The sequence below is a fragment of the Mangrovimonas futianensis genome (genome assembly GCF_021245805.1).
Classification (GTDB): Bacteria; Bacteroidota; Bacteroidia; order Flavobacteriales; family Flavobacteriaceae; genus Mangrovimonas; species Mangrovimonas futianensis.
The window spans coordinates 403,700-461,370 of record NZ_JAJJNF010000002.1 but is presented as its reverse complement, the minus strand read 5'-3'; the positions used below and the strand labels follow the sequence as shown (position 1 = coordinate 461,370).

Here is a 57,671-nt window from a genome sequence, read left to right as displayed (position 1 = left end):
ATTGGCTGAACGCATGAAAATCCCAAATGAACCTTATCAGTTTAAATGGGTTGAACCAGCTGCATTAAAAAGCTAAACATCTCTTTCTTTTTGGAACAAGAGCTTATAAAAAAAACTGAAGCGTTTGTAAAGAAGGAATTACAACATGCCGAAGGTGGCCACGATTGGTTTCACATCGAGCGTGTATATAAAAACAGCCTCTTGATAGCCAAAACCGAAAATGTCAATCATTTAATTGTTGCCTTGTCTGCATTACTTCATGACATTGCCGACAGTAAATTTCACGATGGCAATGAATCTATAGGTCCTGAAAAAGCTGAAAACTTTCTCAGGACCTTACATTTAGATCAAACCTATATTGATCATATTGTTCAAATTATCAAGAACATTTCGTTTAAAGGCGGAAATTTTCAACCCAATTTTCATTCAGCTGAATTGGAAGTTGTTCAGGATGCTGACCGCCTGGATGCTATCGGAGCCATAGGAATTGCCAGAACCTTTAATTATGGTGGGTTTAAAAACAGGAAAATTTATGATCCTGAGGTAAAACCTCAACTCAATATGACCAAGGAAGCTTATAAAAAATCTGAAGCTCCAACTATTAACCATTTCTATGAAAAGCTTTTACTTCTCAAAGACCGCATGAATACGGAAACAGGAAAAAAACTGGCTCAAAAACGACATGATTTTATGGTTGATTACCTCAATCAATTTTATTCCGAATGGAATGGTACGGTTTAGTACTGAATAATGTGTTTAATTTCTGCGCGATATTTGGAGGCGCTCTTTCCTGTAATTTCCTTAAACAGTTTATTGAAGTGTGAGAAGTTATTAAAACCACTTTCAAAACAAACATCTGTAATACTCAGCTGACTTTCGTTTAGTAACTTGGTTGCGTGCACTACGCGATATTCATTGACCAGTCTCGTAAAGGTTTTCCCTGTTGCCTTTTTCAAATACCTACAAAATGCTGGTTCAGTCATACTCACCTTATCTGCAATTTCCTCTAAGGAGATGGCTCTTTTGAAGTTGTTGTTGATGAATTTGAAAATGATATTTAGCTTTTCATTGTCCTTAGGTTCTGTCTCAAAAGCAAACCCATCGACGTTCAAAAGTGTGTAATCTTTGGAAAGCCCCAGTTCATTGAGTATTTCCAATAGCTTGATGATTCTTTCAAAACCTTCATAGGTAACTAGACTTTGTATCTTAGGCCCCACTTCCTTTTTTGTTTCAGGTTTAAATAAAATACCCTGCTTTGCTCGTTCCAATAACTGTTTGATATTGGTCATTTCGGGTTTATCAAAAAACAAGTCCCCCAAAAAATCAGGTTTGAATTGAATAATGGTTTCGGAACCATTACTAGTCAAACGATCTGTAAACCCATAGTGCGGTAAATTGGAACCTAAAAGCATTAACTGACTATTGTTAAAATAAGACAGGTGATTTCCAATATGACGCTTCCCTTTCCCTTTATTGACATAAACCAATTCTATCTCTGGGTGAAAATGCCATTTTCCATTACTCTTTTTAATCACATCATTAATGGCTTCGGTATGATGCCTTACCAAAATAGAGTTACCAAAACCTGTTGTAACCTTTTCGTATGTAGCCTTTATTTTCATTTCAGAACTCTTTTCGCTGCAAAATTAAAATTTACTCGAACTGCAAAAATATGGTTTTTTAACAACTATCTATACTATTTTAACCCTACAACGTTTTCGTTTATTTATTGATGTTAATTTAGCATATAAATTTGAAAAAACTGTTGTTTTTATCTGCTCATTTAGCCTCTAAATTTGCCCCATGTGAAACCCATAAATCTCACTGTTATGAAAAAAGTACTTAAAAACAGCTTAATATTGGTAGCCGTATTTACTACCTTCTTAAGCTTCGGAAATGATTTTCCGCCATTGGCTAAAAAAAGAGCCGTAAAAGAAACCTATGTGACCTTTAAAGATGTTAAAAAAGGTGCAACATTAACCTTAAAAGATAACGACAATGAAGTTATCTATCTTGAGAAAATTCTTTTGTCGGGTACTTACGAGAAAAAATTTGATCTTTCTTTACTTCCTTCAGGAGAGTACTATTTTGAATTGGAAAAAGACATTGAAATAAAGACCAAACCATTTACTGTTACTTTTCAAGAGGTAACATTCCACGACAAAGAAGAAAGCCAATTCCATAAACCAATAGTTAGAATTGAAGAAGAAAAAGTGTTTATTTCTCAGTTATCCCTTAAAAAGCACCCACTTAAAATTGAGCTTTTCTATGACGGGAATGGCAAGAGCAATGAATTGGTATATTCTGAAAAACTATCAAACGACATTATCTTGGAGAGAATTTTGAAACTTTCTAAAAATGAAAAAGGAAACTACAAATTAGTTATGTATTCAGAAGGACACGAATACATCGAAAAATTTAGTTTATAAGTCTGTTTTTGAATTTAAATTAGTGTGTGAAACGCTTATTGATTTTGAGTAAAAACCCCGAAGGATCGGGGTTTTTTTATTTTAAAACAGCCTTAACTGACCATTTTTATAAACCTCATGCAAAGACGTGTTTAAAGGCGTCAAAGCTCTATCCTGGAAATATTTTCTTTTGGCCAAACCCATGGCTATTCCAATTTGCTCTGCAATTTTTCCTTCTCCCTTCATTCTGACACCATATCTACTTTCATTCAAAGTCCCTCCATGACAGCTTTCAATTTGATGCAAAACCTTTTCGGCGCGATCTGGCATAGTCTTTTTGATCCAATCTGTGAAAATTTCACCAATAGCACCATTCAACCTAACCACTGTATGTCCAATTGATTGTGCTCCATACTCTGAAATCTTTTTTGCCAAGGGTAAAATTTCATGACTATTTATAGATGGGATGACAGGAGCTATCATCACATTCACGGGAATACCTGCATCGCTAAGTATTCGAACCGTATCCAATCGCTTTTGAATAGTTGTCGTTCTAGGTTCTAAAATGCGTCTGGTTTCCTCAGACAACGAGGTAATGGACATATTGACTTGAATCAGCTGGTCCTTGTTTAGCTCTTTCAATAAATCCAAGTCCCTTAAAATCAAACTGTTTTTAGTTATAATTCCTACAGGATGCCTCAATTTTAAAAAAACTTCCAAACACTGTCGGGTCAATTCAAATTGTTTTTCGGCCGGTTGATAACAATCTGTGTTCCCAGACATGACAATGGGATAAGCCTTCCATGATTTTTTTGATAAAAAAGATTCCAAAAGTTTAGGCGCGTTCTTTTTAACCATAATCCGCCTTTCAAAATCAAGGGCCGCATCATAACCCCAGTATTCATGAGAATTTCTTGCATAGCAATAAACACAGCCGTGTTCACAACCTTGATAGATATTCATAGAATATGACATCCCTACATCGGGACTATCCACTTTATTGACTATGGTTTTTGGAAAAACTTCTAAAAAAAGCGTCTTGTTTTTATCAGCCTCTTCGCCTTCCTTAGCACAATACTCCAAAAAATCTGCCCGAACTTCATGATTCAGTTCAAAAAACCGATTGGCGACATTCATTTGGGCACCACGCCCTTTGATGGCAGTTTTGGAATCCATAAAACTGGTTTAAAAAGAAATTTGCTCAGGAAATCTTTTTAAAGCTATCAATTATTAGGCTCCAATAATGTTAAAGTATTTTGAAGTTATCCACAATGGACTCTGCCTTCCTATTTTCCAGGAAAATCAGCAGGACGCTTTTCTAAAAATGCTGTGGTTCCTTCAGCGAAATCTTCTGTCCCAAAACAGTTTCCAAATTCATTGATTTCGAGTTCAAAACCATTAACACCATCTTCATAATTGCCATTGATAGCCTTAATTGCTGAAGCAATAGCTACGGAAGAATTTTTCATGATTTTTCCCGCTATTTTTTGAGCTAAAGGCAATAAATCCTCTTGGCTAGACACGTGGTTTACCAAACCATATCCCAGTGCCGTATTGGCGTCTATCATACCAGCGGTCATAATAAGCTCCATCGCCCTACCTTTTCCAATCAATTGTGGTAGTCTTTGGGTTCCACCGTAACCAGGAATCACACCCAAAGAAGTTTCAGGCAATCCCATTCGGGCGTTGTCACTAGCAACTCTAATATGGCATGACATAGCTAATTCCAATCCACCACCTAAGGCAAAACCATTAACAGCAGCTATCACAGGTGTTGACAAATGAGCTACGAAGTCAAACAATAACTCTTGCCCTTTAGCCGCTAAAAGCTTTCCCTCGTTGACATCAAAATGGGCAAACTCACTAATATCGGCTCCCGCCACAAAAGCCTTTTCACCACTACCTGTAATGATAATGACTTTAACATCACTATCTTGATCTGCCTCCTTGAAAGCTTCGTGAAGTTCGGCAATGGTTTCTTTATTTAATGCGTTTAGTTTTTTCGGACGATTAATGGTAATGGTAGTAATTCCGTTATCAAAATCGGCAATAATATTGTTGTAAGACATAATTTATTCTTTTGGAAAGGATACCCTAAAAGTAGTCCCTTTATCTTTAATAGATGTAAAGGTAATACTTCCATGGTAAGTTTCCACGATGTTTTTAACCATAGCCAGGCCAAGTCCCATCCCACTCGTTTTGGTAGTAAATTTAGGTTCAAAGATTTTTTCTTTGTTTTCTTCTGAAATTCCTTGCCCATTATCGGCCACAGAAATAACCACGTTTGATGCTTCTTCAAAAACATGAACCACAATATTTTTGGGCTCTTGATCTTCAGGAATCGCTTGGATACCGTTTTTAACCAAATTGGTAATGACCCTTATAAGCTGTGTTCTATCAAACTTGGCAGTGATTTGTTCTTTATCTGAGTTGAAATGGATAAAGTCCTCACTAAAAATATCCAAAGCCAATTTGGTAATTTCTACAACATTCAGAGTTTCACTTTTTTGTGCAGGCATCTTGGCAAAATTTGAAAATGCCTCAGCAATAGAACTCATAGTATCAATTTGCTGAATCAAGGTTTTTGAATACTCATTGACCTTATTGAAGATTTCTGGATCTTGAGGATCAAATTTCCTTTGAAAACTCTGCACGCTCAGCCGCATAGGTGTCAATGGGTTTTTAATCTCATGAGCAACTTGTTTGGCCATTTCCCTCCAGGCTTGTTCCCGCTCACTTGTGGCCAACTTAACCGCACTATCCTCCAGTTCGTCAATCATGCTGTTATAAGAAGACACCAATAATTCTATTTCCTCACTTGGTGACTCAATGTTGATCTTTTTGTTTCGCTTTTCAAGCCTTGTTTCCTTGATTTTATCACTAATGGTTTTCAAGGATTTTGTGATGTATTTGGACAACAAGTAAGCCAAACCTACAGCAATGAATAGCATAAACAAATAGGCAATTCCCAACTTAATCAAGAAATCTTCCAACTCTTTGTTTAGAAAGTTATCATCTCCCAGATAGGGGATATGCAAAATGGCTAGAGGTTTAAACTTACGATCTGTGATATAGGAAAAAGAAGCCTGCTTTATCTGACCGTCTTCCATACTTTTAATGACATATCGATGTTCAGCTGTATTGGCTAATTGGTTTAAAATCTCAGCATCGAGACATTTTGGAATGGAATCGTTGGGCATGCTGGCTTTTGAAGAAATCAAAAAACCTCCTTCCAGATCATATAAATTAATCGTTAGCCTATGAATGGCCGCAATTTCATAAATCTTATCATTATACCTGAAAATATTAGGTATTTTCTCAGTTTTGACTTCGTAAGTTGTCTCATTGATCACATAATCAATGTGTTCTTTAATATTTGCTTCCTTACTTTCTAGTCTGTCCTTATGATAGTCCTGAGCTTCTTCGTTATATTGATAAACTGTTACCACCGCAATGACAATGGAGGCTAAAAGCACCAAAAAAATCATGGCTATAAAGATGCGGTAACGAAACGAAAATCTTCTAAGCTGCATTTAAAGAAATCTATTGAATTGACCTAAAGGTAACAATTATCACACCAAATTTAAGCGTTTGGATTTTTACTTCTTATATTCTTGTAAACCCTAAATCCAAGCATGATTAATATTCCAAGAACTATTAAACCAACGAGACCAAACACCCAATTGATGGCACTTTTCAAAATAACCAAAAAGACTACAGCAAATAGAATGAAGGTGGCCCCTTCGTTCCAAAGTCGCATAAAATTGGAAGTTTTTTTTACCTCTCCTCTCTGTAGCTGCTTGAAAAACTGATGGGTTTTTAGATGATAAATTATCAATAGCACCACAAAAAGCAACTTCACATGCATCCAAGGTTGCTGTAACCAAAATGGTTGTAAAATTAATAGCCAAACCGCAAAAATAGTTGCTAAAATAGCAGATGGCCAAGTAATAATATTCCATAGCCTTTTGGCCATCAATCTTAATTGATCCCCCAAAATTTCCTTTTCGGGAGATGGTTTATGAAAAGCCTCAATTTGATAGACAAACAGTCTAGGAATATAAAAAAGACCAGCAAACCAAGTAATCACAAAAATGAGGTGTAATGATTTTATGTAGTTATAATATTCCACAGTTAATTTGATTGAATAGGTTGACCAATTAAATGTTTTCTCACCTCCTTATTCAAAAAATAGGCCGTAACAATGGTTGATAAAACATCAGAAATAGGAAAGGACATCCATACACCTCTTTCCCCTAAGAAAATAGGTAAAATAAGAATAAGTGGAATAAAGAAGAATCCTTGCCTAGTCAAGGTTAATAAAAGTGCCGGAATGGCTTTACCTATGGCCTGAAAGTAGGCAGCACCTATTAGCTGGATGGCAATAATAGGAGTTGCCGCAAACACCCAACGCATAGCAGAAGGTGTTTCTTTTAGAACTTCCTCATCATCAGTAAACAGCCTGGTGATGTAATCTGGAAAAACCATCAGCAACACAAAAATGATACTGGCCAAGATAATGGCATATTTAATTGCTGTATTAATCGATTCGCGAACTCGAGCATATTCAGAAGCGCCATAATTATATCCCGCTATTGGCAAGAATCCCTGCGTAATACCAAAAACAGGAAACAAGGCAAACATGAGCATTCTTCCGACAATGGCATAAGCCGTTACAGATAACTCCCCGCCTAAATTGAAAAGAATATTATTCATAAACAGATAGGTAATACTCACAACCGCTTGTCGAGCAAGGGTAACAAAACCCAGCGACCCTATTTCTTTAACAATATCTTTTTTAAGAAACAAATGATGGAAACTCAATTTCAATTCAGAATGTTTGGACTTGAAATACCAAACAATAAAGAGGAAACACAACAAATATGATCCTGTAGTTGCCCAAGCAGCACCCGCCATTCCCCAATCCATCAAATTGATGAAAACGTAATCCAAGATTAAATTTCCAATAGATGGTATCAACATGGCGTACATGGCAAATTTAGGCTTGCCCTCGGCTCTAATAACCGTATTCCCCATCATACAAAGTGCTAAAAAGGGTACCCCATACAACACTATGATATAATAAATCTTTGCTGGACCAAAAATATCGCCTTTTCCTCCAAAAGCTGGAATCATTGTGTCTACAAAATAAAGCCCCAAAACAGCCAAAATGACTGTAAAAGTTATGGTTAACGACAATTGATTACCGAAGGTCTGGAGGGCCTTCTCTTTATTTTTTGCACCCAAAGCCCGAGATATTATGGAAGATCCCCCTACACCAATACTCATCCCTAGTGCGGCAATAAAAAAGGAAACTGGTAACACAACGTTGATAGCCGCAATGGCAATAGAACCAATCCAATTTCCAACAAAAATGGTATCCACCAAGATATTCAGGGACATCACCAAGATACCTATGGAAGCTGGAACCGCTTGCTTCACCAATAATTTACTTATTGGCTGCGTGCCTAAATCATCTGATGTTACTTTGGACATAAATTTAAGATGTTACAGATTGGCCCCAATGGTTTATCCATTTGCTCAACAAATTTACCCATTCTTGGTCATCATTCAAACAAGGCACTGTTGTGTAATTCTTACCTCCTACTTCATGGAAAATTTCCTGACCTTCCATGGCTATTTCTTCTAAGGTTTCTAAACAATCACTAACAAACGCAGGCGTTACAATAGCTAAGTTTTTTACACCATTTTTTCCTAACCTTTCAATCGTTCTATCGGTATAGGGTTGTAACCATGGATCAAATCCTAATCGAGATTGGAATGATGTGGAAAAGGCGTCTTCCTTCAAATTGAGTTTTTCAGCCACAAGTCTTGTTACTTCAAAACATTGATGTCTGTAGCAGAATTGGTGCGCTTTTGAAGCAGTCGCACAACAGCTACCATCAATTTTACAATGTGATTTGGTAATATCACTCTTTTTAATGTGTCGCTCAGGGACGCCATGGTAAGAAAACAAAACGTGATCATAAGATTGACCTTGCAGATGTCTAGCAATACTGTTTGAAAGCACATCAATATAATCAGAATCATTATAAAAGGCTGGTAAATCCGTTATTCTTAAATTCGGAAAAAATGCCTTTCTAACCTCTTCAGCTTTAACAAGAATGGTTTCTGTAGTTGCCATGGCAAACTGAGGATATAGAGGAATCATCAATACTTCGTCTACACCTTGATCAACCAACTCCTGAAGACCTTTTTTGATTGTCATGCTTCCATATCTCATAGCCAATGCCACGGGAAAATCGATTTGCTTTTGAATCTTTTCCTGTAATCTTTCGGAAATTACAATAAGCGGAGAACCTTCTTCCCACCATATTTTTTGGTAAGCCGCTGCTGAAGCTTTGGGTCGTGTGTTTAAAACAATCCCACGAACAATAAAGCTACGCAATAGGTATGGCACATCAATAACACGTTCATCCATTAAAAATTCATCCAAATAGGTCTTTACATCCCTTGGATTCGGGCTATCTGGAGAGCCTAAATTGACCAACAATACGCCTTTTTTCATCTATATTCTATTCTATTTTTTTAAACAATATTGAATACCACCAAGTAAATGGCCTAAAAACTCTTTTTCTAGATAAGATTCCTTGGTATGGCCACATCCTGTGTAAAATGACCTGCCACCATCAAATTCTTGATACCAAGCAATGGGATGGTGGGTTCCATTTTCTCCACCAATATAGGATGATTCATCCAATTCCATGATAACCTGTATATCGTTTTTTATTCGCTTATAATTATACCATTCATCAAATCTAACCCACTCTTTTGAAAGATGTTGGCAAGCCTGATGACTAGGCTCAACAACTCTAATTTTGGCTTCTGATTGTTCTGGGTGATTTAAAAAATAAGCCCCAACCAAATCACCGTACCAAGGCCAATCATATTCAGTATCTGCCGCAGAATGTATTCCCATAAAAGCGCCACCCTTGTTTATGAAATTCTTTAAACTAATTTCTTGTTCGGAATTGAGTACATCTCCAGTTGTATTTAAAAAAATGACCAAATTGAAATCTTTTAATGTGTCTGGGGAGAATATTTTTGAATCTTCGGTATGTACCACCTCAAATTTATTTTCTTTCCCTAACTGCTTAATGGCCTGTGCACCGGTTTCTATTGACTCATGCCTGAAACCAACCGTCTTAGAAAAGACTAAAACACGATCATTTTTACTACACGATAAAAGCAGTCCAAACATCAGAAACAGGAAACCCATTCTGAAAATTACACTAAACAATGGATTGAATATATTTTTTAGGTGTTGTACCATATTTCTTCTTAAATGCCGAAATAAAGTGGCTGGCTGTACTATATCCAACTTTTAAACCTACTTCATTGACATTATGCTCTCCGGATTCTAATAGTTTTCTAGCATATTCCATCTTGTAATCAAACAAAAAGCTAAAAACAGAATCACCATATATTTCTTTAAAGCCTTCTTTCAATTTTTTCAAACTCAACCCAATTTCTTCAGATAACTCTTGTAAAGTTGGTGGCTCAGCCATCCTTGTAATCATAATATCTTTGGCCATTCTCAGCTTTTGCACATTGGTTTCATCTACTAGAAATGGGCATTGTTCAATATTGGCATCTTCGCTGCGGTGAAAATACAAACTTAAAAGTTCATAGGCCTTACCTTTAAAATAGAGATGCTTTATATTACTATTTAGATTGTAATTGATAAGTTGATTTAAAACAATGGCCATGGACGGAGTAATAATACCATCTTTGTAGTACTTTTTATCACGATTATCCGCACTTAAAAAGGTAATATAATCTGCTTCTTGCGAGAACAAACCGTGAAACTTCTTAATAGAAATAATTAAGGATATAAGCCACGAACTTGGATTCAATTCTAAATGTATTGGTAAATCCCTTTCTGGGTTGTAAAGCAACAAGGACTTTTCATCTGGAATATTTAGGGCATATCTTCCTTGATTAAACATAAATTGACATTCACCTTTAACACAAAAATGAAACTGGATAAAACTACTATCAATCTCACGTTCAACGATTTGTTTTTCTGCAGTGTCATTTTGATAAGTGAGCACTAAAAAATCAGAATCTACTTCCACCTCAGTGAACGACCCTTTAGCGGTATTTTTTTCTGTATTTAAATTAGCTTCCATTTTCTTTTATTTAGAATTATTCTAAACAGATATTCTGTAATACCCTATACGGTCCACAAAAGTATAACTTTTCACTGCTTTATGTCCAAATCGACACTAAAAAACCAATAGCGACAATAAAAGTTCCTTAAGCGTTATTTTTTTTTTGACCAGCCTTCTATTTTTGTCCATTGAATTTCCAAGTCAGGTATGGAATACAACAACATTTCGAAAACCACATCATTTTATGCCATTGGTTTAAGTTACAAAAAAGCCGATGCCGAAACTAGAGGTCTTTTCAGTTTGGACGAAACTGGGAAACAATTAGTTTTAGAACAAGCCAAAGAGAATGGCCTTGACAGCCTCATAGCCGTTTCCACTTGTAACCGAACCGAATTGTTTGGGTTTGCTGAACATCCCTACCAGCTCATAAAATTACTTTGTGATAATACTAAAGGCTCTATTGAAACCTTTCAAGAAGTTGCCTACATATATAAAAACAACGATGCCGTTTCCCATATGTTCAGAATGGGTTCGGGACTAGACAGTCAAATCCTTGGTGATTTTGAGATCATCAGTCAGTTAAAAATAAGCGCTAAACGATCTAAAAAATTGGGCATGCTGAATGCCTTTTTAGAACGTTTGGTCAACGCCATTATTCAGGCTAGTAAGCGCATTAAAACCGAAACAGACTTATCTTCAGGAGCCACGTCGGTATCTTTTGCATCCGTTCAATACATCATGAACAATGTTCCTGAAGTGAGCGCCAAAAACATTTTACTCTACGGAACAGGGAAAATAGGCAGAAACACCTGTGAAAATTTGGTAAAGCATACCAAAAATGAACACATTACTTTAATCAATAGAACAAAAACAAAGGCCGAAGAAATTGCCGGCAAGTTTAATCTATTGGTAAAAGACATCAACCAACTGCAAGAAGAAATTCAAAGTGCAGATATTTTGGTAGTTGCTACTGGTGCTCAAAATCCGACAGTTGATAAAAGCATCCTTCAAATCAAAAAGCCTCTATTAATTTTAGATTTATCCATTCCAAAAAACGTCAACGTGGATGTCACCGAATTGGATCACGTGACGTTGGTGCATTTAGATGATTTAGCCAAAATTACAGATGAGACGCTTGAGAAACGTAAAAGTCATATCCCCGTAGCCGAGACCATCATTGAGGAGATTAAAGCTGATTTCAATCTATGGCTCAACACTAGAAAATTTGCTCCTACTATTAAAGCTTTAAAATTGAAACTCAATGATTTTAAAGCTGCTGAATTGGAAAACCAAAGGAAAAAATTTGTAAATTTCAACGAAGAGCAGGCAGAAATTATCGGCAATAATATTATACAAAAAATAACCAATCACTTTGCTCATTATCTAAAGGAAGACGCTATGTCTACCGACGAAAGCCTCGACTGGATTAAAAAAGTATTTCAATTAGAAGATACAGGGCATGTCTAAAATAATTAGAATCGGCACTCGCGATAGCAAATTAGCGCTTTGGCAAGCTGAAACCGTTCAAAATAACCTTCAACAATTAGGATACCGCACCGAATTGGTCCCTGTGAAATCCCAGGGTGACCTCATATTGGATAAACCTCTTTATGAATTGGGGATTACCGGAGTTTTTACAAAAACATTGGATATTGCCATGATTCAAGGTGATGTCGATATTTCAGTGCACTCCATGAAAGATGTTCCAACCAGACTTCCAAATGGCATTATTGAAGGGGCCGTATTAAAACGTGCTAACATAGAAGACATCTTAGTTTATAAGCAGTTGGATTTTCTGGAATCTAAAGGCACAATAGCTACGGGAAGCTTAAGGAGAAAAGCTCAATGGCTTCATAAATACCCTAACCACGAAGTAACTGGCTTGAGAGGTAACGTGATCACGCGACTTCAAAAACTTGAAGAATCTGATTGGGATGGAGCAATTTTTGCAAAAGCGGGCCTTGAGCGTATTGAAATCTTACCTGAAAACCATATTTCCCTGGATTGGATGATTCCAGCACCAGCACAAGGAGCCATGTTGGTTGTTTGTATGGATTCAGATGAGTTTTCCATTGAAGCCGTTTCCAAACTCAATCATCAAGAAACCCAAATTTGTGTAGGTATTGAAAGAGAGTTCCTTAAAGTCTTGGAAGGCGGGTGTACGGCACCCATTGGCGCTATTGCCAAGATAAACCATGACCAAATTGATTTTAAAGGCGTGCTTTTATCTCTTGATGGGAAGGACAAAATAAGCATAGAAAGAACCATAGCTCTGGATAATTACACGGGCTTTGGAAAAGCCTGTGCTCTGGAAGTTTTAGAAAATGGAGGTTATAATTTGATGCAAAGCATCAAGAAGGAGCTGTCATGAAAGTACTTTCAACCAAAATATTGACTCAGGATCAAAAACAGATTCTGAAAGATGCCTCTATCAAATTAATTGAATACTCTTCCATTCAAATAGATTTTTCACCTTTTGATGAAGATATTATTGCAGATAATGCCATCATAACCAGTCAAAATGCCGCCAAAGCGGTTATTGATAAAAAAATTCTAATCAGAAACTGTTATTGTGTTGGGGAAAAAACCAAATCCTTTTTAGAAGAAAATGGCCAAAATGTGAACAAAATGAAGCAAAATGCTTCAGATTTGGCTCATTTTATCTCAAAAAACCTAAATAATGAGCAGTTTTGGTACTTTTGCAACAACTTAAGACGGGATGAGTTACCAAGTATCTTAAAGGCTCAAAACATTAAGATTAATGAAGTTGAAGTCTATAAAACGTCTTTAAATTTTCAAAAAGTAAATGAGGCATTTGATGCTATCTTGTTCTTTAGTCCAAGTGGTATCGAAAGCTTTACAAATCAAAATAAATTAAAGGATCAGGCTGTTTTTTGTATTGGAAACACTACCGCTCAAGCTGCCAAAACTTTTACAAACAACATTCATACTGCCAGTAAACCAACCATAGAACATGTATTGCAACAGGTAGTTAAATACTCAAAACAAAAATGATTAAAAACGATTTATTCTTAAGAGCACTTAAAGGAGAAACTGTAGAAAGGCCACCGGTTTGGATGATGAGACAAGCCGGCAGATATTTACCAGAATTCATGGCGATTAGGGAAAAATATGATTTTTTCACTAGATGTCAAACTCCTGAATTGGCCAGCGAAATAACCGTTCAACCTATCAGAAGATATGGAATGGATGCTGCTATTCTTTTCAGTGACATTCTTGTTATACCGCAAGCCATGAATATTGAGGTCCAAATGAAACCTAATTTTGGCCCTTACTTGCCCAATCCAATCAGAAGTCAAAAGGATGTAGATCAGGTCATAGTTCCAGACGTAAATGAAACGCTAGACTATGTTTTTAAAGCTATTAAGGCCACTAAAGAATTATTGAATGAGGAGATTCCTTTAATAGGTTTTGCAGGTTCCCCTTGGACCATTCTATGTTATTGTGTGCAAGGTCAAGGCAGCAAAACTTTTGATAAGGCTAAAGAATTTTGTTTTACAAATCCAATAGCAGCACATCAGTTACTTCAAAAAATTACAGATACTACTATTACCTATTTAAAGGAGAAAGTAAAAGCAGGAGTCAACGCTGTACAAGTATTTGATTCTTGGGGGGGCATGTTATCTCCTGTAGACTATCAGGAATTTTCATGGCCTTATATCAACCAAATCATTGAGGCTTTAAAAGATGATGCGCCAGTTATTGCTTTTGGAAAAGGCTGTTGGTTTGCATTGCATGAAATGTCAAAAAGTAATGCCTCTGCATTGGGAATTGACTGGACTTGTTCTGCGCAAAACGCACGTTATCTAACAGGGGGTAAAATCACACTTCAAGGAAACTTTGATCCAGCTAGGTTACTTTCACCACCTGCAGAAATAAAAAGGATGGTCCACCAAATGATTAATGAGTTTGGGAAAGACAGATATATCGTAAATTTAGGACACGGTATTTTACCTAACATTCCATTGGATCATGCTAAAGCCTTTGTTGATGCGGTAAAAGAATATACCGTATAGCTTATGATATCAGTTTTTGAGACATTTTATATTGACACGCTTAAGCCTGAAGACGCATTGAGCTTAAGTAGCTTAATGATTCGTAATGGAAAAAGGTTTCAGGAATACCTTCCCAAGACCTTAGCAGCCAACTTATCAGAAAGTGCCTCAAAAGACTACATACAAAAAAAGCTTACTGAATTTGAGAATAAAGTAGAATTCACTTTTGCAATCAAAGACAAAGACACCCATAAAGTAGCTGGATTGGTCATTTTGAAAAATATTGATTGGGTCAAAAAGCAGGGAGAATTTGCCTATTGCTTAGGCAGAAAATACTCAGGTAAAGGTTGGATGAGTCAAAGCATGGAATCTCTCAAGGAATATGCCTTTTTAAATTTAGGTTTAAATAGGCTTCAAATTTTAATTCACAAAACAAATATAAGCAGTATCAATGTTGCTAAACGGGCTGGTTTTTCTTGGTCTGAAACCTTGGAAAACGAGTATGTTTCTGGAAAATCAACATTAGATATGGAATTATATGAATTAGCTCATGAAAGATAGATTTTACCAATACATTCAGGACTTACAAGACATTATTACTTCAAAATTAGAGGAGCTTGATGGTAAAGCTCGTTTTCAAGAGGATTTATGGGAACGACCAGAAGGTGGTGGCGGACGCACTCGTGTCATCCAAAACGGGAACGTATTTGAAAAAGGAGGCGTCAACATTTCTGCAGTTCATGGAGCATTACCCGAATCCATGCAAGCCTATTTTGGTGTTAAGGATGCTGATTTTTTCGCCTGTGGATTAAGTTTGGTACTACATCCAAAAAATCCAATGGTGCCAACCGTACACGCCAATTGGCGCTATTTTGAGATGTACAATAAGAAAGGTGAGGTTGTTGATCAATGGTTCGGAGGCGGACAAGATCTAACTCCTTATTATCTATTTGAAGAAGACGCTATTCATTTTCATAAAACCTGCAAATGGGCCTGCGATAGACATCATCCAGAATTCTATCAAAAATATAAAGAAAAATGTGATGATTACTTCTGGAATACCCACAGAAATGAGGCTAGAGGTATTGGTGGATTATTCTTTGATTATTGCAAAGCCCAGGAGGATTTTGGAATGGATGCATGGTTTGATTTTATAACCGAGGTAGGGGATAGTTTTTTAGAAGCCTATGTGCCTATTTTATTAAAAAGAAAAGACTTAACTTACACAGAGCAACAACGTAAGTGGCAAGAAATAAGAAGAGGACGTTATGTTGAGTTTAATTTGGTACATGATAAAGGCACTTTATTTGGTTTAAAAACCAATGGAAGGATTGAGAGTATTTTGATGAGTTTGCCTCCACACGTGCAATGGGTCTATGACCACCAACCAAAACCAGGAACAGAAGAAGAAAAACTAATCAACATATTAAAACAACCGAAATCATGGGTTTAAAAAAACTAGCACTATCTCTTTCATTAGCCATTTTACCTATTATCACCTTTTCTCAAGAAACCGAAGAAGAGATCGTTTATAAGGAAGAATCTGAATACAAGGTTTCCTACCCCAACAGAATTACGGCAAGAGCCTTTTATGTTAACACCTCAAATTCTTTGATTTTAAAAGACCGGTTTTCTGATCTGTTTTTCAATCTCGAACCCAATAAGCAAAACCGAATAGGTGCTTCGGTTTCTTTTAGAGGCCTCTCAGCTTCTTATTCCTTCGCTCCCGACTTTCTTGCCGAAAATGAAGACAATGAACATTCCAGACTTTTTAATTTTAGCCTAAGGAATTTTTTTGGAAAGCACTTTATGCAAACCTTCGATATTTTTAATGAAAAGGGCTTTTATTTAAAATTAAACAATGATGACGCCATATCTGTATATCTTCCAAATACCAACAACTTTAAAATTGGAGGTGCAACATCCTATATTTGGAATGAGAACTTTTCATTTAGGGCCATTACCTCACAAGATGAAAAGCAATTAAAAAGTACAGGGAGTTTTATCCCCAGAATAGTTTATTATTACACCAAGTTTAATTTAGAAGGAGAATCGGGAACAGATGGTTCCTACATTGACTCCAGTTACTATTCTTTTGATATCGCCTTTGCGCCATCTTACTATTACAACTTTGTACCTACCAAAAATTTATTACTGTCGGCCGGAGCTTCAGCAGGTATTGGCTTAAACAGGTCCAAATCGGAAGGAGAAGACCCTTTGGTAACGCTATTGACCGAATTAAACTTTAGAGGGTCTGCAACTTACGACATAGACAACCTCTATTTAGGAGCCCATTACAGCTACTTAATTTTGAATCATGCCGCAGATAGAACAAGCCGAATAAAGGACAACATTCCTTATTTCCAAATATTTGTAGGATATCGATTTAAAGCTCCCAAATCCCTTGTTCAATTTGCTGATAAAATGCAAGGGAAATTGAATGAAGAAATTGAAAAAATAAAACCATAACATGTATCCTATAAAACGCAACAGAAGGTTAAGAACGAACGAAAGCATCCGATCCTTGGTAAGGGAAACGCAAATTTCTCCTAACGATTTTTTAGTACCCCTATTTGTGGTAGAAGGGAAAAATGTCAAGGAGGAAATTGCTTCCATGCCCAACTATTTCAGATTAAGTCTAGACCTTTTAGAACTAGAGGTTAAGGAATTATGGCGCATGGGATTGAAATCTGTTTTATTGTTTGTAAAAGTACCTGACCAACTAAAAGACAACAAAGGAACCGAAGCCATCAACCCCAATGGGCTCATGCAAAAGGCCATTAAAACTGTCAAGGATGCTTGTCCAGAAATGATTGTTATGACCGATGTTGCCCTGGATCCATATTCCATCTATGGCCATGATGGCATCGTGGAAAATGGTCTGATCCTAAATGATGAAACTGTTGATCTTTTAACTGAAATGAGTCTTTCTCATGCGGAAGCGGGCGCTGATTTTGTAGCTCCCAGTGATATGATGGATGGTCGTATTTTATCCATTCGTGAAGCCTTTGAAGACGAAGGTTTTTTCAATACGGGTATCATGGCTTATTCCGCTAAATATGCATCTGCATTTTACGGCCCATTTAGAGACGCTTTGGATTCAGCACCAGTGGATTTAAAAAACATTCCTAAGGACAAAAAAACATATCAAATGGATTATGCCAATCGCTTTGAGGCGATTAGGGAAACCGAACTGGACATTGAAGAGGGAGCTGATATTGTTATGGTTAAACCAGGATTATGCTATCTGGACATAGTACGCGATATTAAAAATGAAGTAGATGTCCCACTGGCTGTTTATCAAGTTTCTGGGGAATATGCCATGATTAAAGCAGCAGCAGAAAAAGGTTGGCTAGACCATGATGCCGTTATCCTTGAACAAACTTATGCGATCAAAAGAGCAGGGGCAGATATTATTGCTAGCTATTTTGCTAAGGATGTTGTGAAATTGATTTCGTAACTTCGTACAAACCCATAACCAAAACATGAGCGCACTATTTTTCTGGGCCTTTATCTCCATCTTCTTTTCCTTTATGTGTTCCATTCTGGAAGCCGTACTTTTAAGTGTTACCCCCACCTTCATTACAGTCAAAAAACAAGAAGGTAAACATTATGCTACAATATTGGAAAACTTAAAAAAAGACGTTGATAAACCTCTTATTTCTATTCTTACGTTAAATACCATTGCCCATACGCTGGGTGCTATGATGGTAGGAATTCAAGCAGAGAAACTACCTTATAAAATAGAATTGTTTGGAATTAATACGGTAGGAGTTGTATCGGCGGCCATGACCCTATTAATTTTAATTGCCTCAGAAATCATACCTAAAACCATTGGCGCCACCTATTGGAAATCTTTGGCAAATTTCACTTCAAAAGCTCTAACCATCTTAATTTTCCCTTTAAAATGGACTGGAATTTTATGGGTATTACAATTAACCACTAAACTTATTGGTGGAAAGGGACATCATGGAAGTGTTTTCAGCCGAGAAGATTTTCATGCCATGACCAATTTGGCAGAAGAAAAAGGTGTGTTCCTAGAATCTGAAAGCAAGGTGATTAAAAACATGTTGACTTTTAAGGATGTTTTGGCAAAGGATATCATGACCCCAAGAACGGTCATGAAAATTGAAAATGAAACAACAACCATTAAAGATTTTTTCGATAGAAATTCCAATATTCGCTTTTCAAGAATTCCTGTTTATACCGATGATACAGACAACATTACCGGTTTGGTATTAAAGGATGAAATCTTTAGGGAAATGGCCTTTGGAAATGGGGACAAACTACTATCAGATATTAAAAGGACCATTATCATTATAAATCGTAGCATGCCCATCCCAAAATTATTCGAGCAACTTGTAGAGAGTAAAAACCATATGGCTTTAGTAGTTGATGAATATGGCTCTGTAAGTGGTTTGGTAACTATGGAAGATGTAATTGAAACGCTTTTGGGCATGGAAATTATGGACGAGAGTGATAGCATCGCAGACCTTCAGCTATTAGCTAGAAGAAGTTGGGAAACCCGAGCTAAACGTTTGGGTCTGATAGAAGAACAAAAACCAAAAGAATAATGGATTTCTGTATCATCCATACCCCTTTAGGTTGCACTAAAATTGAAGGGGACCATTTGGGTGTTTCCAAGATTTCTATTTTGAATAATGAAGCGAGCATATCAAAAGCCATCCCACAATCTCTTGAAGAATGCTCTCGTCAATTACAAGAATATTTTGAGGGTAGCAGGACGGAATTCCAATTAAACTTGAATCCAGCAGGAACAACTTTTCAAAAGAAAGTTTGGACCGAATTACAAAAAGTACCCTACGGAAAAACCAAAAGCTACCTTGAACTATCTCGCAACTTAGGAGATGAAAAAGCCATCCGAGCTGTTGCCAATGCCAATGGTAAAAACCCCCTATGGATTGTTGTTCCTTGCCACAGAATTATAGGTAGTGATGGCAGTCTTACAGGTTATGCAGGTGGATTACACAGAAAACAATGGCTTTTGGAACATGAAAGTCCGTATAAACAAGAAACACTATTTTAATTTTTTGGTTATATTTAGTTACATCTAAATTAACTATATGAAATTTTTAAAGCCCCTTGCCAAATGGTTAGTTATTGTCCTAGGACTACTAATCATTCTTCTTTATATCACTAACACAGACTACCTCATCAAGGCCGTAAGAACCATTTATTTAAAAGGCCATACCACTGCTTATTTAGAGGATTACAAAGAATTTGACAACAAATTCATTGAAGCAGGAAATCCCATACCCTGGCCCTATCACAAGGACTTCAACTTGGCTACCATAACCGATAAATTGACTCAGACTAACCAAGAGTTAGGTACAATAGCTTATGTGATTATTAAAAATGACAGCATTTGGTTTGAAACATATAATGATGGGTTTGGCGAAGGCTCCAAATCCAATTCCTTTTCCATGGCAAAAAGTTATGTTACCGCTTTACTTGGAAAAGCCATTATGCAAGGATATATTAAAGGACTGGATCAACCTGTTTGTGATTTCCTCCCTGAATTTTGTGAGGGAATGGCAGCAAAAATGACGGTTGGCGACTTATCCAGTATGTCCTCTGGAACCAATTGGGATGAAGCCTATTATTCGCCATTTTCAATCACCACCAGAGCCTATTTTGACGACAATTTAAAAGAGGTCATTAAAGGGTTGAAAGTGGTTCAAGAACCTGGCCAACAGTTTAAATATGCCAGTGGAGATACTCAATTGCTAGCTCTTGTTTTAGAGCGAGCCACCGGTAAAAAACTATATAATTATCTTTCTGAAGAGTTATGGAAGCCCTTAGGATGTGAACTGGATGCTCCATGGCAAGTTGATAGTGAAGAACATGATTTTGTTAAAGCCTATTGTTGTATTGCTAGTGATGCCAAAGATTTTGCAAAATTAGGAAAGCTATATAAAGATTATGGCAATTGGAATGGAAAGCAGATTTTAGATTCAGCTTTTATAGCCAAATGTGTGACCCCCAGATTTTCATCCAGTCCACAATATGGTTATGGATGGTGGTTAAAAACTATAGGAGACAAATCCTTTTTCATGATGCGGGGTCATTTGGGACAGTATGTTATTGTAGAGCCTGAGGACAACATTATTATTGTTCGTTTGGGTCATTCTAAAGGCGCGGGAAATGCCGTTGCGGTATTTACTGATGATATCAGCACCTATATTGAAGAAGCTTACAAAATGTTAGGATATGATCTCTAAAATTAATCTTGAAAACATCCTTTTTTTAGATATTGAAACGGTTCCCGAAACAGAACATTTCAATGATTTGGATGAAACAAAACAGGAATTGTGGGACGCCAAATCCAGATACCAAAGAGGTGATGACTATTCTCCCGATGAATTTTACGACCGAGCTGGTATTTGGGCAGAATTTGGCAAAATCATTTGTATCTCCGTTGGCTATTTCAATCTTAAAAATGACGTAAAAACCTTTAGAGTTACCAGCTTTTATGGTGAGGAACCGAAACTATTAAAAGATTTTAAAAACCTCATCATTTCCCACTTTAGTCAAACCAAACATTTACTATGTGCCCATAATGGGAAGGAATTTGATTTTCCATATATTGCCCGACGCATGATAATCCACAATATAGAACTTCCTTATAAATTGAATCTGTTTGGCAAAAAACCTTGGGAAGTGCCTCATTTGGATACCTTAGAACTTTGGAAATTTGGTGATTATAAAAACTACACCTCCTTGAAGTTATTGACTAATGTTTTGGGCATTCCGTCACCTAAGGAAGATATTGATGGCAGTGAAGTTTATAAAGTCTATTATGAAGATGGTGATATTGACAGAATAATCAAATACTGCGAAAGAGATACCATTGCCGTGGCTCAAATTTTCCTGAGATTACGTGGAGATGACCTGCTTCTGGATGACGAAATTATCCATATTTAAGGATGAAAAACAAATTATTAGACATTACAGACCTACATGTTTCTTTTGTTTCCAATCAAAAGGAAAAAGAAATCATTCATGGTATTTCCTATCAACTTTTTGAAAATGAAATTTTAGGGGTTGTAGGTGAATCTGGTTCTGGGAAATCAGTTTCTTCATTAGCTCTTTTGGGTTTACTGCCCAAAGGAATTTCTAAAATCACCAAAGGCTCCATATACTTTAAGGGGCAAGACCTTACTCATTTATCGGATAAGGAATTTCAAGCTTTGAGAGGCAATGAAATTGCCATGATTTTTCAAGAACCCATGAGCTCCTTAAATCCATCCATGCGATGCGGTGAACAGGTTATTGAAATTCTTTTACAACATACCCCATTAAGCCAAAAGGATGGGAAGCAGAAAACCTTAGAACTCTTTGAGAAAGTAAAATTACCAAACCCAGAAAGGGTATATAAAGCCTATCCACATGAGATTTCAGGCGGACAAAAACAACGGGTTATGATTGCGATGGCCATTGCCTGCAACCCTAAAATTTTAGTCGCTGATGAGCCAACCACCGCTTTGGATGTAACCGTTCAAAAAGAAATTATCCTTTTGTTGAAACATCTTCAAGCCACCGAAGGGATGAGCATTATTTTTATTTCGCATGATTTATCCTTGGTTTCCGAAATTTCAGATCGAATTCTAGTCATGTATCAAGGTCAAATAGTAGAACAAGGCCCTGTTAAAGACATTTTTCTAGCCCCAAAGGAAACTTATACCAAAGCACTTATAAACTCAAAACCCGCTTTGGATGTCAGACTCAAAAAACTACCTACCATCCAGGATTTCATAAATAACACCACTAACAAGGATGTCATTACCCTGGAAGACCGCCATAAAAAACATCAAAAGCTCTATTCGCAAGCTCCTATTCTTGAAGTGAACAATGTAGAGAAGGAGTATGTATCCCAAGCCGGATGGTTTGAAAAACCCACTTTTTTTAAGGCTGTAAACGATGTTAGCTTTAGGTTGTATGAAGGCGAAACCTTAGGACTGGTTGGGGAGTCCGGTTGTGGTAAATCTACTTTATCAAATGCCATTTTAATGTTGGATACACCCACCGCTGGTCAAATATTCTATAAAGGTACTGACATCACAAAATTAAACAGAAAGTCGTTAAGGCGATTAAGAAAAGACATTCAAGTAATCTTTCAGGACCCGTTTGCTTCCTTAAACCCAAGAATTCCCATTGGTAAAGCTATTATGGAGCCCATGAAAGTCCATCATATTGGCTCTTCTGATAAAAACAGAAAGGAAAAAGTCATGACATTGTTGGATAGAGTAGGCTTAAATTCTGAATCGTTTTATAAATATCCACATGAATTTTCTGGCGGGCAAAGACAACGCGTGGGAATTGCCAGGGCCATCGCATTAGAACCTAAATTGGTTATTTGTGACGAATCTGTTTCTGCGCTTGATATATCGGTGCAGGCACAAGTTCTTAATCTATTAAATGACTTGAAAGATAATTTTGGATTTACCTACATTTTTATTTCCCATGACTTATCGGTGGTGAAATACATGTCTGACCAATTAATTGTCATGAATCAAGGAAAAATTGAAGAGATGGGTGATGCTGATAAGGTTTATGGGCATCCAAAAAAAGAATACACCAAAAAATTAATTCATGCTATACCCAAAGGATTATAGCATGAATATTTTCTTGGCCAGATACCAAAGACTTTTAACAAATCTTATCGTTCTGTTGTAGTTCATGAATAGTCTCATCTCATAACTAGAAGTAGGTCGTTCAGGTAGATTTGAGGCAACATTCATAATAGGTTAGTTTAGTAAATTTGGGGCTCTTTAACTACGGTTTTAGATTTGGGGCATCTTAAAATCTTAGTTGTTAATTTTTTATTTTTAGTTGGTTAATTCTTGGTTTTGATTGGGACTGCTAATATGGAATAATTTTCTTTTAAAATCAGCTTAAAAGCTATAATATTCGATAAAATACATCTTTTTTTAACATATTTAGTTAAAAAATATGTTTTTTCTTACATTAAATTTTGTTTTAAGCTGAGTTTTCTATCTCGTTTATTTCCTTAACTTTAAGTCAAAAATTGCTTACATGAAAAAATTACTTCTACTTTTCATAATGGGTTTTCTATGTAGTTGTGAGATCCAATATGATATTTCCACCCGATATGTGTTTGAAGGACATATCACAGACAGAAACAACCAACCCATCAAGAATCAAACCATTGAATTATGGATCTATAATTCCCATGATACCGATCTTATTAGCTACACAACTTCTTCAGAAGATGGTAGTTTTGAAATGGTCATTCCGAAACCTACCAACGAAAGAGAGTTTGAAGTTAGAGTTCTAGGAAACTCTCAATACCGTCAAAAAGCTTACGTCAACATTTGGGAGTCTGATATAAAAAATTACTACTTCCCATTGGATAATGTCACCCTTATTGAGAATGACGATATCACTCAGTTGCAAATCGCTTTAAATCAGATAAACCCAGAAAATACCATAACAAAAATGGAACTTGATGGCCTATTAGCAGATTTAACCGTTTGGGTAAACCCGTTGGAAACCGAATACTCAGAATATTATTATGACATGTACTCTAAAACTGTTGCTAAAAACCAAATTCTAGACCTACACTATGAAGTGACAAATAGTTCAGGCCAAACCACTGGTTTTGATGAACAAATAATCGTTGGAAATGAAGAAGAAACCCCATATACTATTACCTACTAAGATGAAAAAGATTCTATTTATCCTAATTTTAATAGGTTATTCAACCTTCATTAAAGCTCAAGAAACCGCGGACCAAAACGAAAGTCAATCAACCGAATCCAAAGGTTTATCTGTGAAACCCCAAATGTATTTTTACACATTACACCATTTTAATTATGGGAATAACTTCCTTTCAGATGGTCATGAGCCCAAATTGGCGGGAGTAGGATTTCAACTAAATACTATCGAATATTACAATTTCAAATTGGGGTTTGGATTTGACTATATGAGATATGACGTCACCAACGTTGCTACCATAGGAAATATTAATAGAACTCATTACCATTCAGCATATGGTAAAATTCTATACCAATGGGATATCACAAAACCCATCTCTCTTGAACCCTATGTAGGTTTGGGAGCAGTTCAAGTGCGTCAAAATTTTAATTTAAATCTAAATGCATTGAATGAGGACTCTAACAGCTTCTACGGAATGATTTTTTATGCGGGTCTAAATGTGACTTTTAATTTAATTGACCATTTTTCGGTGTATGTTGGAGGTAATTACAATAATGTTAGTTTTAACATCGACACCCACAAAACCTGGGAAGATTACTTTAATAAAATCAATCAGGCCCAAATACATTTAGGCCTGATCGTAACTTTTGGTGATAATTAGAACTTAAATATTCATTTCAGGAACTTCGCCATCAACGATTAAAGTCCCTTCAGTGGCATTTTGAATATCTTCCACTGATACTCCAGGAGCGCGTTCCAAGAGATGGAATGCGCCATCCTTTATTTCAATAACAGCTAAATTGGTTACAATTTTGGTAACACAACCAACTCCTGTCAAAGGCAATGTACAACTCTTTAATAACTTAGATTCTCCAGCCTTATTCGTATGCATCATGGCCACAATGATATTTTCGGCACTAGCTACCAAGTCCATGGCTCCGCCCATACCTTTTACCATTTTACCAGGTATTTTCCAATTGGCTATATCTCCATTTTCGGCAACCTCCATGGCTCCCAAAATAGTTAGGTCTACATGCTTTCCTCTAATCATCGAAAAGCTCATGGCTGAATCAAAGAAACTAGCACCAGGAAGCGTTGTTATGGTTTGCTTTCCAGCGTTAATGATATCGGCATCTTCATCGCCTTCAAAAGGGAAAGGTCCCATACCTAACACCCCATTTTCACTTTGAAATTCGACTTCAATATCATCACGAACAAAATTGGCTACCAAGGTTGGAATTCCAATTCCCAAATTCACATAGTATCCATCTTTAACTTCTTGAGCAATTCGTTTTGCTATTCCGTTTTTATCTAACATACCTAATTTCTTTGTCTTACTGTTCTTTGTTCAATTCGTTTTTCATAGGTCTCACCTTGGAATATGCGTTGTACAAATATTCCCGGAATATGAATTTGATTGGGATCTAAACTACCAACCGGCAATAACTCTTCCACCTCAGCTACCGTAATTTTGGCGGCTCCACACATGGCTGGATTAAAGTTTCTCGCCGTCCCCTTGAATATAAGGTTTCCTGCTTCGTCACCCTTCCAAGCTTTTACAAAGGCAAAATCTGCCTTAAAGGCTTCCTCTAAAACATACATTTTACCATTAAATTCTCTCGTTTCTTTACCTATGGCTACTTCGGTTCCATATCCCGCAGGCGTATAAAATGCAGGAAATCCAGATTGAGCTGCTCTGCATCGTTCTGCCAAAGTACCTTGTGGGATCAACTCTACTTCAAGCTCGCCACTTAGCATTTGTCTTTCAAATTCATCATTTTCTCCTACATAAGAAGAAACCATTTTCTTTATTTGACGCTTTTGCAACAGCAATCCCAAACCAAAATCATCTACCCCTGCATTATTGGAAATACAAGTCAGACCATTAACATTTAATTTTACTAGTTCAGCAATGGCATTTTCAGGTATACCACACAGACCAAATCCACCTAACATCAAGGTCATATTATCGGTTATACCTTCTAATGCTTCCTGTACATTAGATACCTTTTTTAAAATCATTTTTGTTGATTGTTTGTATTTGTAATTTATGGTTTGAAAAATACGAAAATAACCGCGAGGAAAACAGAGAAATATTAAAATTCACCCCTTGACTATTGGCGAATTCGCAAAACAATGGTCTATGAATTTAAATCCTTTTTGAACAAAAAAAATCTGAAAGCCTATTCTTTTCAGAAGGCACCATGAATAGAAACTATTTTTATAGGGTAAAAAATAACACATCTAGTCGATAATCTATCCAAGGATAAACAATCGACTAAAAAATTTATCTAAACTACTTTTAGAAATAGTTAAAAGATATCTAGAGCATCGGGCTTTTCTTCCTCTGGAATCGTTTCTTCCGAAGAAGTACTATCATCACAATCAACTGCAATAGTTAATTCTTCTGGGCGTTCAAAATCCGCCTTAGAGACCTCCAGTTCTTCGTCATTATAACAGCTTTTCATAAACTGTCCCCAAATAGGAAGTGCCATTGAGGCTCCCTGACCGTAAGTAATCGTTCTAAAGTGTGCAGCACGGTCTTCAGCACCAACCCAGACCCCTGTGACCAAGTTTGGAACCATTCCCATAAACCAACCATCACTTTGATTTTGGGTTGTTCCCGTTTTACCAGCTATAGGGTTGTCAAATTCATAAGGATAACCTGTTATGATTTCTTTATAAACCGCCACATTGGTTGCCCAATTGCTGCGTAACCTTTGCCCTGAACCATATTGAGTAACACCTTCCATTAAATTAACGGTTACATATGCTGCCTCCTCACTTAGTACATCTCTTGTTTCTGGTTTGAATTGATATAAGATGGTCCCATTTTTATCTTCGATATGGGTTACCATGACTGGTTTGTTATAAACCCCTTTATTAGCGAAAGTAGCATAGGCAGCCACCATTTCATATACACTTAAGTCAGCTGTTCCTAAAGCGATAGAAGGTACTGGTGGGATCTCTGCTTCCACACCTAATTTTTTGGCCAAATCCACCACGGGTTGTGGCCCAACCTTATCTATCAATCTAGCAGTAATGGTATTAACCGAATTTGCTAAAGCACTCTTTAAAGTTAAGTCTCCTCCATAGCTTCCATCTGAGTTTTTTGGCGTCCATGGCTCTATCAAACCGTACTTTCCAGCTTCAATAGTTATTTGGGTATTAGGCAGCTCATCGCATGGAGACAAATGCAATTGATCGATAGCCGTAGCATATACAAATGGCTTGAACGTAGAACCAACCTGCCTTCTACCTTGTTTAACGTGATCGTACTGAAAGTGTTTATAGTTCATACCTCCAACCCAAACTTTTATGTGACCTGTTTGGGGATCCATAGACATCATACCTGGCTGAAGGAATGATTTGTAATATCTCATGGAATCCAAAGGTTTCATGATTGTATCTATTTCACCTTTCCATGAAAAAACGGTCATTTGGGTAGGTGTGTTAAAGGATTCCAATATTTCCTTATCCTCCTTTTTAAGGTCATACTTCATGTGCCTCCACCTTTCGGATTGCCTTATTCCACGCTTCATCAAACCATCAATCTCATCTTTAGTTAACTCTAAAAACGGAGCGGTAGGATTCCTGTCTGGAGTGTTTTGATGATCAAATTCGGCCTGAAGTCTAGCCATGTGCTTTTGAACCGCTTCCTCGGCATAGGCTTGCATTCTAGAATCGATGGTAGTGTAAACTTTTAAGCCATCGTTATAAAGGTTGTACTTAGATCCATCAGGTTTAGGGTTATCTTTTATCCAATCCTTTAAGAAATCCCTCAAGTACATTCTAAAATACGTAGCAATTCCCTCACGGTGTGACTCAGGAGAATAATTCAAATCAAGATCCAAATCTTTTAAAGAGTCCTTAACTGTTTCTTGGATGAAATCATATTTGTACATCTGATTCAGAACCACATTTCTTCGATTTGTCGTTCCAACAGGGTTTCTCCTTGGATTATACAGAGAAGAATTCTTAAACATCCCAACCAACATAGCAGATTCCTTGACTTCTAAGTCTCTAGGCTCCTTATTGAAATAAATTCTTGATGCCGAACGAATACCATCAGCATTATTCCCAAAATCATAAATATTAAAATACATGGCTATGATTTCTTCTTTGGTATACTGGCGCTCCAAACGAATGGCGATAATCCATTCTTTAAATTTTTGAAGAATTCGTTCTACGATATTTTGGGATCCTTCGCCATGAAACAATTGTTTGGCCAATTGCTGAGATATCGTACTTGCTCCACCTCCTTTTCCTAAGGTTAAAAAGGCTCTTAAAGTTCCACGTGCATCTATTCCAGAGTGGCTATAAAATCGAGCATCTTCAGTAGCGACTAAAGCATCAACTAAATGCTTTGGAAGATCATCAAAACCTACTGGAGTTCGGTTATCGTTAAAATAATATTTACCCAGTGTTTTCCCATCAGAAGAAATAACTTCGGTCGCCAAATTGGTTTTAGGATTTTCTAATACTGTATGGTCTGGCATTTCTCCAAAAACTCCCCAAGATGCCAATAAAAAAAGAAGGACGACAAACAGAATTCCTCCGAGAAATAATCCCCAGAACCAGCGGATAAATTTACCGAAATCACTATTGGTACTGGATTTCTTGGTTTGTTTTTTCTTTGCCATAGCCAATTAGTTTTGTTCTATTTTTTCGATTCGGAAACCTACATCTGTAACTCCTTTCAAGTTTTCAACACCATCTACTTCTCCATTCTCCCTCATAGCCTGTTGTACCTTCAGGGTATACTCCCCAGACTCCTTAAAAACAACACCTTCTTTATACCACAACTTATTCTCTTTAATGTCTGAAAATCCAGTTCCTAGCAAGGATCCATCTGCTTTAGCCATTTCATATTCCAAAGTATCCGTTACCTTTTTCCCATGAGGAAAATCCATCTCCACAATTAAAAACAAGTTTTTGAAGGGGTAATCATTCGTATTTCTAAGATTTACGAATAAATTATAGGGTTGGATCGTATCTGGAGGATTAATTTTAAAACTAATGATCGAGTCCTTATGCCATTTATTTGGTAAGGAATGATAAGTATCATAAACCCTTTTGGAATCGCAAGAAACCAAACTAATAGTTAAAATAAGTAGGAGGAACAGCCTATTTTGCATTCGATTTTTTGTTTTGGGGTTTTCTTCCTCTTTTGTTATTGTTATTCCCTTTGTTACTATTATTCTTAGTGTTGCTGCCTTTGCTATTGTTATTGCTCTTTCTCTTGTTATTGCGCTTTCTACTTCGCTTAGGCGTATCAAAACGAGTTAAACTATCTTGTCCTACAACGTTCTCAAACTCATTTTTAGTATCTTCAACCAAGTCTGCAGCATATTCTTCAAGACTCGCTACTTTCTTCTTTTGTTTGTTCAATTCCAATATTTCATTGGCTTGATCTTGGGTAAGTTTGTGCCAATTGGCATACTCCCCTTCATAGGCATACCATAGAAAGCCTTTAAAAATATCCGTCTTTTGACAAACTGCGGTTCCCTTTTCAGTAACTAATTTGGCATCTGTTTTAGGAAAATCTTTAAGAGCATCCAGATAGGTATCCAATTCATAATTAAGACAACATTTCAGCTTTCCACATTGGCCTGCCAACTTTTGAGGATTTAAAGAAAGTTGTTGGTATCTCGCCGCCGAAGTACTTACCGATCTGAAGTCGGTTAACCATGTAGAACAACATAATTCCCTGCCACAAGAACCAATACCACCAAGTCTGGCGGCCTCCTGACGAAACCCAACTTGTTTCATTTCAATTCTAGTCCTGAATTCTTTGGCGAACAGTTTGATTAATTCACGAAAATCGACGCGATCTTCTGCGGTATAATAAAAGGTAGCCTTACTAGCATCCCCTTGATATTCTATATCTGAAATTTTCATTTCCAAGCCCAAGTCTATTGCAAACTGACGGGCTTTCACTTTCATTTTCTCCTCCTTTTCTCGACATTCTGTCCATATATCTATATCCTTTTGAGAGGCTTTTCTATAGATCTTTAGAACATCGGTCTTAGTGTCAAATTTCTTCCTTTTGATCTGTACTCTTACTAATTCACCAGTAAGCGTAACCATCCCTACATCATGACCAGATTGGGCTTGAGTAGCAACGACATCACCAATTGAAAGCGATAAATTTTCGTTATTTATATAATAGTGTTTTCTTCCATTTTTAAAACGCACCTCAACCCAATCATAAGGTTTTTCCCCATTGGGCAGAGACATATTAGAAAGCCAATCGAAAACAGTTAATTTATTACAACTGTCCGTTCCACACGTACCATTATTCTTACACCCCTTTGGCTGACCGTTTTTTCCAGTCGCGCAACTTCCACATCCCATAAATACTGTATATATATTGATTCTGAACGAGATAAACCCTATTTCAGAAGACGATTAATAAAAATTGTTCAAGATGTAAAGATAAGATTATTCTAATGAGATAAAAAACCTATTTTTCTAATTGAAATCCACCTCGTAATTTAGTCTGTTAGAAAGCGATTTTAAGGTCTTTTTAGACTTGAAGATATTGGAAAACAATTGCTTTTCCCAGCCTATTTTTTTTGAATACTCGTTAAAACTTTCCTCTCGCCATTGAAACCCATTTTTCCAAAACTTTTGAGGGGATACATAGCAAAAAGTATAATCAAAAATAAGACTGGAATCATTGATTGATTCCTTGTTTGGAATTTGGTCTGGCGCCAACAAAACAATATTATTTGCTTTGCAATTGGTTCTTATTTGGCCTATGATATTGGGATAGTCCTTCCGTAAAACATCTAGGTCAAATTCTTGATATTCTGTATTTCCAATTTTTTGAATGGGTCTAATTTGAAGTACATCAAAACTCTGCCCATCAAAATGCTTAAATAGGTGCGTTAACTCATGAAAATTATCCTTATTGAAGGTATAATTGATTCTCACCTTAAAATCATAGCTCTTCTTTAACTTGGCAAATGCTTTAAACGCCTCATGAAATTTCTCATAGTTTGCCTTTTTCATAAACCCTTCATAGCTTTCTTTAGTAACCCCATGAAGAGAAATGGTAAATTCATTTAAACCGGCATCCAATAGTTCCTTGATACTATCTTCGGTCAATAAATTGGCATTGGTAGTTATGGAAATATAAGGTACCTGATATTGCTTTCCCAATGCGACAATCTTTGGCAGATTTTTATACAAAGTTGGTTCTGTACCACAACCTATCTGAAGCTTTAATGCTCTCTTAAAAATGGCTTTAGCCACTTGCTCCAACTCTTCTTCTTTAAACTGACCTTTGAGAGTTTTTACATAATCAGCATCTGTAAAATAGCACATTTTACATCTGAGATTACATGCTAAAACAGGGTCAAGATTAACCGCTAAATACCGCTTGTTCAACTTATGCAATAAATAGAGTCCCATGAATTTAACCCGGTGGCTCTTTATTTTTCTATTAAGTTGTAAAAGCTTGTAAATATTCATTCGACGTAGTAGGGTTTACCTATTAAACGTTTTTGACCGAAATTATTTTAACGGGACACGCCTTTGCGGCTTGATCACACGGTTCAAAAATAGTATGGTCTGGTGACTTCAAAGTAAAGAATCCTTTCTTTTCTTGACTTCTTAGAAGTACTGACTTCCCATCTTTTTTAGACATTTGAAATTGTTCTGGCGCTAATTCCACACAGTAATTACATCCTATGCATTTATTTCTTTGTAGGGTAACTACAACCATTAAGCTTCCACTTTATTTTCTACAATTTTGTAGAGTTTGTCAGAAGGGCGCACTCTAAAAGGAATTGGAATAGTCACTGAATCGCCTTTTCCTCCTTTTTCAAGTTGTTCATCATTAACCAACATGGTGTCTACCGTTATTTCTTTAGAACCCGTGGTCGGACCCGTTATTAAAATGGTATCTCCAAGTGACAAATCATAGGCCTCGATTTTAAATTCGGCAATGCTTGTTTTGGGATAATAATGAACTCCTTTCCCTATATATACTTTCTTTTGGGTAGCATGAGACCCAGAACCTTTACTCCATTCCCCAAGTTTTTGACCTAGGTAATAACCACTCCAGAAACCTCGATTGTATACTTTTTCCAATTCTTGCATCCAACCGATCACTTTTTCTTTACTATAGGTTCCTTCTTCTATACTATCAATAGCTTCACGATAACATTTTATAACCTGAGCCACATATTCTGGAGCTCTTCCCCTACCTTCAATTTTTAAAACCTTGATTCCAGCATCCACGACTTCTTCTAGAAAATCAATGGTACACAGATCTTTTGGAGACATGATGTACTCATTATCTATCTCCATTTCAAATCCAGACTCTTGGTCAATAACTGTATATTTTTTTCTACAATTCTGTTTACAAGCCCCTCTATTTGCTGAAGAATTATGAGAATGTAAACTCAAGTAACATTTACCAGACACCGCCATACACAAAGCACCATGACCAAAAATTTCAATTTCCACCAAACGCCCAGAAGGTCCTTTGATCTGTTCCTTTTCAATCTGTTCGGTAATCTTTTTGACCTGCCTTAAACTTAGCTCTCTACTCAGTACCATAGTATCAGCAAACATGGCATAAAACTTTACCGTTTCAATATTGGTAATATTGATTTGCGTAGAAATATGCACCTCCATTTGATGTTCGCGAGCCATAGCTATCACCGCCTGGTCCATAGCAATAACCGCCGTAATATTTGCCTCTTTGGCCTTTTTGACAAGAGTCTTTACAATTGACAAATCATGGTCATAGATAATGGTATTCAAGGTAAGGTAGGTTCTAACTCCTTTTTCTTGACATCTTCTGGATATTTCAGGGAGGTCGTCTAAAGTAAAGTTAATAGAAGCCCTTGCCCTCATATTGAGTTGCTCGACTCCAAAGTATACTGAATTGGCCCCATTGTCCAAGGCTGCCTGTAAAGATTCAAAATTACCCGCCGGCGCCATTAATTCTATCTGCTGCATAACTTAGTCTTTTAATACATTGGGTTGTAATACTTCGAATATGTTTCGCAAGTCTTGCTTAAAAGGTAGGTGATCTGCTCTTCCTTTTTTGAATATATCATTGCTATTTCCCTGCCCTTTTCTCAAAGCCTTTTGCTCCTCATAAGGTAAATGGATGATTTCCTGACAATTGGTTGAACAGCAATTCTCCATCTTTTCTTTACATTCATCACACTGAATAAAAAGCAGGTGGCAGGCTTCATTGGCACAATTGGTATGGGTATCAGCTGGTTTCCCGCACTGATGACACTGAGCGATAATATCTTCTGAAATGCGCTCGGAGCGTCTTTCATCAAAAACAAAATTCTTTCCTATGAATTTGTTCTCCAGTCCTTGAGCGTTCACTTGTCTCACATAGTTAATGATCCCTCCTTCCAACTGAAACACGTTTTGAAATCCACGATGTTTGTAATAGGCACTGGCCTTTTCACAACGGATTCCTCCAGTGCAATACATGACCAAGTTTTTATCTTCTTTGTGATCTTTTAAATCGTTTTCTATGATAGGTAAAGACTCCCTAAAGGTATCCACATCTGGAGTTACTGCATTTTTGAAATGCCCTATTTCGCTTTCATAGTGGTTACGCATATCTACCAACACCGTGTTTGGGTCTTCAATAAGCTCATTGAATCTTTCGGCATTGACATGCACCCCAATATCAGTCACATCAAAGGTTGCGTCATTTAAACCATCGGCTACAATTTTATCACGCACTTTGACTTTCAATTTTAAAAAGGCAAAGTTGTCATGTTCTATGGCGATATTAAGGCGCACATCCTTTAAAAAGGTGATGGTATCCAAATGGGATTTAAAGGCATCAAAATTTATGGCTGGCACTGATAATTGGGCATTTATACCTTCGTGGGCCACATAGATTCTTCCTAGGACATCTAGTTGGTCCCAAGCTAGAAACATATGGTTCCTAAATAATTCTGGATTGCCAATTTTGGCGTATGTGTAGAAAGAGATGGTAAGCCGGTCTTGACCCGCTTCCTCAATTAGTTTCGCTCTTTCTTTAGCACTTAAGTTATTGTACAGTTGCATGCTATACCAATGGTTTAAGGTTAAAGATTAAATTTTTGAGCTGCAAAGGTAATGTTTTTTAACTATTTGCATTAAAACATACCATCAAGCCTCAAAAGCGTAAGTTTTACCCAAGTTATTGTTGGTGATTTGGCAATCAAGTATGTACTTTTCACTAAGCCCTAATGAGATTTAAATAAAATTAATTCCAGTACGCCCTATTGATCCGAACCAAACTTGAACGAGGTTTGAGTGATTTCTGGTTCTTTTCATTCAAGGTATTAGCTTTTGTAGGATTTTTAATTATTTTTAGCCTGCAAAAACCAAAAATGGAACATGTCAAATTGTTTAAGCGGAGAAAACAACTATCAATTGCAATTGGAGTAGTTGGTTTTCTTTTCATTTTGTTAGTCATTCTTGATCGTACGACTGAATTAGGAATAGGTGAACATTTTCCTTTAATGGGTTTTATTTTTGTGATCCAAATGTTCTTAAATTTTGGAAATTTCAAGAAATACTTTTTTCAATTTGACAAACAACGCATCAAATGGAGATTTCCTGGTATGGCTGAACCTAAGGTTATCTGTATTTCGGAAGATTCCATGGATATTACAACCAACTGGAAAGGTGTACAAATAAACCACGAAGACCAATATTATGAGATTTTGACCGACGGTTTATGGAAAGGAGAGAAAAAGCTCATCTACAAAACATTGAAACAATATTATAGTTGAGCCGAATACGGTCTTTTCTCACATAAATCGTTTCAAAATGGCTTAAAATGAGGTTCTTTAGCTATCTTTAATCCCATGCGGGCTTGTAAAGATCTCCTTAAAAACGCCATTGTTAAAAGACCTTATGAGACTTCTTTTATTTTTAATCGCTACTTTTTTGACAATTCCTTGGACCAGTGCCCAAGAGAACATGGAAAACAGGGAGCTTGTATTTGACTCCATGGATTTGAAAATAATTCAGCGAGCCGATTCCATACTTTCGGATGCGGCCATTTGGAACAAGCATGATGACCGCCAATGTGATGATGACATAACCAATGGCAAGTACAGTTTGTTTTGTGCTCTTTTCAAAGCATCCATTGATGTTTCTGGAGAATACATCCACAGAAGGCCCAGTCTTCAAATTGTGAGGTTCACCTTGGAGAAATATGAAAACGGTCGCGTAATTAACCATAGACTTATGGATTGGAACAACCACGCTGACACTACCTTCGAAGAGGTAAAGCAAGTTTTACGGGAATCTGAAGAAGTGGTGAAACAACAACTAAACAAATCAACCAAAAACTAATTGGACATTTAAAATAGCATTATGAAGTACATTTTTCCTTTTTTGATCTTTAATCTTTTATTTCTAGGTTGCTCTAATAATCATGTTGAAAAAAAAGGCTTTCAAGTAAGTGATATCACCGAAGATGAAAGTGGTCAAAAAGTGGTTGGACTTCCCATGGACTCTCTAAAACTGGAAACTAGACCAAGAAATGTGCTTTTGACCTATAACAATGAGCACCGATTGACTCCAATCTATAAAGTGAACTATAATAAAAAAACAAACAAACCTTTTGTGGGCTCCAATTTGTATCATTCTACTTGGAATGATGATGATAGAAAAGGGAACAATTGGAACAATAACTTCATGCCAGGTTTTGAAGCGATTTACGGTTATAACTTTGTGAACGTTTCCCATTACAACAACTTGACAAATACTGAAAACAAACTTTTTGACAAACCTGTTTTGATCAAAACCCTTTACTATCCCGCCTTTTCCAAAGACACTCTGAATTATGAGCCTGTAAAAAGAGGTTATTACATGGTATCAGTTTATGATGAGGACTCTAACAAAGATGGTTTTATAAATATGAAGGACTTGAGAAGACTCTATCATTTTGACATGGACGGAAAGAATAAAACGACACTAATCCCGAAAACACATTCGGTCATGAGTTCGGAATATGATGCTGCCAATGACTATATGTACGTTTTTGCAAAAAAAGACAGCAACCAAAATGGGCAAATGGAAACTGAGGAGCCCACAGACATTTTTTGGATTGATCTTAAAAACCCGGAAAAGGTGGGAAAACAATATCAAGCTGAATAAAATAACTTCCCAAAGTCCCCATTTATAGAGTTACCGATAATTTGGGATATTGCCTATTTTTGCTCATGTTTGAACATCTATGACCCACAAGCAATTTACTTTTAGGACCACCAAGCCAGAACAGAAGCAACACTGCTCTATTGTTTCCATCCATAATTACTATTTACAGTTTAGCAATGACCTGAATTATACCTTTTCAGAATATAAAGGCACTTCAATCCATCTGTTAGGAAATATTTTTGACTATATACGTACAGAGGCATCCAATCAAGAATTATTGGACACTTTAGCAAAACAGAAGTCAAAGGAAGACTTTTTTAAAATGCTTAATACCTTTTATGGCGAATATATTCTGATTTATACCACAAAGGAATCCCTGATTGTATTGAATGACTGTTGCGCCCAAAAAGAGGTTTATTATTCTGAAGACTATAGTGATTTGGCTTCAGAATTACACTTCATTTCATCAACATGGGAACATCCAAAGAATCATGTTTATTATAATTCCAAGCTTTATGATCCAAAGAAATTATTTATAGGGACCACAACTCCAGACCCATCTATAAATCACTTGTCCCCTAATCATTATCTGGATTTACTGAACAAAAAAACGGTTCGTTTTTTCCCCTTTTCAAAAATAACTCCTCAATCTATCGATGATGTTGCCAAAAAAGCCGCACTCATGTTGAAAGGTTATATTAAAGCTATTGCAAACAGACATCCCATCATTCTGCCTGTTACTGGAGGATTTGATAGTCGATTACTATTCCTTGCCAGTTTACCAACGGAATGTGATTATTTTGTTTTCCAACATGATAATATGAATGAATCCCATTATGACATTCAAATAGCCAAAAAGTTAACTCATTTGTTCAACAAAAAACTACATGTTATTGAAGATGGAGCAACTGATATCGCTTCAAACAAAAACAATTCTTTCAAAACTGACTATCAAGAATTCATTCCAGGCAAAGTAATAATCAATGGAAACATAAGCGAGGTAGCTAGAAATTTTTTCAATTACATTAAGCCAGTTTCTGGAATAAAACTTGCTGTTCTTAATGGTTTTTCCACCAACAATTTTGTAACAGTTCAATATGACCAATGGTTGACCAAAAACCAACGCCTATTTGAAACTTTTGGCTATAACATGCTAGATATGTTTTATTGGGAAGAGAAAATGAGCAATTGGGCCGCTTGATCAAAAACAGAAAATTCCAAAGAAGGTTTAGAGGTCATGTCTCCCTTTAATTCTCGAGCACTTTTAGAACTGCTTCTTTCTACTAAAAGAAAAGACCGAGATAAGTACACAAGCAAGCTTTACCAAAAGATTATAGAAAACTTGGCGACCAACCATAAAACCATAAATGGAATTCCTACAAATCCTGATTTTGAGAGAAAAAAGGCGCTGTTTCTCAAAAAAATAGGGTTATTTCAATTTTATGATGAGATACTTTTAAAAGCAAGGATTATGAAACGAAAGATTTAATACGCCTATTCCGAGTATTCCGTATTAACTAGAATAAAATCGTTAATATATGTCACCTCTTAAAAATATCCTATTCCTGTCTTATCCTAACTCTAACATTTTAATATAAATGATGTTAACGAAAATTATATTGATTTGTTTAATTCACTTTATGATTATAGTGAAAACGGACTAAACCAAAAGTTCAAAAAGTATTTCAAAAAATTTAAAATTAATAAAGAAAAAGCGTGGTTAAAATTTATCGAAAATGAAATAGGAATATCTGGAATCCGTCTATTTAAAATACAAACTAATGGGAATATCAAAGAAAAATATTTGAACTCTAATGGAAGTGTAGAATCATCAACATGCCCTTAAAAATTAACACCTCATTTCTTTTAAAACCATAATTAAAATGAAAATAATACTTTTAATAATAACTTTTCTTGTTACTTGGACAAGTCAATCGCAAATTATCAATATTGATCCAATTATTCCCATTGAAGATTATGAAAATTACCCTAATGACATTCCAAATGGCACATACATTCAAGACATCAACGGAGTTTTAAATCCATACCTAGGAACTTGGGAAGGATCTATTGGCAATAAAAATATTGAATTTCAAATATATAAAGTCACTTCTACTTTTTTAGAAATATCAATAGATCAACTACAAATACGGTATAAATTAACGAACCTCAGTGGAAATGTTTTAATCAATACCATGAACATTCCTGAAGAAGATCCTTTAATCATTAAAGGAGATTATTTAGGAGATGATGCCAACTATTATGTACTTGATTATTATGGTGAGGAAGCTACATGTGGTCAAAAGGGAGCTTTGTTTATAAGAGTTTTTAATAACGGCACTAACATGAGAATCAACTTCATACCAAATCCAGAAATAATGGATATGAATATCTGTCCCAATAATCAACCCGTAGAACAAATATTTCCAGAAGAATTTGTTTTAACAAAGCAATAACAGGTTCTTTGCAACCGCATTTTAATTTTCAAATTAAAACTTTGACTCTCAATAACAAAAAACACAACTGGTTGCTAATTTCTGGAATAGGCATGTTCTGTTTAGGTATGGTAACCTCTTTTTTTGTAGACTTCAATTTAGCCCAAAATCAGAAAACTTTTGAAAGTTACACTAGGGTCGGATTCCCTCTTTTTCTCGTTTTCGCAATTTTTATAGCTCCTATTTTTGAAGAATTGAGTTTTAGAGGAGGCTTTGTTCAATCCAAAATTTTAAGAGCTATCTCTCTTATTGGTTTGATTATCTTTTTCTTTCTGACCCAAAGTTATTTAACCAAAGCAATAACCGTGTTATATTTAGCATTGTTGGTATTTTCCTTTATAAATAAACGTATGCCTTTGCTAATCCCCTTGGCCATACTCAACGCTTTTCTATTTGCACTATTCCATCTAGACACCGACCATTTGATAAGCTGGAATGCATTAGCTGGATTTAGCTTTAGGAGTGCTTTTGCATTTTTTGCTATTTGGATTTGTATCAATTTTAATCTATTAAAATCCATACTTTTCCATTCGGTTTGGAATTTAAGCCTCGTGTTAGTTTTTTCCTATTCCCTATTTTTCCCAGATGAAACCATTCAACATTATGAAAACGAAAACATACATGTCACTTGGAATAGAACTTCAAAAAAGTTTCATGGAAAAGTGAACTTTCCAACTATGACCCACATAAAGGCAACAAGTTGTGAAGCTTCATTTTTATTAAAATCTGTGCTATGGAGCGATACGACTGCAAGCCACACTGATCAGTTCATACCTACCGAACTTTTTATGGATTATCATTTCGAAATAAAGTTAAAAGATTCTATAGCTAAACAACCTAACTTATACCAACCCATCAAACAATTTTTACTGGATGAAGAATTATTGATGATTACAAAACCTGAAGAGAATTAAAGTTGCTTTTTAAAACGCTCTGCCAATTCTATGGCACACCCCCAAGCTACCGTAAAACCGGCACCACCATGACCGTAATTATGAAAAATGTTGGAGTATTCGGCATCATATTCAAACCGCACTTCGCTCCTTAAAGGTCTCAAACCCACTAAAATTTCTAAAACTTCCGGTTGTTTCTCACTTAAGCCCGAGGTTTTCAATCGGTCCAAAATTTTTTGAGTATCGACATCATCTACTTGTTCATTATAATCATTGATATAGTCCGTCCCACCCACAATGCTATCTGTACTTCTATTGAAGATATAAGTCAGCTTGCCAGGTTCTGTTGAGTTGACACAAGATGCTCCTGTTAGCTTTTCACACCTCAGGATCTGTCCGCGCATGGGTTTTAAGTGAATATCCCGACACAAATCCTTAGCCCCCATTCCCGTGCAATTAACAACCCTGCACCCTAATGAGGCCATTTCTTGAAGCGATTTTACTTCCTTCAGGATAAATTGTCCATCAGCATCCAAAAATTTCTGAAATAAATAAGGCAAATATAAAGGCGGTTCTGCTAAAGGTACTTGGGCCAAAAAAGCATTTTCAACACCCTTTGGTAGTTCATGGTCATGGGCTTTTCTAACTTGGTCATCTGGTAAATGAGACGTCCAAGACGTATCACTTTCAGAATTATAAACTACCATGAACGGTATGATAGACACGCCATTTTTCAGACTTACTTCTTCTAAGTATTTCTGATAGGAATACGCAGCCCATTTATTTGCCTTTTCAATGGGATGCACTTCAAAAGGAAACCAAATAGCACCCACTTTATGGGATAAGGTCTTTTGAAACGGTTCTTTTGAAACGATTTCGACTTGAAATCCCTTTTCCTGTAGTTGCAGAGCTGTTGTAAGCCCAACAATGCCGCTACCAACCACCACAACTTTCTTTTGCATAAGCTCTTTATCACTAAGTTTTCAAAGATATTTAAAAGCGTCTTTAAAACATTCTTTTTATTCTTGTAAAACCCCTAAAAACAAAAAGCACTTTATAGAAACTATAAAGTGCTTTAAGTAGACTAACTCGTTATTATTAATTCAATTTTTTTCTCAAAAAACAAAATCAAAAAACGAGTTAACCACCATCGGCTTTACAGTTACTGTTTATAAAAACAGGAACTGAAACACCCCATGCGTTAATAAATTTCTTAAAAAATTTCATCTGGTAATCATTTTAAATTAAACATTCCGGATGAAAATTTGCTGCACTCTGCAGCTCTTTTCATAGCAAAAGTTCCCCACTTTATTCTATAGATGCAAAAAGAATAAAAAGGTTGCGTCATAAAATTGTAAACTGATAAAAGTTGTAGTATTTTAGCATTTATCACAATGAAAAAAAACAGAGTATGAGCAGCGAGAAAGAAGCCAAATTAAAAGCATTAAAATTAACCTTAGATAAATTAGATAAAGCTTACGGAAAAGGAACTGTCATGAAAATGAGTGACCAAGCGGTTGCTGATATTGAGGCTATCTCATCTGGTTCTTTAGGCTTGGATTTAGCACTAGGAGTTGGAGGATATCCACGTGGCAGGGTGATTGAAATTTACGGACCAGAATCCTCTGGTAAAACAACCTTGACATTACATGCCATTGCCGAGGCTCAAAAAAAAGGAGGCATCGCCGCCTTTATTGATGCAGAACATGCTTTTGATAGATTTTATGCCGAAAAGTTAGGAGTTGATTTAGAGAATTTAATCATCTCCCAACCAGACCATGGAGAACAAGCATTAGAAATAGCAGACAACTTAGTGCGCTCAGGAGCCATTGACATTATTATTGTGGATTCGGTTGCTGCATTGACGCCCAAAAGTGAAATTGAGGGAGAAATGGGAGACTCCAAAATGGGGTTACACGCCCGATTAATGTCTCAAGCTTTGAGAAAGTTAACGGCTTCCATCAGTAAAACCAATTGTACCATGATTTTCATCAACCAGTTACGTGAAAAAATAGGGGTCATGTTTGGAAACCCTGAGACTACCACAGGTGGAAATGCTTTGAAATTCTATGCTTCCGTAAGGTTGGACATTAGACGTTCTACCCAAATAAAAGATAATAACGGGGATGTTTCTGGTAACAAAACTCGCGTCAAAGTGGTTAAGAACAAAGTGGCACCGCCATTTAAAACGGCTGAATTTGACATCATGTATGGAGAAGGAATTTCTAAAGTGGGAGAAGTTCTAGATCTAGCTGTTGATTTTGGTATTGTTAAAAAGAGTGGTTCCTGGTTTAGTTATGAAGATAGCAAACTAGGGCAAGGAAGAGATGCTGTTAAAGCCTTATTGAAAGATAACCCAGATTTGATGGATGAACTTGAACAGAAAATCAAGGAAGCTATCAAAGAAAATCAACAATAAAAAAGCAAATCCCGAAAAATTCGGGATTTTTTTATATCCAGACGCAACCTTTTTATTCTTTCTGCATCTACTAAATGAATTGTTAAACCAAAGATATACTTGATTCAATGATGAGGAGTTTAAAAATATTTGTAACCTTGGTTTTGACTGTAGTCATGTTTCAATCATGTAGCCTCAGTGATGATGACACAATCAATGTTCAATATGAATTGTTACCCGTTGAGGAAGCCTTTTTGCCCACAGAAATGACCGTTAATGAAATTTATGAAATAACGGTCTCTTTTATTCTGCCTACCGATTGTCATGCTTACAATGACATTTATTATTCCAAGGACGATTTTGAAAGAACGGTAGCCATTGTTTCAGCCTATTTTGCAAATAATGAGCCATGTGAAACGCAAACTGCCATTTTTGAAACCAATTTTAATTTTAAACCCCTAAATTCAGGGACCTATACTTTTAAGTTTTGGAAAGGAACAGATGATTCCGGAACAGATCTCTATGAAGAAGTTCTGGTAGAAGTTTCAGAGTGAGTTATTAGATTTAATTAATTCAAAACAATGTGAGTTTAAAGCAACTCATACAAAAATGTAGTAATCATGATACCCAAGCACAAAGCGAATTATACCAGATATTTTCGGGTAAATTGTTTTCGGTTTGCTTGAAGTATTCAAGAAATTACGCGGAGGCGGAAGATAATCTGCAGGACGCGTTTGTGACTATTTTTAAAAAAATAGCACAATTCAATCATAAAGGTTCTTTGGAAGGATGGATGAAACGAATCACCGTCAATACAGCGCTTCAAAAATATAGAAAACAAGGTGTTTTTGAAATTATTGATGAAGCTCAGATTGAAGATGTGGAGGTGGAAATTGAAGATGATGATATTACTATTGATTATCTGTTGAAAATTATTCAGGATTTACCGGATAGGTACCGACTGGTTTTCAATTTATATGTTATGGATGGTTATTCCCATCAGGATATTGCTGAATTGCTATCTATTTCACCCGGAACATCCAAATCCAATTTAGCCAGAGCCCGAAAGATTTTAAAAGAAAATATTGAAGATTACAAAAGGCGAATGAATTCGCAGACGCTATAATGAGTGATAAAAAGCACATAGACCGAATTTTTCAAGAAAAATTCAAGGATTTTGAAGTTGCGCCCAAAGATCATGTTTGGAAAAACATCCAAAAGGAACTTCAAGCCGACGAAAAGGATACTAAAGTAATCCCTGCCTGGTATAAATGGGCTGGTGTTGCAGCCTTGTTATTAATTTTATTGACTGTGGGTGGTCTTGTTTTTACCAATCTTGATGTGGTACCAAATGACAAGATCTTAAACCCTGAAAATTCTGTTGTGGATACAGAGCTTCCTGATACATCCAGTTCAAATGAAGGAGATAATTTAAACATCATTAATGATCCAGAATTCAATGATGCTCCAAGTGTGAGTGATAATGGACAAGAAAATCAAGAACAAAAAAACCTCCAAAACACAAATACCAATAGAGCAAATCCATTAACCCAAACTTCAAAAGAAAAAAACTTCAAGACCCAAGACAATTCGAGAACGGGAAATAACTTAGTTGATTCGGTTCATACGGATGCTACCTCCTCAACTGGTCTAGCCAACAATGTAAAATCGAACGTTGGAGATTTTAAAGAAAACGCAAAAGAGAACCTTGAAGACAACAATCAAGCGTATTCAAAGGCTTTGGCAGACAACGAGAACAACTCCAAATCCCAAAATAACAAGCTTAACAATCCTTCTGGAATATCCAATCAATCTAAAGACGTAAGATCAACCACAGAGGAAAATCCACTTGTTCAAAAGAATGCATTGGAACAAAATAAATCTGAAAACGCCCTAGCTACCCACCAGATAAATAAAGACTCAACAGCCATTAAGGCTGAAGAAAGCATTGAAAATTTCCCTGAAAAAGAAAAAGAGATGTCAATTGAAGAGGCCATCGCCGAGGCCGAAGAATCAAAGGAAAAAGATGAAAAAGAAAAATTAAAAAACAGGTGGCAAGTGTATGCAAACATTGCCCCTGTTTATTACAATTCCTTAGGCGATGGCTCTCATATTGATGAACAGTTTGTGGGAAATTCAAAAACTGGTGAAGTAAATACCAGTTATGGTGTCAATGTAGGTTATGTGATTAATGAGAAATTAACTATCAGAACAGGAGTTAATTCATTAAAACTTAGTTATGACACTAATGATGTCATTCTTTATGAAACCCCGGGTGGTGGAACTGGAGGAAATCCACAATATTTAAAGAATTTAACCATGGCCCCAGGAAATGAATCCATTAATGCCATTAGCGCTGATAATTTGGGTGTTCAAACTGTAAGCTCCATGTTTGACGCCAATGCTGCCATAAGTCAAAGAATAGGTTATTATGAAGTGCCCTTAGAACTGGAATACACCCTAGTTAACAGGAAATTTGGCATAGGTGTCGTAGGAGGTTTTAGCACTTTCTTTTTAAATCAAAATGAAGTTTATTCAGAGTTTGAAAGCTACAACACTTATATAGGTGAAGCCAACAATATCAATAATGTGAGTTTTTCAGGAAATTTGGGAATTGGATTGAATTACAAATTCTCTCCCAAGTTCAAGTTCAATTTTGAGCCTGTTTTCAAATACCAGTTTGGAGCTTATGAAAATACATCTGGAAATTTCAACCCTTATATCTTAGGGGTTTATACCGGATTCAGTTTTAAGTTTTAGTTTTTAGTTGGTTAGATTGTTCATTGGTATAAAAATTCCAATAGAACGACCAGGGAAAAGCTGCTTGGTGTCATAGGCAGCTTTTTTCATTTTTGATAACTATGAAGGCTCTTTAAAATAACATTTCTAGATTTTTCATTTAACTCCTTGGTAGTCGCTATGGTATAATCCTTTGTTTCTATAAATGGTAAAATCTTGGCTCTCATTCTACCTGGACTTCCACTAAAAAAGGTGTAAGAGAACCGTTTTATATTATCAGGAAACACCATGGGCACGATGGGAATTTGGTGATTGATTGCTAATCGAAATGCCCCATCCTTAAAACTATCGAGCAAAATAGACTCATCAGGAACTCCTCCCTCTGGAAAAATACAAATACTTAAACCTTGCTTCAATCTCTTTTGGGCTCTCAAAAAAACTGCCTTTCTGCTTTTTTCTGAACTGCGATCAACCAATATACAGGTACGTTTATAAAAGAATCCAAACAATGGTATTTTGGCTAGCTCCTTCTTACCCACAAAAACAAAGGGATTTTTAACAGCTACTAACATCAACATGATATCAGCCATAGAGGTATGATTGGCAATAAACATATAGCTTTCCTTTCTATGAGGTGTTTGGTCTCTGTCAATTTTTACTCGGAAGCCCATTCCAACTAAAATGAATTTGGCCCATAATCTAGCAATCCTGAAGAAAAACGGATACCAAGATTCCTTGGCGATAGATATTAATAAAATAGGAAATAATATAATGATGGGTAAGGCCACCAAAATGTAAAACCAAATTCTATATAAAAGCCAAAAAGGATATTTAATAAATTTCATTGCCAACAAAAATAGTATTTATCTCAATATTCCTACAGAATGATAAAAGTTTAAATTCTAACACCTTCTACTTTTCATAATTCTTTAGGATTGGTTACTTTTGCTGTCCAATATTTGAAATCCATGGCGAGAATTTTAACAGGAATCCAGAGTACAGGGACACCACATTTAGGTAATATTTTAGGTGCCATTTTACCAGCGATAGACATGTCTAAAAAAGAGGAAAATGACTCTTTTTTGTTTATTGCCAATTTACACACCTTAACCCAAATCAAAGACGCTGCAGAACTAAGAGAAAACACCTATTCTGTTGCGGCAACCTGGCTAGCCTTCGGTTTAGATATTGACAAAACCGTTTTCTATAGACAAAGTGATATTCCACAAGTTACTGAATTGTCTTGGTATTTAAGTTGTTTCTTTCCTTACCAAAGATTGACTTTAGCGCACAGTTTTAAAGACAAAGCCGATAGGTTGGCAGACGTCAATTCTGGGTTGTTCACCTACCCTATGTTGATGGCAGCTGATATTTTGTTATACGACGCGAACATCGTTCCGGTTGGGAAAGATCAATTACAGCATATAGAAATGACACGAGATGTCGCTTCTAGATTCCATGCTAAAATGGGAGACACCTTTGTATTGCCAGATGCCAAAATTGAAGAACATGTGATGATTGTTCCTGGAACTGATGGCGAGAAAATGAGCAAAAGTAGAAACAACTTTATCAATATCTTTTTGGATGACAAGAAACTGAGAAAGCAAATCATGTCCATCCAAACTGATAGCACCCCACTAGAGGAACCTAAAGACTGGAAGACCTGTAACTGTTTTGCTATCTATTCTTTATTAGCTTCTGATGAAGAAGTAGAAACTATGAAATCCAATTACGAAAAAGGAGGCTATGGCTATGGACATGCCAAACAAGCTCTTTTTGAATTGATTGTTGAAAAATTTGCAGAACCTAGAGAAAAGTATCATTATTATATGAACAACCTTGAAGAAGTTGATAAAGCCCTATCAGTAGGTGCTGAAAAAGCTAAAAAGGTTGCAAATGATGTACTTTCTAGAGTTAGGGAAAAAGTAGGGTATTAAATAAGCTCAAACAATTTCCCCGGCAGAGGTCTAACGACGCCTTTCAATTCCATATTCAAAAGAATAGCCGCTAATTTATAAGTTGGCAACTGGGTGTCTAGAGCAATCACATCCAGCAACTGCTTTTTTTGATCCTTTAAATAGTTGTAAATAAGCTGTTCATCCTCATTTAAATCCACAAACAGTTGTCGCTGTATGGTTGGCTTTTCTTGTTCCAATTTCCAGTCCAACATAAAGGGCACATCCATGGAATTGGACAACATCTGTGCCTTTTGATGCTTAATCAGATTATTGCACCCTACACTTTGGCTATCGGTCACCCGACCAGGAACAGCAAATACCTCCCGGTCATAAGAGTGGGCAATATCAGCCGTTACCAAGCTCCCTCCCTTTTCGGCAGATTCAATAACAATGGTCGCTTCACTCAGGCCAGCAATAATACGATTTCGTTTTAAAAAGTTCTTCCGGTCAAAATTTGAGGTACTCCAAAAGTCAGTGAAAAATCCACCATGAGCTTCTACTGATTTCACATATTTGGAATGTACCTTAGGATACATATCGTTAAATCCATGAGCCAAACAACCAATCGTTTGAAGGTTATGATCTACAGCAGCCTTATGTGCTGTAATATCTGTTCCATAGGCAAAACCTGAAACAATAATGGGATTAAATGGAGCCAAGTCCTCAACTAATTGCTTGCAAAATTCCATGCCGTGGTTTGTGATTTTACGTGCCCCAACAATACTAATAATCCTTTGATTATTCAGGTTGACATTTCCCCTTTGAAAAAGTAAAATAGGGGCATCGATACAGTGTTTTAATCTTTCGGGATAATCCGATTCCATAAAATATAGGCAGGATATTTTATGAGTCTGAATAAAACGCAATTCATGTTCTGCCTCACGCAAGTGGCTCGCATCAAACAGACCTTCCAAACTTGCTGCTCCAACCCCGTCGATTTTTAATAGATTGCCTCTTTTTTCTTTTAAAACAGCTTCTGCAGACCCGCATACACCAATTAGCTTTTTAGCTGTTATATCCCCTATTTTAGGAACATGTTGCAATGCCAGGGTATAAATTAATTGCTGTTCGGTCATGGGTATCTGTTTGAAATACAACCTACAAGAAACTAAATTTTATGATGTTAATAAATAGTTAAGGGTAAAATTTATTGATATACAAAAATTTCTAACTTTGTTTTTATGCACCTAGAGACGTACATAAGCGATTTATTATACCGATACGAATGCGTGACCGTACCTGAATTTGGTTCCTTTTTAACCCAAAGGGTATCTGCGAGCATTCATTCATCTACAAATGCCTTTTATCCGCCTAAAAAGATTTTGTCTTTTAATGAGCAAATCCAAAAAAATGACGGGATTTTAATAAGATACATAGCTGATGTAGAAAAGATCCCTTATGAAGTAGCATCCAAAAAGGTAGCTAAACACGTGAAGTCCATAAAATCGTATATGACCGAGGGTGAAACCATCTCCTTTCATAACATTGGTGATTTGACCCTTAATTCGGAAGGTCGTATGCTTTTTGAGCCTTCTTATCATCTTAACTATTTAACAGATGCCTTTGGTTTGGCTCAATTTAATTCGGACACCATAACCAGAGAGGTCTTAAAAGAAGAGGTTGAAGCTATTGAAAAAGTAGTGCCATTGACGGTAACTCCTGAAAAACGCCAATCCAGAAACTACTTGAAATATGCGGCCGTTGCGGTTATTGCATTAAGCTTAGGTGGCTTTTTAGCATCTAAGTTTTATGTGAATCAAATAGAAACGCACAATCAAATGGCTCAGGAAGAAGCCAGTCAGCAATTGGAAACCAAAATCCAAGAAGCAACCTTTGTGATTTCAAACCCATTACCTGCAGCGACATTACCAGTTAAAAAGCTTTCTGGGAATTACCACATTGTTGCCGGTGCCTTCAGAATAGAAGAAAACAGTGATAAAAAAGTAGAGGAACTTCAAGCTGAAGGGTACAATGCTCGTAAAATTGGTGTCAATAGATTCGGACTGCATCAAGTGGTTTATGCCAGTTATGAAAGTCGCTCAGAAGCTCTAAAAGCGCTTCAAGACATCAAGGAAAATGATAACAAAGCGGCTTGGTTGTTGGTTAAAGAACTAGATTAAAACACTCCATTTTCATACAGCTATTTTCAGTTTTTAGGCATTTATCCTATCTTCTTTGAAATAACCCGTACCTTTGCACCTCATTTTTGATGTTAGGTATGCAAATGAAAACTCCAGAACAATCCAAAACAACTATGACGGACTTGGTACTTCCAAGTGAAACCAACCCATTAAACAATTTATTTGGTGGCGAACTTTTAGCCCGTATGGATCGTGCAGCCAGTATTGCTGCCAGAAGACACAGCAGACGTATTGTTGTAACCGCTTCTGTAAACCATGTAGCTTTTAATAGAGCTGTTCCCCTAGGTAGTGTTGTAACGGTTGAAGCAAAGGTATCCAGAGCCTTTAAAACTTCTATGGAAGTGTTTATTGATGTTTGGATTGAAGACCGCGAATCTGGAAATCGTACCAAGGCCAATGAAGCTATCTACACTTTTGTGGCTGTAGATGAAATAGGCAAACCTGTACCTATTCCAGAAATCACTCCTGAAACTGACTTGGAAAAGGAACGTTATGCTGCTGCTTTAAGACGTAAACAACTTAGTTTGGTATTGGCTGGAAAAATGAAACCTCAAGAAGCTACAGAACTTAAGGCCTTATTTGAGAATTAGTCTAAATTTTTAAGGCAACATGGTATATGACCAAATCGTTTCAACGGTCTTAATACAAGGTCATTCTAGTATTAATAATCACTCATTTTAATGTTTGTATATAAGTAAATCATTATATTTAAGATGATTTAAAAAACATTATGTATAAAAACCGCTCTCTTCTATTGGGTTTATTTTATTTTAGTTTGTTTTCTTATCATTTGATGTATTCACAACAAAAGAAAACTTTACCGTGGAATCTTCAGGGCACTTTAATTGAACAGCTAAAATCCTATAATTACATTAATGAATTAGATAGTTTTGAATTAGATCTTATTGAGATAAGAATATTAAAAAAAATACCTTTAAACAAAAGCATAAATTTACTACAGGGTGGGACATGGGACATATACATTCCTAAGGAAGGAGTTCCATCTTTTGGTATTCTATCAACTACTGGAGTAGAATTGAAACCAACTGAGAGTAGTTATATTAATCTTCTATATAATTTTAGGATTAACAACTTGCCTAAAACTATAAATCATTATAACACCAACAGCAAACAAAGTTTTAATTTCGGTGCAGGTCTCACATTTTAACTTTTTAAACCATGAATAAGGCCTCAAAGGTTAAATCATCCTCGGTTAGAATTTAAATAAATTAAAGTTTAGTTTTACAAATGGTACAGCAAATTTGACTGGAGTATTAAAGTATTCTGTTTGTTTTGAATAATATACTCCGGCCAAAAGTTCCAATTTTTGTGTTTTATACCCCAAAGCGAATTGATTAGGTGAATAGTTATAATCCAAATTTACCACAGAAAAAGCAATATAATTACCATCACTATCATAATAGGACTGTTTAGTGCCAAATTTAGAGTTTCTATTAAATAATGAAACTCCTGCTCGCAAAAACAATTCATTTGTTTTAAAAACTTTAACGTGAAAGTCAAGATAAAGGTGAAAATCCATGAATAAGCGGTAATTTGCCTTTGTCATACCAAAATCCTCCGCATGGTAAGTGTTAGTATTTAAAAGCGTATAATGAAAGGAATGGGCAAATCCAATACTCAAATCTTTGATAATAAAATAGTCTAAACTATAATTAAGTACAAAACCTGCACTTTGACTATCAATATCGGTCAAATAACCGGGTTCGCTAGGTGAACTATTTTCATTATAAGGTAATGGTGTAATTCGATATTCTGGACCAACCTTTAAGAATAAATGTCCTTTACGATCATCTCTGTTTTGGGAAAAAGCCACTGAAGTTATTACAGTGGCTATTAATAAAAAACATAATCTCATAAATTATTGTAAGTTGTATTTAATACTATTTATGTCAACACTGTAAGTTCTTGCATAAGGGAATCCATTGGTATTATTGGGATCCAACGAAACTGTAGCTTGATGATAAGAACTTTCCCAACTTCTAAACTTAATAATTCTTGACATTCCATTAGGAAATTGATAAACCGCTTGCTTTTGAGTTGCTGGCCAAGGATCATTTTCAAAAATAACATAAAAAACAACATCAGCACTATTTATACTAGAAAAATTATGTAGTATATAATCTGCATTAAACTCATCCCCAATATCATCTCTTTTAACTCTTTTAATTCTTCTACCATCATAATTAAAACAATTAGCTCCTCCTGTTATATCATCACCACAATCCCCACTAGTGTTTGGAAGATTAATAATTTTATAACCCTTGATATGGACCTCAGACCTACCAGCAATCCACGGCTCTTTATGTTGTTTAGGTGTCATTTTATCTATTTCTAAAGGAGTATATCCACTCCCTGTTCCATTTCCTCCTCCGAAACCACTTCCTTGACTATCTATGTCAATTGTATGTAATGTAAAATAAAATTTATTTGATTCACTTAATGTTCCTGCAAATGGCACTAGACTACCACCCTGCTCTGAATAAACATTTACTTTATCAACATTATTAGCTAAATCATAATTCGGTATAGCATAATAGGGGTTGGTATTGGAATAATTCCCTGCTGCAATAATATTACTCTTATAGGGAATAGTAAGATATGGATCCCAGCTTTCTCCTCCTAGATCTGAAAAAGCTACAAATGAGCTATCAATAACTGAGTAATCTAATCTCAAATCGTCAAATAAATCCTTTATTTTGAATTTTAAGGGATATAAAGAGTCCGCTGTATTCTCTAGACTATCTTCAATGTGTGCTTGAACTAGGCTTTTATTTGCGTTTATAAACTGGGAGATGTTTAAAAGATGGCCTACTTTGCAATCTAGTTGATCTTGTAAAGATTGATCTTCTATTGCAGATCTCAAAAACATTTCTGAATTTGATGTTGAGCCCAATGAAGTTGATTCAAGAACCTCTTCGTTGAGTTACGTTTCCTGGCATGAGGTTATAAAAAAAACTCCAAATACTAGGGTTAAAAACTTAAGGTTTGGTTTGGTTTGGTTTGGTTTGGTTTGGTTTGGTTTGGTTTGGTTTGGTTTGGTTTGGTAAAATTAGATTTTTCATATTGTAAAAAGTTTAAAATGAGTAGGAAATTTATGTAAAGTATGTCTTTTTTCAAATACGTAGTTCTACGTATTTTTCCTACTTTTCGATAAAATGCAACCCTATCGTTACGGTTTTTTCCGTAATCTTTACATCTGAAAAATCCAATCGGCTGGATTTTGGGTGTTGATTTCTTTCCAAATACTAAATTTCAATGTGGTTTCACCATTGCTAGGGTTGGTAAACACTTTTCCTATAACCTGTTTGGTATCTACCATGTCTCCAGGGTTGACAAATACCTTGGATAAATTAGTGTAATTGGTAATGTAATTACCGTGTTGTATCATGACCAACACATTCCCGTGTCTGATGGCCTGCACTCTTAAAACCTTTCCTTTATAGACGGCGCGAACATCCGCATTTTTTTCAGTAGCAATTCTCACCCCATTACTTTGGATTGTAATGGTTCTGTCAATTGGGGAAGGTTGCTTTCCATAGCGTACTTTTACAACCCCTTTTTCTACGGGCCAGGGCAATTTCCCTTTATTAGCTACAAAACTACTTGCTAAGGCCTTATCCTCAGGCGTTAAAGCAAAACTGCTAGTATTGCTACTTTTACCTGCTTTCTTATTTGAGCTGGCAATAGCTTCACGGATCATTTTTTCAATTTCTTTGTCAATGCGGTCGGCCTCCTTTTGCTTTTCTTTGATTTGATTGCGGTACTTACTCAGATTTTGATTGATGGAGGCCATCAAAGATTGTTGCTGATTTAATTCGCCTTCCAGTTCTTTTTGAGCTACTCTATTTTCAGCAATCAACTTTTGCTTGTCATCTTTTTGCCTTAATAATTCTTTATTGCTTTTTTGAAGTTCGGAAGTCTTCACTTTAATCGCTTCTCCTTGCTCCTTTTGAAACTTGGAGTATTGGGTCATATACTGAATGCGTTTATAAGCTTGTTTAAAGTTGCTAGAAGACAATAAAAACATGATTCTGCTTTGCTCACTTTTGCTCTTGTAGGAGCGCAAGATCATTTTGGCATAATTCTCCTTTAAGGTTGTTAGTTCGTCTCGTAGCTCTGATATTTTCTTTTGATTGGCGTTGATTTCGCGCGTCAATAAATTGGCTTGTTGGTTGGTGACCTTAATTAAATTCTTTCTTACGTTCACCTTGTAGCTCAAATCTTCAATTAAGCTGGTTTGTGACTTTTTTTGAGATTGATTTTTAAATAACAAATCATTGATTTGTCTTATTTCTCTTTGAAGTTCTTGACGGCGCTCCTCAAGTTCCTTTTGCTTCTTACTTTGTGAAAAAACAGAAGAGGTGAAACACATCAAAAAAATGACGAAATATGTAGCTAGTTGGTTATGGCGCATTATTCAAGTTCTATTTCTTCAAAGCCCGAAGGAATCTTAAACGGGAATCTTAAATCTTCATTCAAAGATATTGATTTGTACTCCAATTCTATGGTAGTTTGTTGATCCTTTTCCAAAGAAATAACTCTTAAATTTTCAGGAAAAACTTCCTTTTCTACTTGTTGATAGCTCAAATAATCAATCTCCAAAAATCGATTGGTTGCAGACTGTGCCAATTGTTGTGACTTCATCTTGAAATTTCTCCCGCTTATGATATAGAACAGCTCAAACAATGCTGTTTGGTCTTTAGGCTGAAACAAATAAGAATCATCATTGATAGACATGTCAAAATCTGTTCTATTCAGTTCAAAAAGGGACTCTCCCATTAGGATGTTCTGCACCATTTTAAAGTCCACTTGTGTTCCTAAAATTTTACTGATATAAGCAAAATCACCATCAAAATAAGTGTTATCTAATTTGTTGTAGAAACTAACCTTTTCAGGTGTTACTTGAGCCCTGATCACATTAAAAGCAGCAGTAATCCAGATGATTTCATCCTTTTTCATACGCAATGTAATGGTATGGGTTTGGGAACTTTGTCCTTCCTTATAAACCAAACGTACCTTGGATTGAAGGGTATTGAAATCGGCTACTCGCTTTTTGTTTTCCTTAAGCACTTCTTTGGCAGAAAGGGATAAGTTATTTTCACCTTCAACTAGAGATTTTGTTGACTTACAGCCAACAAAAACCATAAAACACATGCTTACAACTATGGAAAAATAGACAGATGATTTGCTCATTAATTGGTAGATTCTAACTGTTTGGCTTTATCACTAAACGTTTTAGCCTTCTTTGTATTGTTTAATTGGGTATAGGACAGGCTAAGTTGGTTATAAAAATCTGATTCCATTTTGGTATCTTCAATGATATAATCCAAACCTGTTTCTAAAACCTCTGCTGCTCTGTTGAACTTTCCAAGCTGATTTAATGCTACACCATTGATTAAATAGAAAAGGGGCTGAGACGGATACTTCAATAAGGCATCACTACTTTTGGCTTCCACCTTTTCAAATTGTTTTAAGTCCAACTGAAGGAGCATTATATTCTTGAGCAGTCCAAAATTTCCCGAATCCACTTGATAAGCCTTTTCAAAATATTCCAACGCTTTGGTCTTATCGCCCTTGTTCAAAAAATAGTTGGCAACACCTTCATAGGATTTTCCATTTTCGGAATCCAAATTTAAAGTAGTAGCTTCTACTAAATCAGCTTCATACTCTGGATGCTCTTTTACAAAATTGACAAAATCTGAAAGTACCATAGTTTTGGCTTCTGGATTTACCTTTAGACTCCCCATCACAATTTTCATAGATTCAATAGCCTCTTGGGTTTGCCCGTCCTCTAAATAAAACTTATAAAGAGCTAAATGTACCAACTCAGAATTGGGCTTGATCTCAAGTAACTTTTTTGCAGTCTCAAAGGCCTTCTCGTTATCGCCACTTTCACTGTATCGATAAATCAAGGCCAAATAGTTAGTTTCTTCATCAGGATTACTTTCCAGACGATCTTCCAAGTTTTCAATTTGATCCTTTTTACGACCAGTAGCGGCATAAATTTGATTTCTTAAATGATCTCTAGAAGAGGATACACCACGCTTTTCATCCAACTCATCCAATATTTTTAAGGCATCTTTGTATTCTTTATTATCAAAATACAAATGAGCTAAATCTTCTTTATATTTAGGATGATATTCAACTATATCCTCAACCGTTCTGATGGCTCTTTTGTAATCCTTCTGCTGCATGTAAACATCAAAAAGCTCATTGGCATACCATTCATTGGTTGGTTCCATTTTAACGGCATCTTTCAACGCCTCCTCAGCAGCTCCAAAATTTTTGAGTTTGTTGTAGTTTTTACCCAATTCATAATAAAAAACCGATTGGGATTTATCCATTTCAATACACTTCAATAAAGCAGTAACAGCTCGGTCATAATTTTCAATGGCCTTTTGCTTTAACGCCTCAAAGAACAGTTCCTGTTTCTTATCCTCCACTTCACCCAAATCATCATTTGGGGTTTTATTGAAATCAACCTGCGCCTCCATTCCCAAAGGTAAAAAGGAAAGAAACCCAAAAAATAAAATGAATATGTAACGGTTATATTGCAACATAGTGGTTTAGTCGAAACAAAAGCTATTCCAAAACAGAGTAATCACCTATACTTACTCTTGAGAAATTTCCATCATAATAAGCGTGATTACCTATCATGGCTTCCTCTAAATTAGCATTTTTAATAGTAGAAGCGCTCTGTATTAAACTATTTTTAACGGTAGAGTTCTCTATGATCGTTTGATTCCCGATTGAAACGTTAGGACCAATGGTGCTATTTTTCAAAATGACCCCCTCCCCAATATAGCAAGGTTCGATGATTTTAGAATTTTCTAAAGTTACACTTTCTGAAATCAGGTTTTCCCCATCACTTTGAAGGAAATTCAACATTTTACCATTGGTTTCTACGGTAATGGCCTTGTTTCCACAATCCATCCACTCATCAACAGTACCCGTCTTAAAAATGCTACCATCTGCCATCATACGCTTGATACCATCATTAATTTGATATTCCCCTCCATTCATGATATTTTCATCCAAGACTTCTTGAAGCTTTTCTTTTAAAACTCCAATATCCTTAAAATAGTATATCCCGATAACCGCTTGGTCTGAAATAAATTCTTTTGGTTTTTCTACCAATTCAACAATTTCCTTTAGGTCGTTTAATTTGACAACCCCATAGGCTTCCGGATTTTCCACCTTTTTTGTCCAAATTACGGCGTCTGCTTCTGGATCCAAATCAAAATCAGCACGAATCAAGGTATCAGCATATGCTACAACCGCAGGACCTGACAAGGAGGGTTCTGCACTCATGATGGCATGACCTGTACCTAAAGGCTGATCTTGGCGGTATATGGATCCTTTAGCTCCTAAATCGGATGCCAGTTTTTGCAAACTTTCAACAACATCTTCACCAAAAAAAGCCGGATCTCCGAGTACAAAGGCAATTTCTTCAATAGGTTGGTTCAAAACCTTTGCTATATCCTTAACCAACCTATGAACAATAGGTTCTCCTGCTACAGGAATTAGGGGTTTTGGAACCGTTAACGTATGTGGTCTAAGTCTGGAGCCACGTCCAGCCATGGGTACGATTATTTTCATATTAGTGCCCGCTAATGCGGAATCTTTTTTAATTCAACAAAATACTTTGACCTACTCCTAAAAGGTCAATCAAGGTTTATTTTACCCCTGTGCTACCAAATCCACCTGCACCTCTAGAAGTTTCAGATAAATCATCTACTCCTTCCCATTCAGCTCTTTCATGTTTTGCAATGACCAATTGAGCGATTCTTTCACCATTCTCGATGGTAAAATCCTCATTGGATAAATTGACCAAAATCACACCTATTTCTCCTCTATAATCCGCATCAATGGTTCCGGGTGCATTTAAAACTGTAATGCCCTTTTTGGCTGCCAAACCACTTCTTGGTCTAACCTGTGCTTCAAAACCTACAGGCAATTCCATAAACAACCCTGTTTTTACAATGGTTCTTTCCAAAGGTTTTAGGGTAATTAACTCATTGGTAAAGGCTCGTAAATCCATTCCGGCCGAAGCCAAGGTTTCATAACTAGGTAAATCGTGATTGGATTTATTGATAATTTTTATCTTCATCTTAATTCTTTAATAAGCGTTTTAAGTCTTTTCTTTCGACCATAATGACAACCCCCAAAAATACTAAAAGCAAAACGGTACTCATAAGATAATTACTTTTAAATCGGAGATAAATGATGCCGGATAAAATAACAGTTAGCCCCAAATAAAGTAAAATCTTACCCAAATCATATGGAACGGGATAATGCCTTTTCCCAATGACATAGGATAAAACCATCATTATCCCATAAGCTGCCAAGGTGGCCCAAGCAGACCCCATAAATCCTATCCTAGGAATCAAATAATAATTTAATGCTATAGTAATAAATGCGCCTACCAGTGACAAATACATTCCAAATCTGGTTTTATCGGTTAACTTATACCAAATGGCCAAGTTAAAATATATTCCCAAAAACAGATTGGCCAACAAAACTATGGGAACAATATCAATGGCTATCCAATAAGAAGAATCACGAACAACCAATTGCTTGAATAAATCAAAATAAGCCATAATAAACACCATCATTAAGCT

61 protein-coding genes (2 of these 61 running past the window's edge) are annotated in these 57,671 nt (G+C 36.1%); 32 read left to right on the top strand and 29 right to left on the bottom strand.

The window, feature by feature from the left end:
* Both LOK78_RS04895 and LOK78_RS04890 read left to right on the top strand, forming a co-directional pair.
* Positions 1-76, top strand: partial view of an acyl-ACP desaturase gene (locus LOK78_RS04895; protein ID WP_232634032.1) — the final stretch only. 917 nt of this gene lie to the left of the window's left edge; only the last 76 of its 993 coding nucleotides appear in the window; the start codon falls outside the window, past its left edge; its stop codon occupies positions 74-76.
* A gap of 14 nt (positions 77-90) precedes the next feature.
* The gene (locus LOK78_RS04890) at positions 91-741 is read left to right on the top strand and encodes an HD domain-containing protein (protein ID WP_232634031.1); all 651 of its coding nucleotides are present in this window, start codon (positions 91-93) and stop codon (positions 739-741) included.
* Here LOK78_RS04890 and LOK78_RS04885 read toward each other — a convergent pair.
* Positions 738-1,622 (bottom strand): AraC family transcriptional regulator, encoded by an 885-nt coding sequence (locus tag LOK78_RS04885; RefSeq protein ID WP_166956594.1) that lies wholly within the window; start codon positions 1,620-1,622, stop codon positions 738-740. The two genes, LOK78_RS04890 and LOK78_RS04885, sit on opposite strands and share 4 nt — an antisense overlap.
* Positions 1,623-1,829: 207 nt before the next feature.
* Here LOK78_RS04885 and LOK78_RS04880 point away from each other — a divergent pair, with 207 nt between their 5' ends.
* On the top strand, positions 1,830-2,429 hold the full coding sequence (locus tag LOK78_RS04880) for a hypothetical protein (protein ID WP_166956596.1): 600 nt from the start codon (positions 1,830-1,832) through the stop codon (positions 2,427-2,429).
* Between the two features lie 81 nt (positions 2,430-2,510).
* On the opposite strand, the gene LOK78_RS04875 is transcribed toward LOK78_RS04880, so the two are convergent.
* The 8 genes from LOK78_RS04875 to LOK78_RS04840 form a co-directional block, all read right to left on the bottom strand.
* Complete coding sequence (locus LOK78_RS04875) at positions 2,511-3,584, bottom strand: PA0069 family radical SAM protein (RefSeq protein WP_232634029.1); 1,074 nt, start codon at positions 3,582-3,584, stop codon at positions 2,511-2,513.
* A gap of 110 nt (positions 3,585-3,694) precedes the next feature.
* Entirely contained in the window at positions 3,695-4,477 is a 783-nt protein-coding gene (locus LOK78_RS04870) for an enoyl-CoA hydratase/isomerase family protein (protein WP_232634027.1), read from the bottom strand.
* A 3-nt stretch (positions 4,478-4,480) separates the two neighbouring features.
* Complete coding sequence (locus LOK78_RS04865) at positions 4,481-5,941, bottom strand: sensor histidine kinase (RefSeq protein WP_166956604.1); 1,461 nt, start codon at positions 5,939-5,941, stop codon at positions 4,481-4,483.
* A 50-nt stretch (positions 5,942-5,991) separates the two neighbouring features.
* Positions 5,992-6,540 carry a HemJ family protein gene (locus tag LOK78_RS04860; protein WP_166956606.1) on the bottom strand — a complete coding sequence of 183 codons (549 nt, stop codon included), beginning with the start codon at positions 6,538-6,540 and terminating at the stop codon, positions 5,992-5,994.
* Positions 6,541-6,542: 2 nt separating this feature from the next.
* On the bottom strand, positions 6,543-7,904 hold the full coding sequence (locus LOK78_RS04855) for an MATE family efflux transporter (RefSeq protein ID WP_232393574.1): 1,362 nt from the start codon (positions 7,902-7,904) through the stop codon (positions 6,543-6,545).
* A gap of 4 nt (positions 7,905-7,908) precedes the next feature.
* On the bottom strand, positions 7,909-8,937 hold the full coding sequence (gene hemH, locus LOK78_RS04850; RefSeq protein ID WP_232634025.1) for a ferrochelatase: 1,029 nt from the start codon (positions 8,935-8,937) through the stop codon (positions 7,909-7,911).
* A gap of 12 nt (positions 8,938-8,949) precedes the next feature.
* On the bottom strand, positions 8,950-9,648 hold the full coding sequence (locus tag LOK78_RS04845) for a ThuA domain-containing protein (protein ID WP_232634024.1): 699 nt from the start codon (positions 9,646-9,648) through the stop codon (positions 8,950-8,952).
* A 13-nt stretch (positions 9,649-9,661) separates the two neighbouring features.
* A complete protein-coding gene (locus LOK78_RS04840) occupies positions 9,662-10,561 on the bottom strand; it encodes a helix-turn-helix transcriptional regulator (RefSeq protein ID WP_053970688.1) in 900 nt (299 codons plus the stop codon).
* A gap of 189 nt (positions 10,562-10,750) precedes the next feature.
* Between LOK78_RS04840 and hemA the strand changes: the two genes are divergently transcribed.
* The 15 genes from hemA to LOK78_RS04765 all read left to right on the top strand — a co-directional run bounded on the left by hemA (position 10,751) and on the right by LOK78_RS04765 (position 24,919).
* Complete coding sequence (gene hemA / locus LOK78_RS04835; RefSeq protein WP_053970689.1) at positions 10,751-12,010, top strand: glutamyl-tRNA reductase; 1,260 nt, start codon at positions 10,751-10,753, stop codon at positions 12,008-12,010.
* Positions 12,003-12,914, top strand: a complete 912-nt coding sequence (gene hemC / locus LOK78_RS04830) for a hydroxymethylbilane synthase (protein ID WP_232634022.1) — start codon at positions 12,003-12,005, stop codon at positions 12,912-12,914. Before hemA ends, hemC begins: the two co-directional genes overlap by 8 nt.
* On the top strand, positions 12,911-13,558 hold the full coding sequence (locus LOK78_RS04825) for a uroporphyrinogen-III synthase (RefSeq protein WP_232634021.1): 648 nt from the start codon (positions 12,911-12,913) through the stop codon (positions 13,556-13,558). Before hemC ends, LOK78_RS04825 begins: the two co-directional genes overlap by 4 nt.
* Positions 13,555-14,580: a uroporphyrinogen decarboxylase gene (hemE, locus tag LOK78_RS04820; RefSeq protein WP_232634013.1), complete on the top strand. Its 1,026-nt coding sequence runs from the start codon at positions 13,555-13,557 to the stop codon at positions 14,578-14,580. The genes LOK78_RS04825 and hemE overlap by 4 nt, the downstream gene beginning before the upstream one ends.
* A gap of 3 nt (positions 14,581-14,583) precedes the next feature.
* Positions 14,584-15,120 carry a GNAT family N-acetyltransferase gene (locus tag LOK78_RS04815; RefSeq protein WP_166956621.1) on the top strand — a complete coding sequence of 179 codons (537 nt, stop codon included), beginning with the start codon at positions 14,584-14,586 and terminating at the stop codon, positions 15,118-15,120.
* Complete coding sequence (gene hemF / locus LOK78_RS04810; RefSeq protein ID WP_232634011.1) at positions 15,110-16,012, top strand: oxygen-dependent coproporphyrinogen oxidase; 903 nt, start codon at positions 15,110-15,112, stop codon at positions 16,010-16,012. Before LOK78_RS04815 ends, hemF begins: the two co-directional genes overlap by 11 nt.
* A complete protein-coding gene (locus LOK78_RS04805) occupies positions 16,003-17,028 on the top strand; it encodes a DUF4421 domain-containing protein (protein ID WP_166956625.1) in 1,026 nt (341 codons plus the stop codon). The genes hemF and LOK78_RS04805 overlap by 10 nt, the downstream gene beginning before the upstream one ends.
* Position 17,029: 1 nt before the next feature.
* The gene (gene hemB, locus LOK78_RS04800; protein ID WP_232634010.1) at positions 17,030-18,019 is read left to right on the top strand and encodes a porphobilinogen synthase; all 990 of its coding nucleotides are present in this window, start codon (positions 17,030-17,032) and stop codon (positions 18,017-18,019) included.
* Between the two features lie 25 nt (positions 18,020-18,044).
* Entirely contained in the window at positions 18,045-19,133 is a 1,089-nt protein-coding gene (locus LOK78_RS04795; RefSeq protein WP_232634008.1) for a CNNM domain-containing protein, read from the top strand.
* Complete coding sequence (locus LOK78_RS04790; RefSeq protein WP_232634006.1) at positions 19,133-19,606, top strand: methylated-DNA--[protein]-cysteine S-methyltransferase; 474 nt, start codon at positions 19,133-19,135, stop codon at positions 19,604-19,606. The genes LOK78_RS04795 and LOK78_RS04790 overlap by 1 nt, the downstream gene beginning before the upstream one ends.
* Positions 19,607-19,643: 37 nt before the next feature.
* Entirely contained in the window at positions 19,644-20,801 is a 1,158-nt protein-coding gene (locus LOK78_RS04785) for a serine hydrolase domain-containing protein (RefSeq protein WP_232634005.1), read from the top strand.
* Positions 20,791-21,504, top strand: coding sequence for a 3'-5' exonuclease (locus LOK78_RS04780; RefSeq protein ID WP_232634004.1), 714 nt, complete (start codon positions 20,791-20,793; stop codon positions 21,502-21,504). The genes LOK78_RS04785 and LOK78_RS04780 overlap by 11 nt, the downstream gene beginning before the upstream one ends.
* Positions 21,505-21,506: 2 nt before the next feature.
* Positions 21,507-23,195: an ABC transporter ATP-binding protein gene (locus LOK78_RS04775; protein WP_232634002.1), complete on the top strand. Its 1,689-nt coding sequence runs from the start codon at positions 21,507-21,509 to the stop codon at positions 23,193-23,195.
* Positions 23,196-23,616: 421 nt separating this feature from the next.
* Entirely contained in the window at positions 23,617-24,261 is a 645-nt protein-coding gene (locus LOK78_RS04770) for a hypothetical protein (RefSeq protein ID WP_232634000.1), read from the top strand.
* 1 nt (position 24,262) lies between these two features.
* Positions 24,263-24,919: an outer membrane protein gene (locus LOK78_RS04765; RefSeq protein ID WP_166956642.1), complete on the top strand. Its 657-nt coding sequence runs from the start codon at positions 24,263-24,265 to the stop codon at positions 24,917-24,919.
* A 3-nt stretch (positions 24,920-24,922) separates the two neighbouring features.
* Here LOK78_RS04765 and LOK78_RS04760 read toward each other — a convergent pair whose 3' ends face one another.
* The 9 genes from LOK78_RS04760 to trhO form a co-directional block, all read right to left on the bottom strand.
* Positions 24,923-25,576: a 3-oxoacid CoA-transferase subunit B gene (locus LOK78_RS04760; protein ID WP_053970704.1), complete on the bottom strand. Its 654-nt coding sequence runs from the start codon at positions 25,574-25,576 to the stop codon at positions 24,923-24,925.
* Between the two features lie 2 nt (positions 25,577-25,578).
* Positions 25,579-26,280 (bottom strand): CoA transferase subunit A, encoded by a 702-nt coding sequence (locus LOK78_RS04755; RefSeq protein ID WP_053970705.1) that lies wholly within the window; start codon positions 26,278-26,280, stop codon positions 25,579-25,581.
* 290 nt (positions 26,281-26,570) lie between these two features.
* Entirely contained in the window at positions 26,571-28,901 is a 2,331-nt protein-coding gene (locus LOK78_RS04750; RefSeq protein WP_232393589.1) for a penicillin-binding protein 1A, read from the bottom strand.
* A 6-nt stretch (positions 28,902-28,907) separates the two neighbouring features.
* Positions 28,908-29,396, bottom strand: a complete 489-nt coding sequence (locus LOK78_RS04745) for a gliding motility lipoprotein GldH (protein ID WP_166956648.1) — start codon at positions 29,394-29,396, stop codon at positions 28,908-28,910.
* Positions 29,386-30,615 (bottom strand): PSP1 domain-containing protein, encoded by a 1,230-nt coding sequence (locus LOK78_RS04740; protein WP_232633999.1) that lies wholly within the window; start codon positions 30,613-30,615, stop codon positions 29,386-29,388. Before LOK78_RS04740 ends, LOK78_RS04745 begins: the two co-directional genes overlap by 11 nt.
* 117 nt (positions 30,616-30,732) lie before the next feature.
* The gene (locus LOK78_RS04735) at positions 30,733-31,677 is read right to left on the bottom strand and encodes a radical SAM protein (protein ID WP_232633998.1); all 945 of its coding nucleotides are present in this window, start codon (positions 31,675-31,677) and stop codon (positions 30,733-30,735) included.
* 82 nt (positions 31,678-31,759) lie between these two features.
* Positions 31,760-31,990: a ferredoxin gene (locus LOK78_RS04730; RefSeq protein ID WP_053970709.1), complete on the bottom strand. Its 231-nt coding sequence runs from the start codon at positions 31,988-31,990 to the stop codon at positions 31,760-31,762.
* Positions 31,990-33,234: a peptidase U32 family protein gene (locus LOK78_RS04725; RefSeq protein WP_232633997.1), complete on the bottom strand. Its 1,245-nt coding sequence runs from the start codon at positions 33,232-33,234 to the stop codon at positions 31,990-31,992. The genes LOK78_RS04730 and LOK78_RS04725 overlap by 1 nt, the downstream gene beginning before the upstream one ends.
* Positions 33,235-33,237: 3 nt before the next feature.
* Positions 33,238-34,317: an oxygen-dependent tRNA uridine(34) hydroxylase TrhO gene (gene trhO / locus LOK78_RS04720; protein WP_232393595.1), complete on the bottom strand. Its 1,080-nt coding sequence runs from the start codon at positions 34,315-34,317 to the stop codon at positions 33,238-33,240.
* Positions 34,318-34,625: 308 nt separating this feature from the next.
* On the opposite strand from trhO, the gene LOK78_RS04715 reads away from it, so the two are divergent.
* From LOK78_RS04715 to LOK78_RS04690, 6 genes are all read left to right on the top strand, one after another.
* Positions 34,626-35,030 (top strand): hypothetical protein, encoded by a 405-nt coding sequence (locus LOK78_RS04715; protein WP_232633995.1) that lies wholly within the window; start codon positions 34,626-34,628, stop codon positions 35,028-35,030.
* 124 nt (positions 35,031-35,154) lie between these two features.
* Positions 35,155-35,598 carry a DUF6197 family protein gene (locus tag LOK78_RS04710; protein WP_232393598.1) on the top strand — a complete coding sequence of 148 codons (444 nt, stop codon included), beginning with the start codon at positions 35,155-35,157 and terminating at the stop codon, positions 35,596-35,598.
* A gap of 21 nt (positions 35,599-35,619) precedes the next feature.
* A complete protein-coding gene (locus LOK78_RS04705) occupies positions 35,620-36,405 on the top strand; it encodes a hypothetical protein (protein WP_232633994.1) in 786 nt (261 codons plus the stop codon).
* Between the two features lie 79 nt (positions 36,406-36,484).
* Positions 36,485-37,606 (top strand): hypothetical protein, encoded by a 1,122-nt coding sequence (locus LOK78_RS04700; protein WP_232633992.1) that lies wholly within the window; start codon positions 36,485-36,487, stop codon positions 37,604-37,606.
* A gap of 682 nt (positions 37,607-38,288) precedes the next feature.
* On the top strand, positions 38,289-38,861 hold the full coding sequence (locus LOK78_RS04695) for a hypothetical protein (protein WP_232633990.1): 573 nt from the start codon (positions 38,289-38,291) through the stop codon (positions 38,859-38,861).
* Between the two features lie 41 nt (positions 38,862-38,902).
* The gene (locus tag LOK78_RS04690; protein WP_232633988.1) at positions 38,903-39,814 is read left to right on the top strand and encodes a hypothetical protein; all 912 of its coding nucleotides are present in this window, start codon (positions 38,903-38,905) and stop codon (positions 39,812-39,814) included.
* Here the strand turns inward: LOK78_RS04690 and LOK78_RS04685 are convergent.
* Positions 39,811-40,755, bottom strand: coding sequence for an FAD-dependent oxidoreductase (locus tag LOK78_RS04685; RefSeq protein WP_232633986.1), 945 nt, complete (start codon positions 40,753-40,755; stop codon positions 39,811-39,813). The genes LOK78_RS04690 and LOK78_RS04685 overlap by 4 nt on opposite strands.
* Before the next feature lie 449 nt (positions 40,756-41,204).
* Between LOK78_RS04685 and recA the strand changes: the two genes are divergently transcribed.
* From recA to LOK78_RS04665, 4 genes are all read left to right on the top strand, one after another.
* Complete coding sequence (recA, locus tag LOK78_RS04680) at positions 41,205-42,212, top strand: recombinase RecA (protein WP_053970718.1); 1,008 nt, start codon at positions 41,205-41,207, stop codon at positions 42,210-42,212.
* Between the two features lie 107 nt (positions 42,213-42,319).
* The gene (locus LOK78_RS04675; protein WP_232633984.1) at positions 42,320-42,745 is read left to right on the top strand and encodes a hypothetical protein; all 426 of its coding nucleotides are present in this window, start codon (positions 42,320-42,322) and stop codon (positions 42,743-42,745) included.
* Between the two features lie 29 nt (positions 42,746-42,774).
* Complete coding sequence (locus tag LOK78_RS04670; protein WP_232393605.1) at positions 42,775-43,317, top strand: RNA polymerase sigma factor; 543 nt, start codon at positions 42,775-42,777, stop codon at positions 43,315-43,317.
* Positions 43,317-44,951 carry a synaptonemal complex protein 1 gene (locus tag LOK78_RS04665; RefSeq protein WP_232633983.1) on the top strand — a complete coding sequence of 545 codons (1,635 nt, stop codon included), beginning with the start codon at positions 43,317-43,319 and terminating at the stop codon, positions 44,949-44,951. Before LOK78_RS04670 ends, LOK78_RS04665 begins: the two co-directional genes overlap by 1 nt.
* Before the next feature lie 86 nt (positions 44,952-45,037).
* Here the strand turns inward: LOK78_RS04665 and LOK78_RS04660 are convergent, their stop codons facing one another.
* Complete coding sequence (locus LOK78_RS04660) at positions 45,038-45,775, bottom strand: lysophospholipid acyltransferase family protein (protein ID WP_166956692.1); 738 nt, start codon at positions 45,773-45,775, stop codon at positions 45,038-45,040.
* Positions 45,776-45,898: 123 nt separating this feature from the next.
* Between LOK78_RS04660 and trpS the strand changes: the two genes are divergently transcribed.
* Entirely contained in the window at positions 45,899-46,867 is a 969-nt protein-coding gene (gene trpS, locus LOK78_RS04655) for a tryptophan--tRNA ligase (RefSeq protein WP_232633981.1), read from the top strand.
* Here trpS and dprA read toward each other — a convergent pair.
* Positions 46,864-47,964 carry a DNA-processing protein DprA gene (gene dprA, locus LOK78_RS04650; protein ID WP_232633978.1) on the bottom strand — a complete coding sequence of 367 codons (1,101 nt, stop codon included), beginning with the start codon at positions 47,962-47,964 and terminating at the stop codon, positions 46,864-46,866. The genes trpS and dprA overlap by 4 nt on opposite strands.
* 105 nt (positions 47,965-48,069) lie before the next feature.
* Between dprA and LOK78_RS04645 the strand changes: the two genes are divergently transcribed.
* From LOK78_RS04645 to LOK78_RS04635, 3 genes are all read left to right on the top strand, one after another.
* Entirely contained in the window at positions 48,070-49,008 is a 939-nt protein-coding gene (locus tag LOK78_RS04645; protein WP_232633977.1) for an HU domain-containing protein, read from the top strand.
* Positions 49,009-49,106: 98 nt separating this feature from the next.
* Positions 49,107-49,619, top strand: a complete 513-nt coding sequence (locus LOK78_RS04640) for an acyl-CoA thioesterase (protein WP_232633975.1) — start codon at positions 49,107-49,109, stop codon at positions 49,617-49,619.
* 140 nt (positions 49,620-49,759) lie between these two features.
* Positions 49,760-50,197 (top strand): hypothetical protein, encoded by a 438-nt coding sequence (locus LOK78_RS04635; protein ID WP_232633973.1) that lies wholly within the window; start codon positions 49,760-49,762, stop codon positions 50,195-50,197.
* A gap of 45 nt (positions 50,198-50,242) precedes the next feature.
* Here the strand turns inward: LOK78_RS04635 and LOK78_RS04630 are convergent, their stop codons facing one another.
* From LOK78_RS04630 to LOK78_RS04595, 8 genes are all read right to left on the bottom strand, one after another.
* Positions 50,243-50,905: a hypothetical protein gene (locus LOK78_RS04630; RefSeq protein WP_232633971.1), complete on the bottom strand. Its 663-nt coding sequence runs from the start codon at positions 50,903-50,905 to the stop codon at positions 50,243-50,245.
* Between the two features lie 3 nt (positions 50,906-50,908).
* Complete coding sequence (locus LOK78_RS04625; RefSeq protein ID WP_232633970.1) at positions 50,909-51,913, bottom strand: hypothetical protein; 1,005 nt, start codon at positions 51,911-51,913, stop codon at positions 50,909-50,911.
* A 327-nt stretch (positions 51,914-52,240) separates the two neighbouring features.
* Entirely contained in the window at positions 52,241-53,464 is a 1,224-nt protein-coding gene (locus tag LOK78_RS04620) for a murein hydrolase activator EnvC family protein (RefSeq protein ID WP_232633969.1), read from the bottom strand.
* Positions 53,464-54,243, bottom strand: a complete 780-nt coding sequence (gene lolB1, locus LOK78_RS04615) for a lipoprotein insertase outer membrane protein LolB1 (RefSeq protein WP_232633968.1) — start codon at positions 54,241-54,243, stop codon at positions 53,464-53,466. Before lolB1 ends, LOK78_RS04620 begins: the two co-directional genes overlap by 1 nt.
* The gene (locus LOK78_RS04610) at positions 54,243-55,610 is read right to left on the bottom strand and encodes a tetratricopeptide repeat protein (protein WP_231628635.1); all 1,368 of its coding nucleotides are present in this window, start codon (positions 55,608-55,610) and stop codon (positions 54,243-54,245) included. The genes lolB1 and LOK78_RS04610 overlap by 1 nt, the downstream gene beginning before the upstream one ends.
* A gap of 22 nt (positions 55,611-55,632) precedes the next feature.
* Positions 55,633-56,649: a nucleotidyltransferase family protein gene (locus LOK78_RS04605; protein ID WP_232633967.1), complete on the bottom strand. Its 1,017-nt coding sequence runs from the start codon at positions 56,647-56,649 to the stop codon at positions 55,633-55,635.
* Between the two features lie 76 nt (positions 56,650-56,725).
* The gene (dut, locus tag LOK78_RS04600) at positions 56,726-57,160 is read right to left on the bottom strand and encodes a dUTP diphosphatase (protein WP_232633966.1); all 435 of its coding nucleotides are present in this window, start codon (positions 57,158-57,160) and stop codon (positions 56,726-56,728) included.
* 1 nt (position 57,161) lies between these two features.
* A protein-coding gene (locus tag LOK78_RS04595; RefSeq protein WP_232633965.1) for a lipopolysaccharide biosynthesis protein crosses the window boundary here: on the bottom strand, positions 57,162-57,671 show its final stretch. Its footprint extends 960 nt past the window's final position; only the last 510 of its 1,470 coding nucleotides appear in the window; its start codon lies off the right edge, out of view; the stop codon is at positions 57,162-57,164.

Excerpts from the sequence above, each read along its gene's own strand:
- LOK78_RS04885 (WP_166956594.1), bottom strand. The coding sequence starts at position 1,622 with ATGAAAATAAAGGCTACATACGAAAAGGTTACAACAGGTTTTGGTAAC.
- LOK78_RS04880 (WP_166956596.1), top strand. The coding sequence starts at position 1,830 with ATGAAAAAAGTACTTAAAAACAGCTTAATATTGGTAGCCGTATTTACT.
- LOK78_RS04875 (WP_232634029.1), bottom strand. The coding sequence starts at position 3,584 with ATGGATTCCAAAACTGCCATCAAAGGGCGTGGTGCCCAAATGAATGTC.
- LOK78_RS04870 (WP_232634027.1), bottom strand. The coding sequence starts at position 4,477 with ATGTCTTACAACAATATTATTGCCGATTTTGATAACGGAATTACTACC.
- LOK78_RS04865 (WP_166956604.1), bottom strand. The coding sequence starts at position 5,941 with ATGCAGCTTAGAAGATTTTCGTTTCGTTACCGCATCTTTATAGCCATG.
- LOK78_RS04855 (WP_232393574.1), bottom strand. The coding sequence starts at position 7,904 with ATGTCCAAAGTAACATCAGATGATTTAGGCACGCAGCCAATAAGTAAA.
- hemH (WP_232634025.1), bottom strand. The coding sequence starts at position 8,937 with ATGAAAAAAGGCGTATTGTTGGTCAATTTAGGCTCTCCAGATAGCCCG.
- LOK78_RS04845 (WP_232634024.1), bottom strand. The coding sequence starts at position 9,648 with ATGGGTTTCCTGTTTCTGATGTTTGGACTGCTTTTATCGTGTAGTAAA.
- LOK78_RS04840 (WP_053970688.1), bottom strand. The coding sequence starts at position 10,561 with ATGGAAGCTAATTTAAATACAGAAAAAAATACCGCTAAAGGGTCGTTC.
- hemA (WP_053970689.1), top strand. The coding sequence starts at position 10,751 with ATGGAATACAACAACATTTCGAAAACCACATCATTTTATGCCATTGGT.
- hemC (WP_232634022.1), top strand. The coding sequence starts at position 12,003 with ATGTCTAAAATAATTAGAATCGGCACTCGCGATAGCAAATTAGCGCTT.
- LOK78_RS04825 (WP_232634021.1), top strand. The coding sequence starts at position 12,911 with ATGAAAGTACTTTCAACCAAAATATTGACTCAGGATCAAAAACAGATT.
- hemE (WP_232634013.1), top strand. The coding sequence starts at position 13,555 with ATGATTAAAAACGATTTATTCTTAAGAGCACTTAAAGGAGAAACTGTA.
- LOK78_RS04815 (WP_166956621.1), top strand. The coding sequence starts at position 14,584 with ATGATATCAGTTTTTGAGACATTTTATATTGACACGCTTAAGCCTGAA.
- hemF (WP_232634011.1), top strand. The coding sequence starts at position 15,110 with ATGAAAGATAGATTTTACCAATACATTCAGGACTTACAAGACATTATT.
- LOK78_RS04805 (WP_166956625.1), top strand. The coding sequence starts at position 16,003 with ATGGGTTTAAAAAAACTAGCACTATCTCTTTCATTAGCCATTTTACCT.
- hemB (WP_232634010.1), top strand. The coding sequence starts at position 17,030 with ATGTATCCTATAAAACGCAACAGAAGGTTAAGAACGAACGAAAGCATC.
- LOK78_RS04795 (WP_232634008.1), top strand. The coding sequence starts at position 18,045 with ATGAGCGCACTATTTTTCTGGGCCTTTATCTCCATCTTCTTTTCCTTT.
- LOK78_RS04790 (WP_232634006.1), top strand. The coding sequence starts at position 19,133 with ATGGATTTCTGTATCATCCATACCCCTTTAGGTTGCACTAAAATTGAA.
- LOK78_RS04785 (WP_232634005.1), top strand. The coding sequence starts at position 19,644 with ATGAAATTTTTAAAGCCCCTTGCCAAATGGTTAGTTATTGTCCTAGGA.
- LOK78_RS04780 (WP_232634004.1), top strand. The coding sequence starts at position 20,791 with ATGATCTCTAAAATTAATCTTGAAAACATCCTTTTTTTAGATATTGAA.
- LOK78_RS04775 (WP_232634002.1), top strand. The coding sequence starts at position 21,507 with ATGAAAAACAAATTATTAGACATTACAGACCTACATGTTTCTTTTGTT.
- LOK78_RS04770 (WP_232634000.1), top strand. The coding sequence starts at position 23,617 with ATGAAAAAATTACTTCTACTTTTCATAATGGGTTTTCTATGTAGTTGT.
- LOK78_RS04765 (WP_166956642.1), top strand. The coding sequence starts at position 24,263 with ATGAAAAAGATTCTATTTATCCTAATTTTAATAGGTTATTCAACCTTC.
- LOK78_RS04760 (WP_053970704.1), bottom strand. The coding sequence starts at position 25,576 with ATGTTAGATAAAAACGGAATAGCAAAACGAATTGCTCAAGAAGTTAAA.
- LOK78_RS04755 (WP_053970705.1), bottom strand. The coding sequence starts at position 26,280 with ATGATTTTAAAAAAGGTATCTAATGTACAGGAAGCATTAGAAGGTATA.
- LOK78_RS04750 (WP_232393589.1), bottom strand. The coding sequence starts at position 28,901 with ATGGCAAAGAAAAAACAAACCAAGAAATCCAGTACCAATAGTGATTTC.
- LOK78_RS04745 (WP_166956648.1), bottom strand. The coding sequence starts at position 29,396 with ATGCAAAATAGGCTGTTCCTCCTACTTATTTTAACTATTAGTTTGGTT.
- LOK78_RS04740 (WP_232633999.1), bottom strand. The coding sequence starts at position 30,615 with ATGGGATGTGGAAGTTGCGCGACTGGAAAAAACGGTCAGCCAAAGGGG.
- LOK78_RS04735 (WP_232633998.1), bottom strand. The coding sequence starts at position 31,677 with ATGGGACTCTATTTATTGCATAAGTTGAACAAGCGGTATTTAGCGGTT.
- LOK78_RS04730 (WP_053970709.1), bottom strand. The coding sequence starts at position 31,990 with ATGGTTGTAGTTACCCTACAAAGAAATAAATGCATAGGATGTAATTAC.
- LOK78_RS04725 (WP_232633997.1), bottom strand. The coding sequence starts at position 33,234 with ATGCAGCAGATAGAATTAATGGCGCCGGCGGGTAATTTTGAATCTTTA.
- trhO (WP_232393595.1), bottom strand. The coding sequence starts at position 34,317 with ATGCAACTGTACAATAACTTAAGTGCTAAAGAAAGAGCGAAACTAATT.
- LOK78_RS04715 (WP_232633995.1), top strand. The coding sequence starts at position 34,626 with ATGGAACATGTCAAATTGTTTAAGCGGAGAAAACAACTATCAATTGCA.
- LOK78_RS04710 (WP_232393598.1), top strand. The coding sequence starts at position 35,155 with ATGAGACTTCTTTTATTTTTAATCGCTACTTTTTTGACAATTCCTTGG.
- LOK78_RS04705 (WP_232633994.1), top strand. The coding sequence starts at position 35,620 with ATGAAGTACATTTTTCCTTTTTTGATCTTTAATCTTTTATTTCTAGGT.
- LOK78_RS04700 (WP_232633992.1), top strand. The coding sequence starts at position 36,485 with ATGACCCACAAGCAATTTACTTTTAGGACCACCAAGCCAGAACAGAAG.
- LOK78_RS04695 (WP_232633990.1), top strand. The coding sequence starts at position 38,289 with ATGAAAATAATACTTTTAATAATAACTTTTCTTGTTACTTGGACAAGT.
- LOK78_RS04685 (WP_232633986.1), bottom strand. The coding sequence starts at position 40,755 with ATGCAAAAGAAAGTTGTGGTGGTTGGTAGCGGCATTGTTGGGCTTACA.
- recA (WP_053970718.1), top strand. The coding sequence starts at position 41,205 with ATGAGCAGCGAGAAAGAAGCCAAATTAAAAGCATTAAAATTAACCTTA.
- LOK78_RS04675 (WP_232633984.1), top strand. The coding sequence starts at position 42,320 with ATGATGAGGAGTTTAAAAATATTTGTAACCTTGGTTTTGACTGTAGTC.
- LOK78_RS04665 (WP_232633983.1), top strand. The coding sequence starts at position 43,317 with ATGAGTGATAAAAAGCACATAGACCGAATTTTTCAAGAAAAATTCAAG.
- LOK78_RS04660 (WP_166956692.1), bottom strand. The coding sequence starts at position 45,775 with ATGAAATTTATTAAATATCCTTTTTGGCTTTTATATAGAATTTGGTTT.
- trpS (WP_232633981.1), top strand. The coding sequence starts at position 45,899 with ATGGCGAGAATTTTAACAGGAATCCAGAGTACAGGGACACCACATTTA.
- dprA (WP_232633978.1), bottom strand. The coding sequence starts at position 47,964 with ATGACCGAACAGCAATTAATTTATACCCTGGCATTGCAACATGTTCCT.
- LOK78_RS04645 (WP_232633977.1), top strand. The coding sequence starts at position 48,070 with ATGCACCTAGAGACGTACATAAGCGATTTATTATACCGATACGAATGC.
- LOK78_RS04640 (WP_232633975.1), top strand. The coding sequence starts at position 49,107 with ATGCAAATGAAAACTCCAGAACAATCCAAAACAACTATGACGGACTTG.
- LOK78_RS04635 (WP_232633973.1), top strand. The coding sequence starts at position 49,760 with ATGTATAAAAACCGCTCTCTTCTATTGGGTTTATTTTATTTTAGTTTG.
- LOK78_RS04630 (WP_232633971.1), bottom strand. The coding sequence starts at position 50,905 with ATGAGATTATGTTTTTTATTAATAGCCACTGTAATAACTTCAGTGGCT.
- LOK78_RS04620 (WP_232633969.1), bottom strand. The coding sequence starts at position 53,464 with ATGCGCCATAACCAACTAGCTACATATTTCGTCATTTTTTTGATGTGT.
- lolB1 (WP_232633968.1), bottom strand. The coding sequence starts at position 54,243 with ATGAGCAAATCATCTGTCTATTTTTCCATAGTTGTAAGCATGTGTTTT.
- LOK78_RS04610 (WP_231628635.1), bottom strand. The coding sequence starts at position 55,610 with ATGTTGCAATATAACCGTTACATATTCATTTTATTTTTTGGGTTTCTT.
- LOK78_RS04605 (WP_232633967.1), bottom strand. The coding sequence starts at position 56,649 with ATGAAAATAATCGTACCCATGGCTGGACGTGGCTCCAGACTTAGACCA.
- dut (WP_232633966.1), bottom strand. The coding sequence starts at position 57,160 with ATGAAGATAAAAATTATCAATAAATCCAATCACGATTTACCTAGTTAT.